The sequence below is a fragment of the Collinsella sp. An7 genome (assembly GCF_002159335.1).
GTDB lineage: Bacteria > Actinomycetota > Coriobacteriia > Coriobacteriales > Coriobacteriaceae > Coprousia.
In genome coordinates this window covers 1-56832 of the sequence record NZ_NFHP01000001.1, presented here as the reverse complement: position 1 = coordinate 56832, position 56832 = coordinate 1, and the positions used below count along the sequence as shown (strand labels likewise).

The following is a 56832-nucleotide window of genomic DNA, read 5'->3' as shown; positions in this document are numbered from 1 at the left end:
ACTGCATCTGTAACAAAACCCGGCGGCGTTACCAACACCGTGCAGCGCACCAGCCGAGCCAGTCGCATCATGCGCAACCCGCCTCGTCTAACCACCGATTGAGCGTCATCCGGCACACATCCAGCCGCCGTGCCGCCTCGGACTTGCTCAGCTCGCCCGCCGCAACTGCCCGCAGCACTTCCTCGGCACCCACGGGCCGCTCCTTACGCGGGCGACCAAACCGTGCCCCACGGGCCCGTGCCGCCGCAATGCCCTCGGCCTGACGACGCCGGATGTTCTCGCGCTCAACCTGTGCCACATAACTCAGCAGCTGCAGCACCAAGTCGGAGATAAAGGCCCGGGTCACGTCGGCGTCACCCTCGCCGCCCATGCAGGTGCGCGTATCGAGCAGCGGCATGTCGAGCACCACGATATCCACGAGCCGCTCGCGCGTGAGGCGGCGCCACTGATCGATGATCTCCTCGTAGTTGCGGCCAAGCCGGTCGATACTCGTCACTACCACGAGGTCGCCCTCGCGCAGGCGACGCACGAGCCGCCGATAACGCGGCCGCTCAAACGTGGCGCCGGTGTAATAGTCAACATAGATGCGCTGGTCTTCAACGGGAAACGCCCGCAGCGCATCGAGCTGGCGGTCGACGTTCTGGTCGCGCGTCGATACGCGCGCATATCCGTAGTGCATGGCAACAATCCTCCTATCTGCAGTACCTGCGATAGCCAGATTGTTGCCCAACGGTTAGGGAGTGGGGTGCCATTTAGTTTGAACAAAAGGTGACAGCCAGGCGGGCGTTACAAAAAGCCGGGGCTGCGGCCGATACGCTCAGCCGCAGCCCCAGCATCAGCTTGGCTGCTTATGTTGCCGCTCGCTTAGCACGGCCGCCCGCGCCGCGAGTCCGCCCGCGGACCAGCCGCCCTACGACATCAGCGCGTTGAGGAGCTCGGTCTCGGCGCTGTCGTCGGCACTCCACTCGCCCTCGTCGTCCTGCGTGTAGGTAAAGGTGCAGTCGGTCGTCTTGGGCTCAACCGTGGCGGTTGCGTCTATGAGCATCTCGCCGGCCTTGTGATAGAGGTCCTCCTGGCTCGGCAGCTCCGACAGGTTAGAGAGGTAGTCGGCGTACTGCAGCTGGAACTCGTTCATGATGTCGCCCATCGACTTTACCGTGATCGACACGTTGGCGGTGGCGGTGGCGTCCTCGACGGTGATGTCGCCGATCTCGTAGTCAAATCCCTCGAGGAAGCTCTCGGCAAACGCACGCGGGTCCACACCGAGCGTGGCAAAGTCCTCGCCCGCGCTCTCCTCGATACCGTCCATGAGGTCGTCGCTACCGGCCTTGACCTCTTCAAACTGGGTGGTCAGGTCCTCGCGAATCATGTCCTCCGCCGACGGCCCACCACACGCGGTGAGCGCAACGAGGCACAGGGCAACAAAGGCGATAATCGGGGCAAACAGGCGCTTTTTCATGGGTCCTCCCCAAAACACGAGGGGCCCCGCCCCTCGGCCGGGCGGAGCGCCTCACCAACGTTGCCTTGAGTGTAGCTTAACCTGCGCAGGGCCGGCCGCTGAGGGGCGGACGGGTTGCCCAAGCGGGGCGTCGAGCTGGGCCAGCGGCGCGCGGCGTCGCGCAATCGGTACAAAGGGACAGGGGCTTTGTACCACGAAAATGGGTCAAAACGAACACGTCCCCAACTGACCCATTTCTAAGCGCCGTATTGCTCGTAGTAGGCGTCGAGCGCGGCCTTGATCGCGTCGTCGATCACCACGCGGCCGTCGACCTCGTGGTTGTAAAGCACCTCGATGACCTCGGCCATCGACACGATCGACGCCACGGGGAAACCGTACTTGGCCTCGATCTCTTTCTGCGCGGTGGTGACGCCGCCCTTGCCCACCTCCATGCGGTTGAGGCTCACGATGAGCCCCTTGACCTCAACGTTTGCCGCGGCCATGAGCTTGGGGTAGGTCTCGTCGATGGACTTGCCCGAGGTGGTGACGTCCTCCACCATGATCACGCGGTCGCCGTCGGCGAGCTCGTAACCGAGCATGCCGCCCTTGTCGGCGCCGTGGTCCTTAATCTCTTTGCGGTCGGAGCAGTAACGGACCTCCTTGCCGTAGAGGTCGTGCAGAGCGATGGCCGTGACCACCGCCAGCGGGATACCCTTGTACGCCGGACCGAAGACCACGTCAAAGTCGAGACCGAAGTTGTCGTGGATGGCGCGCGCGTAGAACTCGCCGAGGCGCTTGAGCTGCTCGCCCGTAACGTAGGCGCCGGCGTTCATAAAAAACGGGCTCTGGCGGCCGCTCTTGAGCGTGAACGACCCAAACTTGAGGACGTCGCTCTTGACCATGAACTCGATAAAGTCGCGCTTGTACCCCTCCATGAGGGCTCCTTTCTGTGATGTGCTCCCCGGACGGGGGTCGCCGCCCGCGCCGGGCCGGCAGGTCCCCTGCTCAAACAGTCCTCGCCTGCTCGCGCCCTGCGCGAGCAGCCTGCGGAACTCGCGTGGACCTACCGGCCCGGCGCGGGCGGCGACCCCCGGCGCAGCATCCCGAATCTCGCTAGCGGCATTATATATGGTGGGGCCGCTTTGCTGTTGCTTGGGTGGGACGCTGAGGTGACTTTGGACTCGAAGGGTTACTTGGCTGAGAGGGCTTGAAGCATGCGCTCTTTGAAGATCGTCTCGAAGCGCTCTAAGTCTACCTTGAGCGCTACTTCGGTGGTCTTGTGCGGGTCGGCCAGGCGCTCGGGGTCGCCGATGGTGCGGCCGCGGAAGGGGCCCTCGAGGTCGACCTTGAGGTTGGTCGCAAAGGTCTCCACCAGACTCGGGTCGAGCGCTACGGCCACTGCGAGCGGGTCGTGGAGCGCGCAGCCTCTGAGGTAGGGCGAGCGGCGCACGTAGAAGTCGATGTAGTAGCCCACGATCTGGGCGTACGCGTCCGCCGCGGGAGTGCCGAGCGCGCGCCAGCGGTCGAGCTCGGTCTGCGCGAGCTGCACCTGGTGCGTCACGTCGAGCCCCACCATCGTCACGGGCACGCCCGACCGAAAGACCGCGTCGGCCGCCTCGGGGTCGTTGGCGATATTGGCCTCGGCGCCCGGCGTCACGTTGCCCGGCTGTGTGAGGGCGCCGCCCATGAGCACGATCCGCCCAATGCGCCGCACGGCATCGGCGTCGCGCTCGAGCGCCAGCGCGAGGTTGGTGAGTGGGCCCGTCGGCACAAAGATGAGGTCCTCGCCGTAGCGCTTGGCCGCCTCGAGTAGAAAATCGACCGCCGCGTTGCCACCCGTCTCGGCCGCGCGCACCGGCTCGCGGCGAGACGCGGGCAGCTCGACCCCGCCCATGCCGTTGGTGCCGTGCACATCGACCATCGTCGTGTAGGGCTCGGTTGCGGCGAGCGCCCGGTCGGCGCCTTCCACCACCGGCACCTCCGGGTGACCGAGCAGCTCGAGCACTGCCAGGCAGTTGGCAACCGACTGCGCGCGCGGCACGTTGCCAAAGACGGTCGTCACCCCGATGAGCTCCGCCTCCGGGCTCGCCAGCGCGCAGGCGAGCGCCATCGCGTCGTCAATGCCCAGGTCGAGATCGAGTATCAGCCTCTTCGCTCCCATGGAACCTCCCTTGGTTTGTTTGATTTCCTCAAACGGGCGCGCTCGGCCGGCCGCCCGACGCTCCCCTACCGGCTCATCGCCCAGCGAATCACCTCGTCCCACGTGGGGATCGAAGGCTGCGCGCCCAGACGTGTCACCGCAAGCCCCGCAGCGAGCGAGGCCTGCATCATGCATTCAAACAGGGTCTCGCCCTCCGCGCGCGCGGCGGCAAACACGCCGATGTAGGTGTCGCCCGCGGCCGTGGTGTCCACCACCTCGCAGTCTTGCGCGGGCACCTGCATCAGCACGTCCTCGATGAGCGCCGCCGACCCCGCCCCGCCAAGCGTGATGACCGCCGTGCCGCCGGCCGTGAGCTGCTCGAGTGCACGGAGCGCCGCGGTGCACGAGGCGTCGTCCACCGGGAGGATCCCCGTCACGGCCTCGCACTCTGTCTCGTTAAGGCAGACGAGATCGACCTCTTGCCACGCCTCTGCCGGCAGCTGGCAGGCGGGCGCGGGGTTAAAGATGGTAAAGCAGCCGAGCCGGTGCGCGTGCACAAGCGCCTCGGCCGTGGCGGAAAGGTCGCACTCGCCCTGCGCCACAAAGACGCTTCCCATGCCGACCGCGCCGGCCGCCGCGAGCGCGTCGAGAGAGCGCACCGCATCCTCGCCCGTGCGCACGGTGTTTGCCCCGGCCGAAAGCACGATGCGGTTGTCGCCGCCGCTGCGCAGAATGGTCGCCGTGCCGGTTGGGATGTCTGCCAGGTGCTCGACATGCGTGCAGTCCACGCCCGCCGCCTCGAGCCCGCGCGTGAGCTCGTCGCCAAACGAGTCGGCTCCCACTGCGGCGATCATATAGGTCGCCACGCCCCGACGCGCTGCGGCAACCGCTTGGTTGCCACCCTTGCCGCCCGCCGCCGTAAAGAAATCGCTGCCCGCGATAGTCTCGCCCGCGCGGGGCATGCGCTCGCACGCCACCGACAGGTCCATGTTCATGCTGCCAAAAACCACCACGCTCTGCTGCCGCTTCATGGGGCACCTCCCAACGTGTCGCCCGGTCGCACGCCGCACCGTCGGCTTATCGCGCCTGCACGGCGCCCCGCGAAACCGGTCGTTGCTTCCATCTTACTCGCCGCACCGGCCGAGCCCGACACGCGTTCGGTGTGCGGTGGGTAGCTCACGCGCGCCCTCGCAAGCGCAAACGTTCGGCAGGCTGCAAGCGCCCGCAATCCCGCGAGCCCGGTGCACAGCGAGCGAACTTCCCTGCAATCCCCCTCGTTCCAGCCCTGTTCCCGAGTTTGTACGGCCCGCCTTATTGACGCCCCGAGCGCGGCGGAGCAAACTAAATGTATCGCTATGGCTTCTACGTGGGCGTTGCCGCTTTCGGGAGGTCACCATGGAACAGCAGGAGCGCACGCGCATCAGACATACCCGCGACGAGCGACGCGACGAGATTCTCCGCGCCGTTATCGCCGTTTGCGCCGAGCAGGGGCTCGCGCGCCTCTCGGTTTCGAGCGTCACCGCACGCGTCGGCTGCACCCGGTCGCTCTTCTACCACTATTTCCCCAGCAAAGAGGCAGCGTTTGACGCGGCGCTCGAGATGACCATCGACGCCTTTATCAACCGGCTGCGCACCTGGGATCGCCAGCGCGTACGCGGCGATATCGAGGGCGCGCTCGACGGCATCGCCGAGCTGCTTAAATCGCTCGTGGTCGACACCCAGGGCCTCTCGCGCTCCATTGCGCTCGACGGCGACGCCATGCTCTACACCGCCTTCGTCAACCGCGTCTCCGAGCGCTGTGCCCGGTTTATCTGCGAGAACACCGTTGTGGACTTTGCACGGCACCACGAGGTGCTGATCGACCACGTCTACGAGACGTTCTACGTGCTCATCAGCGGGCTCATCCTGTTTATCCGGTCAAACCCGAGCGTAGACACCGAGACCCTCAAGGACATCATCGCGAGCACGCTGCACATCGAGGGCTACACCGCCAAGTACGCCGACCGCCGGCCGGAGCGCTAACGGCACGCAGCGACCGCGGGGCGCGCAACGCGGTCTCGGGGCAAGCGCACCGGACGCCGATGGCGCGCGCCCTCACGCCGCCAGCTAGTCCCAAGGGTCCCGCTCAAAGAGCGGCTCGGGCTCGGGCCGGCGATCCGAATACGGGTCGTAGCCGTCGTCGTCCTCGTTCTCCGCGCGGATAAACGGATCGCGCGGGCGTGCGGGCGACGGGCGTCCCGCCCGGGCTCGACTCGCCCCCTGCAGTGCGTCACCGGTCTGTGAGCTCACCGCATCCCGCTCCACCCGCTCGTTCTCCACCGACACGATTACGCCCCCTCCACCGAGAGACGACCGGCGGCCTCCGGGCCCAAGATGTGGGCGGGCAGCTCGTGCAGGCTGTCGAGCACCGCCGCGCACCGCTCCATGAGGTCGGGCGTGGGCGTGGCCCACTCGGGCACGAGGTAGGTGCGCATGCCGGCGGCAACGGCTGCGCGGGCACCGTTGACGGAATCCTCCACAGCCGCGCAGGCCACAGGATCCACGGCAAGGCGCGCCGCAGCTTTGAGGTAGATGTCGGGCTCAGGCTTGGCGCGCTCGATCTCGTCGCCGAAGGTCATGGACGAGAAGTACGGCACCATGCCAAAACGCTCGAGCGTGAGGATCGCGTGCTCGCGCGCCGTCGAGGTGGCAAGCGCGAGCGTCACGCCCGCCTCGCTGAGCGCCGAGAGCGCCTCGAGCGCGCCGGGGCAGGGCTCGAGCGCCTCGTCCTCAATCTCAAAGAACAGATCGCGCTGATGGGCAAAGAGCCGATCGGTGAGCGCCGGGTCGCCAAACTCCTCGTTGATCATGGTGCGGGCGTTGCCGATACTGCACCCCACAAAGTCGTGCCAGATGCGCTCGGGCACTTCGAGTCCCAGGTCGGCGGCGGCGCGGCGCCACGCGGTCTGGCTCACGCGCTCGGTGTCCACGAGCGTGCCGTCCATGTCAAAGATCACGGCTGCGAGGTCGTTCATCTGCGGGTACTCCTTGCTCAAGATTGCAAGCCGGCATACAGCCCGGCATTGTATCCCATTAACCACCCACTCGCGCGCCCCAGCCGCAATCTGGTGCACCCGGGCGCGCGATGGCGCCGTCCGCGGCAAAATCGGGCAGACCGGGCGCCTTCTAGGGGGTCAGAATAAAAACCTCGCGCCAATGTAAGGATGGAATCGGGGTTTGCGAAGTAGACCGTTTTTGCGCGACGCTTCTACCTGCACGTTTTCTGAGCGCAAGTGCCGGTCTACTCGAGAAGTCGCCATTCCATCCTTACATTGGCGCGAGGTTTTGATAGTGACCCCCTATCGCATGCTGCGACACCGTGAAAATGGCCGCGTCACCGGCTCCTCCGCGTCCCCTCCCCCCACTCTGCCGCACACAAATATTGCCGTTCACTCAGTGCATGAGCAAAATCGGCCGCGATTTTGCTGTTTAGGTGAGTGAACGGCAAAACAGCAGGCTGCATGCGGGCAGGCAGGCGAGGCCGCCGCCTGCGCGCTCGCGACAAAACAGCCGCGGCGGCCCCGGCATACACCGGAGCCGCCGCGCGGGAATGACTCAAAACAACCCCGTCCCCAAACGAGTCAGTGCCTATGCCTCGGGGACCTCGTAGGTCGGGGCCGGGCCGGTGGCGTCGTCCACCACAAAGAACGCGCCGTCGGTATCCACATCCACCGTCACCTGGTCGCCCTCGCGCACCCGGCCGTCGATGATGGCCTTGGCGATCACGTCGACCACCTCGGTCTGGATGAGGCGCTTCAGCGGGCGCGCACCGTACACCGGGTCGAGGCCGCCCACCGCAAGCATCTGCTTGGCACCCGGGGTGATCTGAAGCGTCATGCGCTCCTTGGCCAGACGTGCACGCACGTCGGCGAGCTGGATGTCCACGATCTGCTCGATCTGCGCCATGCCCAGCGGATGGAAGACCACGATGTCATCGATACGGTTCAGGAACTCCGGGCGGAACGTTGCGCGCATGGCCTCGTCCACCTGGCGCTTCATCTCCTCGTTGTCCTTGCCCGAGAGCTCCGCGATGGCGGTGGAGCCCACGTTGGACGTCATGATGATGATCGTATTCTTAAAGCTCACCTGACGCCCCTGACCGTCGGTCAGGCGCCCATCGTCGAGCACCTGCAGCAGCACGTTAAAGACGTCCGGGTGCGCCTTCTCCATCTCATCCAGCAAGATGACGCTGTACGGACGGCGCCGCACCGCCTCGGTGAGCTGGCCGCCCTCCTCGTAGCCCACGTATCCCGGAGGCGCGCCGATGAGGCGCTGGACCGAGAACTTCTCCATGTACTCCGACATGTCGATGCGCACGAGCGCGCGCTCGTCGTCAAAGAGGCACGTCGCGAGCGCCTTGGCGAGCTCGGTCTTGCCCACGCCGGTCGGCCCCAAGAAGAAGAAGCTGCCGATGGGCTTGTCCGGGTCCGCCAGGCCGGCACGGCTGCGGCGCACAGCCGCGGCCACGGCCGAGACCGCCTCGTCCTGGCCGATGACACGCTTGTGCAGCTCGTCCTCAAGATCGCGGAGCTTCTCGAGCTCGCCCTGCATCATCTTGCTCACGGGCACGCCGGTCCACGCGCTCACGACCTCGGCGATCTCGTCGGAGGTCACCTGCTCGTTAAGGCCCGCGCCGTCCTCCTCGCGCTGGGCGGCAAGCTCGTCCTCGGCCTGCTTGATGGCCTGCTCGAGCTGCGGGATCTTGGCGTAGCGCAGCTCCGAGGCGCGCGCGAGGTCGCCGTCGCGGGTGGCGCGCTGCTCCTCGCTGCGGGCGTCGTCGAGCTCGGCCTTCATGTCCTGCACGCGGTCGATGGCATTCTTCTGGTTGAGCCAGCCGGCCTTCTGCACGTTGAGCTTCTCCTGGGTCTCGGCGATCTCTTGCCGCAGAGCCTCGAGCCGCTCGGCGGAGGCCTCGTCGGTCTCCTTCATGAGCGCCTGCTCCTCGATCTGCATCTGCGTGAGCCTGCGCTGCGTCTGGTCGATCTCCACCGGCATGGAGTCGAGCTCCATGCGCAGGCGGCTCGCCGCCTCGTCCACCAGGTCGATGGCCTTGTCGGGCAGGAAGCGGTCGGCGATGTAGCGGTCGGAGAGGTCGGCGGCAGCCACGAGGGCGCCGTCGGTGATGTGCACGCCGTGGAAGATCTCGTACTTCTCCTTGAGGCCACGCAGGATCGAGATGGTGTCCTCGACGCTCGGCTCCGAGACCATGACGGTCTGGAAGCGGCGGGCGAGCGCAGCGTCCTTCTCGATGTACTTGCGGTACTCGTCGAGCGTGGTGGCGCCGATGGCGTGCAGGTCGCCGCGGGCGAGCGCCGGCTTGAGGATGTTACCGGCGTCCATGGAGCCCTCGGTTGCGCCCGCGCCCACGATGGTGTGCAGCTCGTCGATGAAGAGGATGACCTTGCCGTCGGCCTTCTCGACCTCCTTGAGCACGGCCTTGAGACGGTCCTCAAACTCGCCACGGTACTTGGCGCCGGCCACGAGCGCGCTCATGTCGAGCTCAATGAGGTCGCGGTCGCGCAGGGTCGTGGGCACGTCGCCCGCAACGATGCGCTGGGCGATGCCCTCAACGATGGCGGTCTTGCCCACGCCCGGCTCACCGATGAGCACAGGGTTGTTCTTGGTGCGGCGGCTGAGCACCTGGATGGTGCGGCGGATCTCGTCGGTACGACCGATGACTGGGTCGAGCTTGCCGGCGCGCGCGAGGTCGCAGATGTTGCGGCCGTACTGCTCGAGCGCCTCGTACTGCGGCTTAGCGTCAGCCGAGGTCACGCGGTCGTCGCCGCGGAGCTCCTCGTAAACCTCCTCGACGCGCTGGGGCGTTACGCCTGCGTCCTTGAGCACGCGGCCCGCCTCGCCCTTATCCTCGGCGAGCGCCATGAGCAGGTGCTCGGTGATGACGAAGTTGTCCTCCATCTTGCTCGCGAGCTTCTCGGCGCGCTCGAGCGTGCGCACAAGATCGCGCGAAAGCCCCAGCTCGGTGCCGTCGCCCGTGACCTTGGGCGCGCGGTCGATTACGTCCTGCGCGGCGCGCGCGAGCTGCTGCGGGTCGGCGCCGATGCGCTCAACGATGACGGAAATGTTGCGCTCGCCGCTCGTAAGCAGCGCGGCGAGCAGGTGGATGGGCTCGACTGCCCCGGCCTGCGCGTCGCCCGCGATGCCAATAGCGGTCTGCAGCGCCTCCCGGGAAGTCATAGCCAGCTTGTCGATTCTCATGGAATCACCTCTCTTGCAGTGGCCGAGCCCGACGGGCATCTGGACCTCGCGGTGCTCGGCCTGCCGCCCTACGGGGCAGCATTCGTCTAGTCGAGAGATATTGTTTCCCCGTTAGCTGGCTCTTATACCAAATCTAAGTCTCTACATATAAGATTTTCTAAGTGCGATAGATGGGGAGATACCAACCCACCGGCTGGCGGACGCCGCGCGGTGGGTGGTGGGCGACGGGTGGTTGTCTGTGATGGGCGGCTGCCGCGCGGTGGGTGGTGGGAGGTTACCGTGGTGGGCGGTGGGTGGTTGCCCGCGCGGCCTGCATGGTGCCCCCACGGTACAACGGGACAGGAGCAATGTACCGGGCAGGGGCAAGGCAGCAGTTTGCTTCGCAGTTTGCTCCAAATCGTCTTATCATTCGTTAATGCGGGCTCGCGCGGCGTGGAGGTTACTACTGCCACGTTCGACCCCTCGCCCCGGGAGCCCCATGACCAACCGCGAATTCTTTGAGCAGGTGCTCCGCCTCACCAACACCAAGACGCTCGACGCCCTCGACGCAGCCAGCGTTATCCGCTCCTTCCGCGCCGGCGAGCTCATCCTGCGCGCGGGTCTACACCGACCAGCTGCACGAGGCCTTCAACCGCCATTGGCAGATCAAGCAGATGGTCTCGCAGCACACGGCAACCGAGCGGCACCGCTGGTTTCTTGGCGCCTTCCCGAGCTCGATGGGGTTGCCAAAGACCGCACCATCGCGTCGTTTCTGGGCATGACGCCCGTAACGCTCACCCGCATCAAGCGGACCGTCCGAGGCGAGCAGCCGTAACCGAGATCTGCGGCGGAGGTGCCAATCGTTTTAACCCCGTCCCAAAATCATTTCCGGGCTGTCCTATTTCGCGGAGCGCTCCTCGTCGTGCTCGCGAAGGGCCGCGAGGACCGCCTTCTTGATCACAAAGTAGGCCACAACCGCCGCCACGGCCAGCTCAATGAGGGGGATAACAAACGTCCCCGCGATAATCAGTAGCTCCGTCCCACTCAGCATCGTCCCGTGCATGGCTTCCCCTTTCTCCTCGCCAACTGACAGGCACCATGTCCCCGTCCCTTTGTACCGGGGCACCGCGGACGGCCTAGACGCGCTCGAGCACAAAGATCCTCGAGATAAAGTCGCCGCGGCCCGAGAAATTCTGCCCGCACGACTCGTCCGTGAGGTTGAGGCCGATGCGCATGAGCTCCGCACCCGACACGCTGCGGCGGTAGAGCGCCGCCTCGCCCTCCGGCACGCCCTGCTCGCGCACCGTGTAGCGCGCCTCGGGGTCGAGCCCGGCCAGCCGCACCTGGCGGCGCCCGGCGTTGACCTCCTGCAGCACGCGGTAGTACGCCACGATGGCCTCGCGGGCGCCCTCGCCCACCACCATCCATGCGCATTCGTTGCCGCGCCCGGCAAACGGGCTCCGCAGCCGGTAGAACTCGCCAAACTGGATGAGCCCGCGGTAGCGTTTCATAAACACCACCTGCGCGCGCACGGCCTCGCGCTCCTCCGCCGTAAACGCCGTGGCGTCGAGCTCGTAGCCAAACGTGCCAAAGTACGCCACGTCGGCGCGCATCTTGAGCGGCGTCTGCCTAAAAACCTGGTGGTTGGGCACAGCCGACACATGGCTGCCCATTGAGCTCAGCGGGTAGGCGAGCGACGTGCCCCACTGGATCCGCAGGCGCTCGACGGCGTCGGTGTCGTCGCTCGTCCACGCCTGCGGCGCATAGAAGAGCATGCCGGGGTCAAAGCGCCCGCCGCCGCCCGCGCACGACTCAAAGAGAATCTGCGGGAAGCGTTCGCCAAGGCGCCGGTAGAGCTCGTACACGCCCAGGATAAACGCGTGCCGCACGCTCCCCTGCCGCTCCGCGCCCGCCGTCTGCGAGAACACGTCGGCAAACGAGCGGTTCATGTCCCACTTGATGTAGGAGATGTTGGCCGACCCGATAACGGCGCTCAGACGGTCGGTGAGGTAGTCCACCACCGCAGGGTTGGAGAGGTCGAGCACGTACTGGTGGCGGCTCGGGCGCAACGGCTGGCCGGGCGCGTGCAGCACCCACTCGGGGTGCTCGACCCACATGCGAGTGCCCGGGCTCACCATCTCGGGCTCGATCCACAGGCCAAAGTCCATGCCGAGCCCGTTGATGCGCTCGGCCAGCCCGCCGAGCCCGTGCGGCAGCTTGGCGTAGTCAACCTCCCAGTCGCCCAGACCGGCGGTGTCGTCGTTGCGGTTGGTAAACCATCCGTCGTCGAGCACAAAGAGCTCGATGCCCAGGTCGGCCGCGGCACGCGCCACCTCAACGAGCTTGTCCTCCGTAAAGTCGAAGTACGTGGCCTCCCAGTTGTTGATGAGGATGGGGCGCAGGCGGTCGCGCCAAGCGCCGCGGGAGAGCCGGCTGCGAAAGACCCGGTGGAGCGCGCGCGACATGGCGCCCAGGCCGCCTGCGCTGTAGACGCCGAGCACCTCGGGCGTCTGGAACGCCTCACCCGGAGCGAGCGGCCAGCTAAAGCCCTCGGGGTTGATGCCCGCCGCGACGCGCGTCGTCCCGTAGGCGTCAACGTCGACGAGCATGCGGTGGTTGCCGCTGTAGACGAGGCTAAAACCGTACGCCTCGCCCGTCTCCTCGGTGGTCTCGGGGCGGACGAGTGCCAAGAAGGGGTTGAACTGGTGGCTCGAATGGCCGCGCAGCGAGTAGACGCCCTGGGCGCCGGGGCGGAGCGGCGTGCGCACCTCATGGCGTTCGCGCGACCACGAGCCGGCAAGCTCCACGAGCTCAAAGCGGTCGTCGCCCGGGCAGAAGGTGCCGCTCAGCGCCGTCTCGACCGTGAGCGCGGCCGTGCCGGTGTTGCGGATGCGGGCGCTGCGGGCGATGACCGGCTCGTGCGCGAACACGGTGTAGACGAGGTCCACGGCAAGGCCCGTCACGTCGTCGGCGAGCGTGAGGGTGAGCGTATCGGCCTCGGACGGGTCCTCGACGTAGGTGGCGGGCAGCCCCTCGAGCGCAGGCTTGCCGCGCTCGACCGTGTGGCCCCGATAGACGAGGTTGAGGACGTTGCAGCCGCTCGCGGTGCGCACGTCGAGCGCGGGCGGGCGCATGTCGTCCGCTCCCACAAAGGGGTACTCGCCGCTCAGGTGCTCAAAGCTGACGAGCTCGCACTCGGCCGAGGCGCCCACCGACGAGGGCATCCAGCACTCGGTGACGAGATAGCTAAAATCCTCCTCGTCGGGCACGCGCGCGCCGTAGTACAGCTGGAAGGGGTAGCCCTCCACCAGCGCAAAAATGTAGCTTAGGTCGTTATTGTAGAGGTGGAACGTTCCGGTAGCTTCGTGCACGCTGATGGGCATGGCGGGCCTCCTTGGGGGCGAACGGTGGCTCGGGACGCGAGCGGCGAGGCGCGGCGGGCGCCTTGCCGCCATGATACAACGATGACGCATTCTGGAACGGGGCTGTTTTGCGTCATCTGCCCGGCACAAAATGGGTCAGATGGAACACGCCCCCAAATGACCCACCGCCGGGCATGACGCGGCAGGGGCGTGATTGCCCCTGCCGTTAAGACCAGGAGACGGTAACGTCGCCGCCGCCCAGCGCCTCGGCCAGGCCCGACGGGTCGTCCACGTGGCCCACGGGCGTATAGCTGTAACTGGTCTGAAAGGTCTCGTAAAAGAGCACGAGACAGCTATCGCCAAAGAGCATGACGTCGCCGGCGTGGATGGTCTCCGGGCGCGAGGCCGCCGTGGGCAGGGGGTCGTCCAGATAGGCGTACTTCTCGTTGCCGTTGAGCTCGCTCATCGCGAGCGTGAGCGGCAGCCGCGCCGCCAGCTCGCGCGCCGCCGCCGTATCCTCCAGCGTCACCGCAAAGGCGGCGCCGTCCACCGTGAGCGTTAGCTTGCCTGCCATGGTTTCCTCCTCGGTTGTTGCGGGATCTGCCTCGGTTGTTGTGGGGTTTTGCCCGGCGGCCGCAGGGTCTTCCTCGGTTGCTGTGGACTCCTCGCCGCCCGCCGCAGCGTCCTCGTCACCCGCGCCGTTCAGCGCCTCAATGACCCGCGCGTCGGGCACGGGCCGCTCCTCCTCGGGGGCCCAGCGTCGGTAGAGGGGCTCACGCGTAACGAGCGCCACAAAGCAGACAATGGTCACGATCGCCAGCACCACGATGCCGGCGATGCGCCCGGCGCGCTGCAGGCAACCCTGCTGCTCCGGCGCCTTCTGCTCGTTCACGGTACACTCCCCTCGTCCCGGTACAATGTCCCTGTCCCTTTGTGCCGTTACCGCGGTCTACGCCTCGGAGATGTCGAGCCCAAAGAACTCGTTGGAGAGGCTCGAGAGCGTCCCATTCTCGCGGAGCGTTGTGATGGCCTCGTTCATGGCCTCGCGGAGCGTCTCGGTCTCGCCGCCCTTGCGCAGCGGGAACGCCACGTGCGTGGGCTCGTCGTTCTCGGCCGCGATCTTGAGCGGCGCGTCGGGGTGCGCGCGCAGGTAGTCGTAAAAGACGACCTCGTCGTTGAGGGTGGCGTCGATGCGGCCCTGCTGCAAAAGCTCGATCGTCTGGTTAAAGTCGTCCACGCCGGTGTTGGTGGCGCCGTAGCTCTCGGCGAGCGTGGCGTAGCTCGAGCCGAGGGTGTTGGCCGTGCGCTTGCCCTCGAGGTCGTCGAGCGAGGTGATGTCGGAATCGTTCAGGGTGATGACGACGATCCGGTTGTAGGCGTAGGGCTCGGTAAAGTCGTACTGCTCCTCGCGCTGCTCGGTCACCGAGACGCCGTTGGCCATGGTGTCGTAGCGGCCCGAGTCGAGGCCCGCGAGCAGGCCGTCCCACTCGCCCTCGGCAAAGCTCGCCTCAACACCCAGCTCGGCGGCGATGGCGCGGGCGACCTCGATGTCGTAGCCGGTGAGGTTGCCGTCGGCGTCGTGGAAGGTCCACGGGCTCCAGGTGCCCTCGGTGGCAAAGGTCATCTCACCGCGGTCCTGGATCTGGGTGAGCAGGTCCTCGCCCGACTCCGCCGCGCTACCCGCGCTGCCGGCCGTGCTGCCGCCCGTGGCGCCGCAGCCCGCGAGGCCGAGCACCGCCACGACCGCCGCGCTGCCCGCACCGGCGAGAAAGGTCCTACGAGATACGTTGGTCGTAATGTTCTGCATGGTTCTCTCCTATCGATTGTTTAGATGGGCCATTTGGGGACGTGTTCCATCTGACCCATTTGCCGCGCGGGGCGGGCCGGCGTCGCACGTGCTACACGGCGCCCGCACGGCCCCAGGCGCCCGCATCCGCGTCGCGCCGCCTACGCCGCGTCGGCTGTGCGTAAGAAGGCACGCACGCGCTCGTTGGCCGGGTGCTCAAAGAACTCCCTGGCCGGTGCGTCGGCCACCACCACGCCGCCGTCCATAAAGACCACGCGGTCGGCAACGTTTTTGGCAAACGACATCTCGTGCGTCACCACGAGCATCGTCATGCCGTCCTCGGCAAGGCTCCGCATGCTGGCGAGCACCTCGCCCGTGAGCTCGGGGTCGAGCGCCGAGGTGGGCTCGTCAAAATAGATGATCTCGGGCTCGGTTGCCATGGCGCGAGCGATGGCGACGCGCTGCTGCTGCCCGCCCGAAAGCGCCGCCGGATAGGCGTCACACCGATCGTCCATGCCGACGCGCATAAGGCAAGCGTGCGCCCGCTTTTCGGCCTCGGCACGCGGCATGTGGCGCGCCACGATCAGCCCCTCGGTTACGTTGCCGAGTGCGGTGCGGTTGCGAAAGAGGTTGTAGCCCTGGAAGACGAACCCTGTGCGCCGGCGCACCTCCGCGATCTGGGCGTGCGCGGCGCGCGCGAGGTCGAGCGTCACACCGTCGAGCTCAAGCTGCCCCGCATCGGCCCGCTCCAGAAAGTTCGCGCAGCGCAGAAGCGTCGTCTTGCCCGAACCAGAGGGACCGAGCACCGCCACGACCTCGCCCTTGCGCACGGTCAGGTCGATCCCGTGCAGCACCTCCGTGCCGCCAAACGCCTTGCGCACGCCGCTGAGCTTGAGCATGTCCGTCATCGTCATCAGCCCCTCTCCATGCCCTGCGCCGCGAGCTTGCGCTCGCCCAGGCGCTGGAGCCACGTGAGCACCGTCGAGAACAGGAGGTAGATCGCCGCGACCTCGAGGTACAGCGGCATGGTGACCCACTCGCGCGAGACGATCTCCTGCGTGGCGCGGAACATCTCGGCCACCATGATGTTGGCCGCGAGGGAGGTGTCCTTAACGAGCGCGATGAGCTCGTTGGAGAGCGGCGGGAAGGCCGTGCGGAGCGCCTGCGGCAGCACGATGCGCCGCATGACCTGCAGGTAGCTCATGCCCACGCAGTAGCCTGCCTCGAGCTGGCCCACCGGGACGCTCTCGAGCGCGGCGCGCATGGTCTCGGCCGAGTAGGCGCCCGTGTTGATGGAGAGCACGAGTACCGCCGTCGGGAGCGGGTCGAGCACGATGCCGAAGTCGGGCAGACCAAAGAACACCACGTAGAGCTGGACGAGCAGCGGCGTGCCGCGCACCACCCAGATGTAGAAGCGCGCGAGCTGGCGGAGCACCGGCACGCGGGCGTACTGGATGAGCGCGACCGCCGTGGCGATGACGAGTGCGATGGCAAACGAGACGAACGCGAGCGGCAGCGTGTAGACGAGGCCCGGGATGAGGATCTTAGGGAACGAGTCGATGAGAAGCTCGGCAAGGCTGCTATCCACGGTCGGTCACCTCGCTCTCGGCGGAGGCTGCCAGCGCGGGCTGCTCGGCCGCCGGCGCTGCGGGGTCGGAGGCGCCGTCCCCGCCTTGCGTGCCACAGCTGCCCGAAGCGGCAGGCGGCGTGCACTCGCAGCTCACCCGATACAGCATGTGGTCGATGGCGTCGATGCCCCGCTGCGAGGCGTGCATCTCGTCGAGCAGGCGCTGGCGCTCGCCCAGCAGCACGCGCTTGGCCTCGCGCGCCCGGCCCTCCTCGCAGGAGCACTTGGCCCGCTGCACGCGCTCGGCGTCACACGAGCAGTCGCAGAGGCACCGCTCGACGTCAGAACTCAAATCGCCCATATTTAGCTCCTTTCTGTCGCTATCATACGAGCGATTCTCTGGCATGTAAAAGACCTATAAGCTATGCGTTGCTATGCGGTTTGTGCATGGTTTGTCGTGTCTGGAACGCGCCACTGCACAGAAGCGGGACCCGCCGCTTTGCCTCGGAACTAGTCCGCCTCGAGCTTGGCGTCGTCTCCGGCACCGGCTCCATTTCCTATTCCGACACCGGTCCACCTCTGCCCTAGCTCCAGTCCCGGCCCGGCACCGACTTCAACCTCGGCCCTAGCACCGGCTTCAACCCCGGCACCAGCTCCAACCCCGGCACGGCACTGGTTCCACCCACCCCCGGCCCGACGCAACATGATCTCCCTAGGCGGAAGGATGCTGCCCGGAGCCGTCGCCCGGGGCGGCAAGCCGCTGAATCTCGGCATATCTGCCCATGAGGTAGTCGTAGTTCTCGCGCCGGTGCGGCAGGGTGCAGGCGGAGCAATCCTTGATGTCACCCCGCTCACCCACGTAGCGGTAGTTGCCGCCGCACGCCGGACCGAGCGCGTAGAGCGGGCAGAAGCAGAAGAGGCAGTTGAGCTCCTCGGCCGGCATGTCGTGGCAGGGGTAGAACTCGCAGGCCGCATGGTTGAAAAACTGGTAGCGCCTCGGCTCCTCGGCGGCACCGGTCGAAGTCGCCGCCGCCTCCGACGTGCACACCGGCTCACTCGCCTTCCGGGCATCCCGTACCGAGGCCTCAGCCTGCGCCGCACCGCCACCGCGCTGCGCATCGCGCCCGCCGGCAGGCGCCCCGCTCAACTCCTCCGCCATACGTTACGCCGCCAATCCACGAAGCGCCGACAGGTCGGCTTCCAACACCTCAAAATCGAGCTCGATCGCCGAGCCCGCGACCGCCAAGTGGATGATGTTTGAATCGCGATAGGTCGTAATGGCAACAACCTCTTGCTCCTGGAGCTCGTCCGCCGACTGACCGAGCTTCTGCGTCTCGGTCTGATAGCACCGGATTGTGTATTCCGCCGTTGCGTTATCGGGATGCGACGGCACAACCGACCACGCACCGTAGGCAAACTGGTCAAAGAGCGTTGCGAGTTCCGCCTTCTGCTCGGCATCATACGTGGCGAGTACCTCGCCCGTGCGGGCATCCGTGACCTCCACCCGCGTTGCCTTAGAGGCCAGACCGTCCGCGCCAAACGCCCCCTCAAGCAGAGCCGGCACGTCGGAGAGGTCGCCGAGAGTCGCCTGCAGGCCGTCGAGCGCATCGGAGACACCGTCAGCCGCCGAGCCAAGACCCTCGTCGAGGGCAGACGTGGCGTCGTCCAGCGCGGAGCTCGCCGAGTCGAGCGCATCCTGCACATCGGCGCTTGCCAGATCGTCCACCTTGGCGGTGTTCCCCCACGGGATGCAACCGCTCAGCGACAGCGCGCCCAACAGACCCGCCACGGCGAGCACCGCATAGCGCCTCTTTGCTCCACCCATCGCTACCTCCCCAACCCAACGCGGCACCGCCGCCTCGGACCGCCTTCCGTCGGCCCCATTGTACGGGCGATGCGCCGCGCACCCGGCCGCATCGGGCTTAAGAATGAGTGAACACCGGTAAAAGGTCACCCGGGGTTCGCCAGCGGGACGAGTGCGCAGCTGGGGAGGGCACCCGCGGGGTTGCATCCGGAAAACGCGCCCGACGCTTGGGTCCATCATCGGTAAAAGGCGGGTCCGCTGCTGCGGGACCCGACGTTGGGGACGCGCCCGGCAATGGATGCGGGCGCGGTTGGCGGAACGCGTGCGAGCCCCCGGCCTGCACCTCTCGCCGCCCGCGCCCGCTCCCCTTGGCAAGCCCGCCCCTCACGGAGAGCCCCGCTCTCCACGGCGAACCCCGCGACAAACGGAAACAGTTTTGCTGCAGTTTGTCGCGCAGGGCTTGGCTTTGACCCCTCTCTGCGTGACAACCTGCAGGAGAACTCGGGTCGGATAAGTATTCAGCTGCAGTTTGTCGCGCAGGAATCATGTCCCGGCCCTTTGTTTGACAATCTGCAACACAACTCGAGCTGCGAAAACAATACTGTTGCAGATCGTCAAACAAGACGGGTTATTCGGCCCCTAATTTGACAATATGCGGCATAACCCGAGACCTCCAATAATACCGCCGCAGTTTGTAACCTAAGGCCCAGCTTTCGGCCCCTTAGGTGACAATCTGTGGCAACCGCGATGCAGATGGGAGGGCGGCCGTCCTCCGAGCTCGGCCCGGCGGACGGCCCAGCCGCCGACCCGGTCACGCAGCCCGGCCGCTCGCGGCACAGCCGCTCTCGGCCCGGCCGCCCCGCGCCCCTCCGCAGCTGCTAGGCCTGCGGATACTGCGCGTCGTCCACCGGCTCGAGCCACTCGTTGGAGCAGTTCTCGCCGGGCACGCCGTAGGCCAGGTGACTCATCCAGCTGTCGGCGGCGGCGCCGTGCCAGTGCTTCACGCCCTCGGGAATAACCACCACGTCGCCGGGCACGAGCAGCTGCGGCTCCTTGCCCCACTCCTGGTACCAGCCGCGGCCGTCCGTTACGATCAGCACCTGGCCGCCGCCCTTGTCGGCGTGGTGGATGTGCCAGTTGTTGCGGCACCCCGGCTCAAAGGTCACGTTGGAGATGGCCACGCCCGCCTCGTCGGCAGAGATGAGCGGGTTCAGGTACGACTGCCCGGTAAAGTACGCCGCGTACGCGTCGTTGGTCTCGCCAAGGCCAAAGGTCGGCGCAAAGGTCGCACCCTCGCCGCTGTCCGCCTCCTCGCCGTACACCTTGAGGAGCACGCGGAACGCCGCCCACGCGTTGGGCCAACCGGCATAGAACGCCTCGTGCGTGAGGATCTCGGCCATCTCGTCGCGCGTAACGCCGTTGGTCTTGGCCGTTGCCATGTGAAACTCAAATGAGCTGTCCACCATGCCCTTGGCAACAAGCGTCACCACCGTGACGATGGAGCGCATCTTGAGCGAGAGCTTGTCCTCGCGCGCCCACACCTCGCCAAAGAGTACGTCGTCGTTGAGCTCGGCAAACTTGGGCGCTACAACACCCAGCTGGTTGCGTCCTGCGGTCTGCTTCACTGCCATGAGAAACTCCTTTCTATTGCGGCGGCACCGCCGCCCGCCGGCATCGAAGGCGCCGGCCGACCTTGTTACCTATCTGAACGCCGCATCTGCGCGTCGTCCACACCTATGGGCACGCCCGCTTGCCCTCGCCGCGGGCTCACCTCGCGCACCAAACCCCTCACCTACCCCAAGCTCATGATGGTCATGAGCACAGGCACAATGGCAAACGAAGCCACCGTGGAGACGATCGTCCCCTGTGCGGGCAGCTCGCCGTTCTGCCCGTAGGTCTCTGCGATGGGACCGGCCATAGACCCCGTGGGCATGGCGAGCATCACCACAAAGACGCCGAGGGCGAGCGCGCTCGGCACCAACGGCGCCAAGAGAACGTAGACCGCGAGCGGTACCAGTAAAAAGCGAATGACCGTAAAGCCCCAAAGGCGCGGCTGCTTGAGCACCGCCGCAAGATCTGCGTCGGCGATGGAAAGCCCCACGAGCATCATGGCCAGAGGCGAGGTGATGCCGCCCGCCATCTCGGCCGCCTGCATGATGGGCGCGGGGACCGAAACCTGCGCAAAGAAGATCACCATGGCAACAAGGCTCATCACCAGGGGCACGTTGACCATGTCTTTGAGCATGCCGCGCACATCGATGGTGCGGCGGCGCTTTCGTGCGGCCTCACCCGAGGCTCCGTCGCCACCAACACCCGCGGCACGCCCCGCCTGGCCCGCCGAGCGCAGCAGCGCCACGCCGATGCTGTAGATAAAGACGTTGGACAGCGCGATAAAGATGCTGCCCAAAAACACGCTCGCCCCGCCAAAGATCGAGTCGAGCACCGCGAAGCCGATAAAGCCCGTGTTGGTGAGCACGCCCATCCAGAGGTACAGGCCCCGCTCGCCGCGCGGCACGCGCAGTGCAAGACAGGCGAGCGCGCCGCCCGCGAGCATCACAAAAAAGAGGGCGATGCCAAACACCAGCGACCAGGTGATGGCCTCGGCACCGGTTGAGGCATCGATCTTGCCCACCGAGGCCAGAATGGTGCACGGCAGGGTGATGTTAAAGATGAGCCCCGAGAGCTTGGGGCGAATATCGGCCGAGATAAACCCGCACCGTGCCGCCACGTAGCCGAGGATGGTCACGATGATGAGCGAAAACATGCTCCCCAATGTGCCGGCGATGTCTGTCATACGACCCTCCTTCTACAACGTTCTCCCGCGCACGTCGCAGGACGTGTCTCATACCGGGCAGCGCTTTCCGCGCGGGGCCTTCTCGACCGGGTCCCCCTCGGCCGGAGCCTCTCTGACCGAGGCCTCAGCGGCCAGGTCACTCCCGGCCGGAGCGTCCCCCGCCTGGCAGCTCGCCGCCACGCGAACGGGCACCTCACCCACCAACCCCTCGAGCGCCGCCCAGCCTTCGGCAAGATGTCCGAGAGTCACTTGGCCGCCATAGCGGGCGGAATTCTCCTCGTCCCCCACCAGCACCGAGAGCCACCCGCCCTCCGTGCAGTAGTTGATGTCGCCGTTTTGCCAACCGCGATGAATCTGCTCGGGGTTCACCGGGAGGGGTTCCGGCAGGGCTCCGCACAATGCGATACCGGTTCCGCACAGGGTGGTCTCGAACGGCAGCAACCGGGCAAACGCGCAGGCGGTCCTTGAGCCGTTGAGCACGGCGGGCACAACGGTCGAGCCAAAGGAGAACTCGATGCCCCCGTCCTCTTGCCCCGTCATTGCGCACCTCCTGCCACCGCGGCGTCTCGGCTACCATCCCCAGTATCACGCGCCGACGTGCAGATTACTATTGCTTATACTTTATAGTGAGATATGAGTTGCGTGTATAGTATCTGATATCTCGGGAGGAGCCATGGAGCTGCGCACCTTGCGGTATTTCCTCACCGTCTGCCAAGAGGGAACCATGTCGAGGGCGGCGGAGGTTCTGCACGTTACGCAGCCGGCGCTCTCGCGCCAAATCGCCGCGCTCGAGCGCGAGCTGGGCACGCCGCTGCTCGAGCGCCACAGCAGAAGCGTCACCCCCACAGAACGCGGCCTCTACCTGCGACGGCGCGCAGAAGAGATTGTCGGGCTCGCCGACCAGACGACTGCCGACTTTGCCCAGCCCGACGGCATCGTTGCAGGCACCGTGCGCATCGGAGCGGGCGAGAGCCAGGGCATGCGCGTCATCGCGCGCGCGGCGCGCGCCTTTAGAGAGGCGTATCCCGGCGTGCGCTTTCAGCTGCACAGCGCAAACGCCATCGACCTGGTCGAACGCTTGGAACACGGCTTGGACGACCTTGCCGTGCTCATGAACTTTCCCGATGTCGACCGCTACGCGCACCTGCGTCTGCGCCCCACCGACGCCTGGGGCGTGTACATGCGCTCAGACGACCCGCTCGCCGAGCAGACCACCGTTAGCCCCACCGATTTGGGAGACGCGCCGCTTATCGTGCCCGAACGCCTCTGGCGCGACAACGAGCCGACGGGCGTCCTCACCACATGGCTCGGGGCCGAGGCGGCGAAAATCGAGGTCGCGGCAACGTATAACCTCAACTACAACGCCGCGGTGTTTGTGCGCGAGGGAGCGGGCCGCATGATTGGCTACGAGGGGCTCAACGATGTCGGGCCCGATACCGAGCTGGCGTTTCGCCTGCTCTTTCCACCCATCGTCGCCCCGATCCATCTTGCATGGAAGCGCAACGCGGCCCTCCCCCATGCCGCACGGCTCTTTTTGGATCACCTGCGGAAAGGATGGGGCGACAACGGGCAGCGCGACGAACGGGGATAGCGTCGTGCAAGGTGCCAAGGGAGACAAAGCCGCGCCGGGGCGGCACCGCGCCCATACCCAAAACGCCCCCCGCTCCGCCGACGCTACAGGGAACGCCCCAGCTCGTAGGCAGCATGCGGATGGTCCGACGCGCGCGTCATAGACGGCGTGCCGCAACCGCGACCGATCACGCGACCGCAATCGCGCAGATCGAGGTAGCGGCAGATGGCGTCGTAGTGCACCTCGAGCGGGGCGAAGGTCTCCGCGTCGCCGTTCCACGCCACCGCAAGGAGCGCCGCCTTGAGGCGCTTGGCGGTGATGCGCACATTCTCCGAGCAAAAGCGGTCGACCACCGCCTTGAGCTGCGCCGTCATGCCAAAGTAGTAGACCGGCGTGGCAAAGACCACCATGTCGGCCGCGAGCAGCTTCTCGAGCACCGAGGCCATGCCGTCGCGCTGCGCGCACGGGCGCGCGCCGTAGCCGCAGGCGACGCAGCCCGTGCAAGGCCGCACGTCAGAGCGAGCAACGTCGATGCGCTCGACCTCGTGGCCCGCCTCGCGCGCACCGCGGGCGAACTCCTCGACCAGTATCGCCGTCGAGCTCCTGAGGTTGGGGCTCCCCTGCAAGATAACGATCTTCATTGCGGCTCCTTTCTGTCCGCCCCACCGCGCAGGCGCCCCCGCGCCGTGTCGGTAGTGCCGCTACTCCGCCTGCTCGGCCTTTTGCGCTCGAGCAAAACTCAGGCAGTCGGCGATCTTCTCGCCGGTGGAGAGGTAGGTGTAGCTGGGCATCTCAAAGAGCACCGGGGCGATCTTGCAGAAGTCCGGCTTGCCCTTCTCGTTGAGCACCGACTCGTCGGCATAGGTGTTGACCACCGAGCAGATGAAGTTCTCAAAGTTGCCGCACGCGTAGATGTCCTCCACGCGGCACTCCATGGTGAGCTTGGCGCAGTCGACGATGGGCGCGCCCGCCTCGCCCGGCGTCCACGAGAAGACCTCGGCCTTGCTCTGGCGGGCACCGCTCACGCTGCCGCAGTAATCGGCCTGGGCGAGCCAGCTCTCGTCCACCACGTTGATCGAGAGCACCCCGGCTTCCTTGATCTTGCCGTTGATAAAATGCGGCGCGGCGAGGCTCACCATCAGCCGATCGTGGCTGGGGATTCCCGTGTGCGCCACGAGCGTCCAGGTGGGCTCGTTGCCGTTCATGGCACCCACGACTACCACGGGCACGGGATACAGCGCGCTTACCTGACCGATGTTCTTCTTCATAGTAGCTGGCCCTCCTTTGATTTCCTCAGCTAAGAGCCTATGGACGATGCCCAGCAGCCTTGCTGAGCGCCAACTTGGGGCGGAACGCGAGGATGGTAGGTGCAAGCGGGATGGATCTACCATGGTGATGGGAGTGAGCATCCCCGCGTTCCTTGTCATGTAATTTACGTTACGTTACGTAACTTATAAAGATGGTTTTCTACTTTACTTTTTTTACAGGTTTATTAATGGTTTGCTCTATAAGAATAGAGAGCAGGCAAGCTGCTGGGAAAGCGCAATATGCAGCCATCCCGCCTGCGCCAAGACGGCAGACGGGATGGCCGATACTTCAAATTGCCCGATGGGCCTATACGGTTGTGTCGCTTGCGCGCTAGCTCGGTGCGCTACGCGTTGGGGTTGATGAGCTCGAGCGCCTCAAAGTGCGCCGTGGCCGGGTCAAACTCATAGACCGTGATCGCGCAGTTGCCGATGCGCCGCCCGTCGCCGCGCAGGCGGTGCTCCGCTTCCGGACCCTGAGCGCGCAAAAACTGCGCGACTGCCGCCCCGTGCGAGGCCATGAGCACACACTCGTGGCCGGAGCGCTGCATGAGCTCGGTTACGGTCGCAACTATCCGCTCCCGAAACGCCAGCTCGCCCTCGCCGCCAAACGGTACGTAGAAGTCGCCGTACGGCAGCGGCGGATTGGTGTCCTCGCTTAGCCCCTCAAACGCGCCGAAGTTCCACTCCTTGAGGCCCTTGATGCGCTCGTAGGGCATGTCGGGACAGCCGAGCTCGCCCAGCACAACCTCGAGCGTGTCCACCGCCCGCTCCGAGGTGGAGCTGTAGGCGTGATCGAACGTAACACCCCGCTCGGCCAGACAGGCGCCGGCACGGTGCGCCTGCTCGACGCCAAGCTCGGTGAGCGGCGAGTCGCACCAGCCCTGCTTGCGCTTGAGCACGTTAAAGAGGGTTTGGCCGTGTCGCATGAGGTAAAGCGTTGTCATAGCTAGTCCTTTCGCGCTGCAATGACTCATTTTGGGACGGGGTCAAAATGAGTCATCCCGATGTGGCGGGCAAATCGCCGCATTACTTCTTGTTGAGGTCCGTCGTCCCCGCCAGCTCCTTCTCGCCCGGGCGAGCCAGCGGCCCCACGAGCTCGTGCGCCACGTACGGATCCTCGAGGTAGGCGATCTCATCGGGAGTGAGCACCACATCGAGCGCAGCCACCGCGTCGTCCACGCGCTCCGGCTTGGAGCAGCCCACGATGGGCGCCACCACGCCGCGCGCCCAGTGCCAGGCAAGCGCCACCTGCGCCATGGGCACCCCGTGGCGCTCGGCAACCTCGGCCACGCGCTTTACGATGGGCATATCGCGCTCGCGGTCGGCGTCGTACTTGTTGCGCATCACTGTGTCGGTCTCGGAGCGCTTGGAGGCCGCGTCCCACGTGGGGCGCGTCAGATGCCCCGAGGCGAGCGGGCTGTAGGGCGTGAGCGCCACGTCAAACTGGCGGCACACGGGGATCATCTCGCGCTCGTCCTCGCGATAGAGCAGGTTGTAGTGGCACTGCATGCTCGTAAAGGTGGTCCAGCCGTTTTGCTCGGCCACGACCTGCATGTTGTGGAACTGGTAGGCGTACATGGCGCTCGCCCCCAGCGCGCGCACCTTGCCCGCGCGCACCAGGCCATCGAGGGCCTCCATGGTCTCCTCGATGGGCGTGTCGTAGTCAAAGCGGTGGATGATGTAGAGGTCGAGGTGATCGGTGCCAAGGCGCTTCAAGGTGCCGTCGATCTCGCGGTTGATGGCCTCGCGCGAGAGGCGCCCCTCGTTAAAGTAGACCTTGCTGGCAAGCACCATCTGCTCGCGCGGAACGCCGAGCTCGCGCAGAGCGTGCCCGATGTACTCCTCGCTCGTGCCTCCGGCGTAGGTGTTGGCAGTGTCGATAAAGGTAACCCCCTGCTCGACCGCGCGCTTGATAACGGCCGTGGTACCCGCCTGGTCGATGAGCCACTGATGGCCCACGCCCTCGGTAACCCTACCAAAGCTCATGCCACCGAGGCAGATCTTAGAAACCTCGATGCCCGAGTGCCCAAGCTTTGCGTACTGCATGGTCGCCATGGTCTTCCTTTCAACGTAGTCGTTTCTTGTCATCTATCTTAGCTACACTTTGTAACTTGTAAAGCCGTTATTCAAAATATCTTTGCTGATTTTGCTTTTTAGCAGAATGGTTGTTAGTATTAGTTCCACCCAACAACGTAAGAAAGAGATGCAACTCATGGCAGATTTTGTGAGAGCGCGCAGCGAGGAGCAGAAGGAGCAGCGCATGACCGCCATCAAGGAGGTCACCGCGGCGCTGTTTGCAGAGCGCCCCTACCACGAGATCACGCTCGCCACCATCGCCGAGCGCCTGGGCTGGTCGCGCGCCGCGCTCTATAAGTACGTCTCCACCAAGGAGGAGATCTTTCTCGAGCTCTGCGCCGACGGCAACACCGCCTACGCAAACGGTCTACTCACGGCCTACCCCGCCGGCAGCACGTATGGACTCGAGGTGCTCGCCGAGGTCTGGCTCGAGCAGATCTGCTCCAACCGGAGCTACTTTACCTACGGCAACATGCTCGCGAGCATTATCGAGACCAACGTGACGGTGGAGCGGCTCGCATCGTTCAAGGCGCGCTACTACGCCAACCAGGACCGGCTTATCGAGCGCTTTTCTGAGAACCTCGGCATGGGTGCCGACCGCGCGAACCAGCTGCTCACGGCCGTGTACTACCACACCGTCGGCATCGACGGGTGGTGCCAGCACAACCCGCTCGTGGTCGAGGCGGTCGAGCTTGCCGGCATCCAGCGCCGCGTTCCCGACTTCCGCACCGAGATGCGCGACTTCATTCGGATGTGCCTGGGGTACTACACCGCAGCGTGACGCCCGCCGCGCGATATCTGAGATGGCGCTCATCCCCCTGTTTCAAGCTTTCACTTCTTTAGCAAGTTTTCCCTTCTTTTCCCTCGTTTTACTTTCTTTTACCATCTAGCGTTTCGCTCGGCTGCAATACGCTTCGCAAACATGCAGTCTCTCTTTATGCGCAGGTAAAGCCACATAAGGCCTCTCCTCCCCGGGCTTCGGCCTTCTTGCCCGGAGAGGAGAGACTGTTCAGAGAGAAGGAGGGCACCAAGCTTGACGCCCTGCCACATGTTGAGTCCCAGTTGCCGCGTGCTCGGAAAACGTTGATGCACGCTGGCCCACGATGGGACAAAAAACGGCTCATCAAGGACCTGCGTGCACCAAACATAGATGGGGCCGACGCATTGCCGCGCAAGCGCGACTGCGCGGCATTTACGAGCGGATAAATGACTGGTCGTGGGCCGAGAATCCGTCCTCATCGGCCACGTAGCGCTCGGCCGTCATGTGGAGATCGTAATTGTCGCGAAGCTCCGCCACCTTGGCCATCATGGGCGAAGCATGATGCGCATCGATAGCAGCTTGGTCTTCCCACGCGTCGATAAGGAGCACCGTCTCGGGGTCGTCCAGCGGCTGAAAATAACGGTAGCGGACGTTGCCCGCCTCCGCGCGGATAGCCGCCGCCGTACCCGAAGCCTCCATCTCCTCGGCAAACGCGCGCGCCGCACCGTTCTCGCCCGTATAGTAGAGATTCACCGTGATTGCCATGAGCAGCCTCCTTTGTTGCGGAACACCCTCGTTATACCCGCCGCGCCGCGACCGAGGCCGCAAGGACGTGTCAACGTGGGCGCGGCGGGAGCGCGGCACAGGCCCGGTGCAGTGAGCGCCTGCTAGCACTCCACGAGCTCGTACTCACGCGAGCACGAGCATCGAATCGTAATCCTCGATGTGCTTGCCCAGGTGGTTCTCGGTGAGCTGCTTGCCGCCACGCACGGGCCACACCACGTCCGGGCCTTCAGCGTCCATGATGTCCACGTCAAAGTACGTGGTCCACCCGTGCTCCTCCATGAGCTTCCAGTGGGTCTCGGTGTGGTCGCGCACGCCGCCCGACGCGTCGCCGTAGGCGGTGTTGCACTCAACGATGGTGCCGCCGACCTCGTCGACCATGGGCTTCCAGAACTCGGGCGTGAGGTAGTTTTGGTTGCCCTGCTCGCCGGAATGGACCTTTACGGCCACCTTGCCGGGCAGCTCCACGTCGAGCAGATGGTAGAGCCGTACGACGTTCTCGGGCGCGATGTCGCGGGTGAAGTAGACCTTGGGTTTCATGGCGATCTCCTTCGACTGCGCGGGTCAAAGCCACCGTAACACCTAGAGAACACTCCAAGACAAGCCTCTTGCAGCAAGAAAACTCGGACAGCCCAGTACATGCTTATTAGGCATGACAACATGCTCATATTAGGTATTAGACATGTCATGCCACGCGCCCTAGGATGAAGTCAACATCCACTCCAGCGAAAGGAATCCCATGGCAAACCTCACGCCCCAGACCGCCGACGAGGCCGTTGCACGCCTCGACGCCACCGTCGTCACCAACTCCCGCGGTCAGGCCGCACCGCGGCACACTCTGCCCATGGGCGCCGACGCGCTCGACCCGCGATCAGACACCGCCATCTGGTGGCTCGGCGGGGCGGGCATCCTCGTCAACGCGCACGGCACCACGCTGATGATCGACCCGGTGCTCGGCGGCTTTGACATGCCCGTGCTCTTTGAGGCGCCAATCACCCCCGAGGACGTGCCCGAGCTCGATGCACTGCTCATTACGCACATCGACAACGACCACTTCAGCCGCCTTACGACCAAGGCGCTGCTGGGTTCGTGCCGTAGCTACCACGCGCCCGCCTATGTGGCCGAGGTTATGCGCGGCGAGGGAATCGACGGCACCGGCCATGCCATCGACGAGACGTTTACCATCGAGGGCGCGGGCGGCACCGTGTCCGCGCGGCTCACGCCGGTGTGGCACAACTGGCAAAACGGCTCCAAAAAGTGGGCCTACCGCGAGTGGAAGCGCGAGGACTACTGCGGTTTTTGGCTCGACACGCCCGACGGCACCATCTGGCTCCCCGGCGACTCCAAGCTCCTGCCCGAGCATCTGGAGATGCCCCAGCCCGACCTCATTCTGCTCGACTTCTCGGACAACGAGTGGCACATCACCTTTGAGGGGGCCGTGCGCCTGGCAAACGCCTACCCCGAGGCGCGACTACTCTGCATCCATTGGGGCACCGTGGACGCGCCCGATTGGACGACCTTTAACGGAGACCCGCGCGAGCTCGCTCGCCACGTGGTGAACCCCGAGCGCGTGCTCGCCCCGCTCCCCGGTGAGCCGGTAGTGCTGTAGGGGGTGAGGCGGCAGGCGCAAAACAGCGCCGCCCGGTGCCTCGTCGACCCTGGACCCGCCTAACCCTGCGGGCCAACCGCCCTACGAGCTCACGAGTGCCCGAAACGCCTCCGCCGCCGGCCCGAGCACGCGGCCGCGCCGCCACGCGAGGATGCTCTGCTGCGTGCGCGCCGGCGCGAGCGGCACAAAGACGCACTGCTCGCTCCCCCGCACGCCGATGGCGCCGTCCATGCACACGGCCACCCCGAGCCCGTGCTCCACGAGGAGTACCGCGTTTGAGAGCAGACTGTAAGTGGCAACAACGCGCAGCTCGGGCGCGGCGTCACCAAACCAGGCGGTGATGTTGTTCATCGCCTGCGCGCGACGCGGCAAGATCAGGGGCTCCCCCGCGACCTCGGCCGCGCGCACGCTCGTCCGCCCGGCATAGGGAGAGTCGCGCCGCACAAGCACGCCCCAGCGGTCGGCCTGCGGCAGCGTCACGTATCCCAGAGAAGCGGTACTCACATTGGAGATGAGCAGGGCAAAGTCGATGACCCCGCTCGCAAGCTCGGCCTCCATGGTATCGGTGTAGCCCGTGTGCAGGTCAAAGCGCACCTGCGGGTGCTCAACCAAAAAGGCGCGCATGAGGTCGGCGAGCGCGTGGAAGCCCTGGCACTCGGTGCAGCCGAGCGAAACCGTTCCCGTAAGTTCGGCGCGTCCGTGCGTGAGCTCGTGCTCGGTGCGGTCGGCAAGGTCGACAATCTCTTGCGCGCGGTGGAAGAGAAACCACCCGTCGTCGGTGAGCTCGACGCCATGGCCGTCGCGCCTAAAGAGCGCACAGCCCACCTCGCGCTCGAGGTCGCGCAGCTGCCGGCTGAGCGTGGGCTGCGTGACGTGCAGCACCTCCGCGGCGCGCGTGATGGAGCGCTCGCGGGCGACGGCAATGAAGTAGCGGAGCACGTGGAGCTTCACGGGGACCTCCCCGAACGAGAAAGGATGCACGATGAAGACACTCTACCTCACCCGCCACGGTGAGACGATGTTCAACGCCCAGCACCGCATCCAGGGCTGGTGCGACTCGCCGCTCACTGCGCACGGGCGTGAGCAAGCGCGCGCCATGGGGGCGATTCTGCGCGAGCGCGGCGTGCAGCTGAGCGGCGCCGTTTGCTCAACCGCCGAGCGCGCCTCGGACACGCTCGAGCTCATGCTGGATGAACTTGGCCAGGCGGGCCTGCCCTACCAGCGCTGCAAGGACCTCTGCGAGATGTTCTATGGAGACCTCGAGGCGCTGCAGGACTTTTTAGCCGAAAACGACCCCGAGGCCTGCCGAACCTACTACCTGCAGTTTGGCGGCGAGTCGTCCGACACGGTGCGCGACCGTATGCTCGGCGCGCTCACGCGCATCATGCTCAGCGAGCCCGGCGACACGGTGCTCGCCGTGGGGCACGGCGGGGCAAACTTTAACTTTCTGCGCGCCATCCAGGACCCCATGCCCGTGCTCAAGGCCGGTTGGGGCAACTGCACGACCTGCGTCTATGCGTTTGACGAGCACAAGGTTGAGGGGCTGGACGCGGAAGTCGAGCTGGGAAAGCAGCCGAACGCGGCAACGTCCGCTGGCGATCCGGCCGCAACAGCACGGTTGGCAGAGGCGTGGCAGCTCGTGGACGTGCTGCGGCTGCAGCTGTGACCCGGGCCGCCTCTCTGAGCCAGCTCCTGCACCCTGCGCCATCCCTCGACCACCTTTGCTGCACAGGGTCCACGATGGACTGACGCCACCGCGCCCATCGTGAGCCGCCGTGCGCCAATCACCATCCATAGCCACGGCGCATACAACGCGGGTGTATATTCAACTCAGAACACCAACCAATCGAAAGGCCCGCATGGAGCTTCGCCATCTGCAGTACTTTCTTATGGTCGCGCGCGAGGGCACCATCTCGGGCGCCGCGCATGCGCTCCATCTCTCGCAGCCCTCGCTCTCGCGCCAGATGCAGGACCTCGAGCACGAGCTCGGCGTGCGGCTCTTCGACCGTGGCAGCCGCCACATCGAGCTCACCGCCGCCGGCATGCGCCTGCGCCGCCGCGCGGAGGAGATCGTCGACCTCGTGGGCCGCACCGAGACCGAGATCCGCGTCTCCAACGAGACGCTCGCCGGCGAGGTGCGCATCGGCAGCGGCGAGACCCCCGCGATGGAACTCGTCTCCGGCGTCATCGCCGAGCTGCAGCGCACCTACCCTCTGCTGCGATTTGCCCTGCACAGCGGCAACGCCCAAGACGTGCGCGAACGCCTGGACAACGGGCTCATCGACTTTGGCGTCTTCATCGGCAACGTCGACCTCTCCCGTTACGAGAGCCTCGTGCTGCCGGCACGCGACCGCTGGGGCGTCTTTATGCGGCGCGACGACCCGCTCGCCGCGCGCAGCGTCCTCACCCCCAACGACCTTGCCGAGCTGCCGCTCATCCTCTCGGCCCAGGCCGACCGCGAGCTCGCCTCCTGGCTCCACCGCGACCTCGCCGACCTCGACGTCGTGGCCACCTACAACCTGCTCTACAACGCCGCGGCGCTCGCGCGCGCCGGGGTGGGCTACGTGGTGAGCCTCGAGGGCATTGTGGAGACGTCGCTCGCCACGGGGCTCGTCTTCCGACCGCTCGAGCCTGCCATCACGGCACAGGTTGCCATTGCCTGGAAGCGCTACCAGGCCTTTTCGCCGGCAGCAGAGGCGTTTCAGCAGAAGATTCTCGAGCTCTGGGGATAGCCGGGCAACTCACGACCAAGGGCGTCAGGCGCAAGTCAATGGACGCCCACAGCCCCGGGCGCTGCCCAAAACGCAAAAAAGCGAGCCGCCCCGCGCTCTGCGCAAGACGGCCCGCTCCCTGGCCCGATGCTGCCCCGCCGTTACTGCGCGGCGAGGTTGACGCCCCGTGCCCAGCCCCAGCGCGGGGTCACGGTGTCGCCGTAGTAGCTGCACCAACTGTCGAGGTTGTTGGTGTTGATGTAGCCGATGTTCTCCATGATGCGGTTGTCGCCGATGTAGATGCCCACGTGGCCCCAAATGCGGCCAGCGTAGTTCTTGCTATAGGTCGAGACCGCCACGATCATGCCCACCTGCAGCTGCGACTTGCTGGAATACGTGCAGTACCGCGCGTACATGTCGTTGGCGTTGCCGCCGATGTAGCCAATGCCCGCGCGCTGGAACACCCGCGAGACCCACGCCGCGCAGTAGTTGGCGCCGGGTGAAGGCGTTGCATAGCAGGCGTTTACCACGCGCTTCTGCGCCGCGGTCGCCGCGTTGTAGTCCTGGCCGCTGCCAACCTCGGGGATGTACCCGCCACCGCCGCCACCGCTGTTCTGCGCGGCCTGGCGCCGGGCTTCCTCCTCCGCGGCGGCCTCGGCCTGCGCGGCAGCCAAAATCTCGGCGTCGCGCTGGGCCATGAGCTGCTGCACCTCGCCGGAGAGGCCGTTCAGGGTCTCCTGGACCTCGTTCTGCTTAGCCTGCATGCTCTGGAGCTGCTGCGACTGCTGCTCGCGCAGGGTCTCGAGCTCTGACTTCTGCTGCTCGAGGTCGGACTTCTGTCGCTCAAGCTCCGCCTGAATCTGGTTGATGTCGTCGATGGTGGCGCGGTCTGCCGCGTTGACCTTGTCCACGTAGTAGATGCCCGAGAGCAGCTCGTCAAACGACTCGGACGAAAGCAAGAGCGACAGTGCGTCGTTGCCGCCCTTCTTGTAGCTCTCGGTCACGCGCTCGGCCAGCTGGGACTGCTTCTCCTCGAGCTCTTTCTGCTTGGTGTCGATCTGCGACTGCGTGTCGTCGATCTGGAGCTGCACGTCCTCGATCTGCGAGAGCGTCTGCTCCTGCTGCACCGAAAGTGCCTGGAACTGCGAGGCGATCTCGTTGAGCTGGGCCTGGACCGCGTCGTACTCGGCTTGCGCGTTGGCGAGCGCGTCGAGCGTCTCTTGGGTGGCCTCGGCGGCACCCGCGGCACGCGGCAGCCCAAAGAGCACAGCCGCGCCCGCAAGGCCGAGGAGCCCCTTGAGGGCGGCCCGGCGCGTAAGGTTGTCTTGGTATGCGATGCTCAAAAAAGCGTTGGTGAGCTCGCGGTTCTCCCCCGTCTGCTCGCTCTCGGCACCGCTCGTGTTGTTACTGCGCTGTGACATACCTGCTCCGATGATGATGTGTGTATATGTCGCCGAACGTGGCATCTAGGATAACGCACTTTGGCGCCCGCCCGGCACAGTCCGTCCGATTTCCATACACCCCGGGGCGCGGCGGGCAGTGGCGGTCGATCGCAGGCTGGCAAACTTCGCAACAACCCAAAATGACCCCCATATATGCATGCGCGCCGCCACCCTCCCCCTGCCGCCGTCCGCCCCTCTACCCTGCGCTATACTCAGGGGCGACGCAGCGGAACCTCCATCGAAGGGAGACCCATGTCCACCACTCTTGCTCCACAAGATACCTGCGTGCTCGTAACCGGCGGCGCCGGCTTTATCGGCTCGCACACCACCGTCGAGCTACTCCAGCGCGGCTACCAGGTGGTTATCATCGACGACCTGTCCAACTCCAGCCCCGTCGCCATCGACCGCATCAAAGAGATCGTCAGGCCCGAGGCGGCGGCCAACCTCACGTTCTACCAGGCCAACGTCCTCGACCGCGACGCGCTCGAGCGTATCTTCCAGGCGCACCATATCGACCGTGTGATCCACTTTGCCGGGTTCAAGGCGGTGGGCGAGTCGGTCTCCAAGCCGCTTGAGTACTACCACAACAACATCGGCAGCACGCTCACGCTGTGCGACGTCATGCGCGAGCACGACTGCAAGGACATCATCTTCTCGAGCTCTTCGACGGTTTACGGCGACCCGGACAACCCGCCCGTTACCGAGGAGGACCCCAAGAAGCCGGCAACCAACCCCTACGGCTGGACCAAGTGGATGATCGAGCAGATTCTCATGGACCTGCACACCGCCGATCCGGAGTGGAACGTCGTGCTGCTTCGGTACTTCAACCCCATCGGCGCGCACCCCTCAGGGCTCATCGGCGAGGACCCCAAGGGCATCCCCAACAACCTCGTGCCCTACGTGGCGCAGGTGGCCGTGGGCAAGCGCGAGGCAGTGCAGGTATTTGGCGACGACTACCCCACCCCCGACGGCACCGGCGTGCGCGACTACATCCACGTGGTCGACCTCGCAACGGGCCACGTGGCGGCGCTCGAGTGGATGAACGGCCGCTCCGAGGTGGGCATCTTCAACCTCGGCACGGGCACGGGCTCCTCGGTGCTCGACGTGATCCACGCCTTTGAGCAGGCCTGCGGCAAGAAGCTGCCGTATAAGATCTGCCCGCGCCGCGCCGGCGACATCGCTGCCAACTGGTGCGACGCCTCCAAGGCCGAGCGCGAACTGGGCTGGAAGGCGCAATATAACCTGGACGACATGTGCCGCGATTCGTGGCGCTGGCAGAGCAATAACCCCGACGGCTTTGCCACCGCAAAGTAGCCGCAGCCAGCAAAAGGGCGGAGCGCGGCAGCTGGGGCCGGAGGCAGACCGTTTTACCTGGGCTCGCAGCGCGGCCCGGTAAGACCGGCTGCCTTCGGCCCCGGTTTTGTCAGCTGCGGCTTTGATTCCCTGGGCCTGCGTACCTCGCTCTTGCGCCGCTTGTGCCAGCTTGGCCCTGCCTGTTGCCGGTGCGGTGCGGCCCGCGCACCTCGACCCCGCTCCGCTTGCTCAAGCCTGACCCGACCGCTCGCCCTCCGTTCCCGCTTAGGGCATCCCGACTCGGCGTCGCCCTCCGCCGGACTGCCCCGCCCCCGCTCGACCCCGAAAGGACACCCCATGCCCAACGCCTTTGCCGCCTATCTCGCCGAGCACCACGCCGACCTCGACGCGTACCTGCTCTCGTTCTTTGAGGGCAAGACCTCCCGCGCCGACCTCGACGCCTACCTCTACGGACCGCTCCGCGCCTTTACGGCCAACGGCGGCAAGCGGCACCGCCCGCTCATCTGCCTTGCGGCCTGCCGCGCGGTGGGCGGCGACCCGGCGCGCGCCCGGAGCGCGGCGGCGGCGATCGAGCACTTCCAGAGCGCGGCGCTCATCCACGATGACATCGCCGACCACGGTGAGCTCCGTCGCGGCGAGCCGTGCCTCTACCGCACGATAGGCACGGGACTCGCCATCAACGCGGGCGACTACGGACTCATGCTCGTCACCGACGCGGTGCTCGGCGACGCGTCGCTCCCCGCCGACGTTAAGCTCCGCGTGCTCCGCGAGCTCACCGACATGACGCAGCGCACCATCGAGGGTCAGGCACTCGACCTTGGCTGGGTGCGCGACGGCCGCTTTGACCTCACCGTAGACGACTACCTCACCATGGCCACCCTCAAGACCGCCCACTACTCGGGCGCCGTGCCGCTTGCCGTGGGCGCCATCATCGGCGGTGCGAGCGAGGCGCAGATAGAGGCCCTGCGCTCGTTTGGCCTGGATACGGGCCTTGCGTTTCAGATTCAGGATGACCTGCTCAATCTCGTGGGCAACGCGGGCGACAAGGACTTCCGCACCGACATCACCGAGGGCAAGCGCACGCTCGTGGCCGTGTACGCCCTGAGCCACGCCGAGCCCGCGGTGCGCGACGAGCTTGAGGCGATCCTGCGTTCCGGCACGAGCGACCCCGCGGAGCTCGACCGGGCGGTGGTGATCTTTGGCGAGACGGGCGCGCTCGAGGCTGCTCACGAGCGGGCGCTTTCGCTGGTGGCGCGCGCCAAGGAGACGCTCGCGGGCGCCGAGCTCGACGCCGAGGGTCGCAGGCTCTTTGACGATATGGCCGATTTCTTTGTCGAGCGGCTGAAGTAGGCAGCACCTGGCACTGGTCTCGTGCCCGGGGGTTGCCGGCCACGTCATGGGCGGCGAGCCCGATGGACAGGCCGGTTGTCCTTGCTGGTTGTCCTTGCTGGTTGTCCTTGCTGGTTGTCCTTGCCGGTTGCCGCCCGCGCCCGCATCTGCCCCCGCGTGCCTCAACTCACCCGGCTACATTTGATGCACGCCGGTCCAGTATGAAGCTGAAAACTCGACCCCAAAGTGAGAGCCTCTTTTTTGAAACAGCACGTAGACCGACAAAAGCAATCCCAACACCGAAGCAAAAGACCAGTTGAGAACGTTAGTAAGGTGCGGTGTACTCGACGGATCAAAAAAGACGCTCTCACGTAAGGGCCGAGCTTTCCATGGACCTCCCCCGAGAGGCGCCGATCAAAGGTTTTGCGCCCGACGGGGCCGCGATAAGGCGGACGGGGCCGCAGGCGGCTGGGGCACAGTGGCGGCAGCGCCGACGCAGCCTGAGGCCGCGGGGGCCCGGCGCGGGGCGGCGGGCGCGGAATGCTTTGTTCGGCGGCTCCCTAGCGACAGCGGCGCTCGAGCGAGCGGTAGGCCACGCCACCCGCCACGATGAGCAGCCCCGCCACCACAACGGCGATCACGGCAGCCGCGTAGTTGCCGTCGCCAAACGCCGAGGCCGCCACCGTTGACGTTACGATCGAGGGGATGCGTCCCAGCGTGGTGATGGCGAACACGGGCAGGTAGCGCATGCGCGTGAGCCCCGCAAAATAGGTGAGGAAGTCTTTGGGCGTGCCGGGGATGAGAAACACGATGAGCATGACGAGCTCCAGCCGGCGCGTATTGGCGAGCCAGCCGTAGTGCTCGAGCCTCTCGCGGTCGAAAAAGAGCCCCACTACGCGCCATCCCCAACGACGGACTGCGAGGTAGATGGCTGTAGAGGCAATCGCGCTCGCGGCGAGACAGAGGAGCGTCCCCTCCCAGAAACCAAAGGCGTACCCGCTCGCAAGCTCCACCGGCTCGCCCGGCAAAAACGCCAAGAGCACCTGCAGCACGTTGATGCCCACTATGGCAAGGCGTGCAAGAATGGCGTGCTCAGCCACATAGGTGCGCACGGCGCCGGCGTTGGAGAGCCATGCGTAGATGCCCGGCAGGTAGCGCCAGCAGGCGATGCCGAGGACCGCGAGCGCAACCAGTCCCACCGCGACGGCGACCACACGGCGCTGCGTCCGCGTGAGGCTGCGCGGCCGATGGGCGGTTGCCGGCGAAGTCGATGCGGCCGCGCGGGGCGGACGCGAAGCGTCTACGGCCGCGGCGGTGGCAGACGAAGCCGGTGCGGACGGGCGGGGCGCGGCGACCGACCGCGCGGGCGCGTCCAGCCACGATGAGCGCGACGCGCCCGAGGCCGCGCCGGCGCCGCTCCGCAACCCGCGTAGATGCGCCGCGCGCTTCACGGCAGAGCGGGCAGCGCCCGCGGCGCGAGCGGTCACCGTGCCATCCGAGGGCACCGGGCCGACCGCGCGCGGAGCTGGATTCTTCTCCATTGCCATCTCTCCCAGCATCGGGCTGTCCTCCTCGTACGATGTGTAGGGCGCATCCGCGAACGCGGCATGCCGCGCGCGGCGTGGGCACCGGGCCCGGCGGCGCGGGCACCGGGACGCCGATTGTCACGAGTGTAGAAAAAGGCGTGTTAGCCGACCTATAACGGAACGTTAAGGTTTTGCTAACCCCGTGCAATCTCCGGGCGAACGACGCCGCGCGCCGTCAAGGCCGTTCAGCGGCGATCTCTCGAGTCGCCGCTCCGGGGCACCTCGACGTCAAACGTCGCCGTTATCCGGGCGCCGCCGATCGGCGCGTTCGCCAAGGTCAACGCCCCGCCGTGCAGATGCACAAGTGCGGCGGCAATGGCCAGTCCCAAGCCAAAGTGCTCGGCAGACTTAGCCTCGCCAAAGAACGCGTCGCACCCGTGACGCAGCGCCTCGGCCGAGAACCCGGGCCCGTCGTCCGCCACGGTAAGCTCCACCGCGGCGCCATCCCCCGCCGCGCGCACCCGCACCTCAAGCACGACCTCGCCCGCAGCATAGCGGCACGCATTGCCCACCAGGTTGCCGAGCACCTCGTCCACTAGCGGCACGTCAACCAGAAGCGGCTCCGCATCTGCCTCGCACGGCTCGAGCGTGCCCACGCCACAGACGGTGCCCGAAGGGGCAACGGAGTCCTCCGCCTGCGCCACCGATGCTCCGTCGGTGCAGGTCGGGCCCACCCCGCCAGACCGCTCGTCTGCGCAGGCCACGTGCAGCTGCAAGCCTGCACGCTCCACCACGGGACGCGCCGACCCCACCAGCTCGTCGCAGAGTTCATCGAACTCGACCGGCTCACGATGCACCGGCCGATCCTCGAGCTTGGTGATCCCGGTCATGGCTTGCGCGTACGCCTCCAGACGATTTACCTGCGTCGTCAGCGTGTCGAGCACCGCATCGTCCACGGCACGCACCATGGGTGCGGCCGAGGCGTCGGCCGCAGCGGGCGCGCCGGTCGCGGCGGGCGCGGCAGGCAATGCGGACACCCCAGCCGCACCGTGCGTGGCCGTATCCTCACCGCCTCGCAAACCCGTTTCTCCGGCACCGCCGCCCCGCGGCTCCTGCCCCCTAGTCTCTTCGCAGCACCCCACCGGCAGCTCGCGAGACGCCCCCGCCATCTCGAGCGTGCCCTTGAGCACAGTCACCGGTGTGCGCAGGTCGTGGGCAAAGGCGGCGTTGAGGCGGCGGCGCGCCTCGGCCGTCTCCCACAGCTCGCGCTGCGCCTGCTCGAGCGATGCCCGCATGCGCTCAAACGCCTCGGCAAGCGTTCCAAACTCACGGCCGCGGACCTCGCCCACCGTGCCGTCCAGATCCTGCGCCGCAATGCGATCGGCTGCCGCGTGCAGCACGGCGAGCGGCTCGGCAAGCCGCATGCGATAGAACCGACGAAACGCGACCACGGCGCACACGCCGAGCACCACAAAGGGCCCAAAGCCAGCCGTCACGCGCAGGGCGAGCATCGGCAGCGATTCGGCAGTCGCGGCAGCCTGCTTAACGTAGTAGCCCACATTGGAGACGAGCGTGCCGTCATCCATCGTGTCGAGCCGGCCGAGCGTGCCGTCGAGCGAGTCGGTCACCGGCACGCGGTCGGCGCGCTCGTGCGCGTCGTAGGCGGCGAGGTCTGCCGGGTCGATCGGCTCGGGGTCGTACGGGTTGCCGCCGGCCTCGCGCGCGTCAGACTCGGTATAGTTGCCACCCCAATCGAGAATCTCGAGCTCAGGGTCGCTTTTGAGCAGGTCCATCGTGGCGTAGACGACCTTGCGCTCATTATCGGCGCGGATTACCTCGGCGCCGCCCTCAACGCTCGCCCGCCCCGCGCCGTCGCGCAGGCCCAGAAAGAGGATGCGATCGCCAAAGCCGTTGGCGAGGTCGATGGAGACGGCGGGCACAAGCTCACCGGCAGCCTCGTCGTAGACGTAGGGACCGCTGTCCACCTCAACGCGGCCGGCGCTCTCGATGCGATCGAGGTAGTTGTACGCCTCGAGGCAGACCACCATAACGCCAAACGAGATCACGCCCGCCGCCACGATGCACGCCACCGTGTAACAGGCAAAGGCCCGCATGAGCGGAAGCCCGCGCCACCACGCGCGCACGCGCTCGCCAAGGCTGCAGTGTCCGGCGCTGCTTGGAGTGTTGGCTTGGGCGTTCTCCTGAGCGTTATTTCGAGCGTTCTTCATCGCTGTACATCCTTTCTGACATTCGCTCAAGCCCACGTGGATCCTGCAGGCCGCGTGCCGGCCGAAATGGGGCAAAACGGACACGTCCCCAACTGACCCATTCACCCCACAGGCCGCGCTATTGCGCCACCCACCGGTACCCCACGCCCCACACCGTGCCGATGGGGTCCTCTGTCACGCCGGCCTCGGCAAACTTGCGCCGGATGCGCCGTACGTGCTCGCGCACGATGCCCGGGTCGCCCTCGGCGCCCCAGCCCCACACGCGCTCGTAGATCTGCAGGCGGTCGTACACGCGCCCGGGGTTCTTGGCAAGGAGCGCCAAGATGTCGAACTCCGTCCGCGTGAGATCGAGCGCCGTTGGCTTCTGCGAGCCCGTGGGGCGAACCGTCACCTCTCGCCGGCCAAAATCGACCGTGACCTCCGAGAAGATGCGCAGGCTCTCGGCCGCGACCGGCCGCCGCTCCTCGCGTGCCAAGTGCGCCCGCACGCGGCTGCCGAGCACCGCGAGCGAGAACGGCTTGAGCACGTAGTCGTCGCCGCCCGCGGCAAATCCGTCAAGCTGGTCGGCATCCTCCACGCGCGCGGTAAGAAAGATGATCGGGCACGAGAGATGCTCGCGGATCCGCCGGCAGAGGTCAAAGCCGTCCATGCCGGGCAGGTTGACGTCAAGGAGAATGAGGTCGATGGCGTGCCCCGACGCCCGGGTCGATGTCCACCCCGGCACCCCGGTCGACGCCGACGGCCGAGCAGGAGCAACAGAAGCCGCCCCGTCCAAAGCACCGGACGTCCCCGCACGCTCGCCCGACGGACCGCCCGCCACTGCAGCGTCGCCCGCGACCGCGGCACCGCGGCCGACCGCAGCGCTCACCGCCGCGAGCACCCCTGCCGCCGAGCCCGCGCACACCGTGTCGTACCCCTCACCCGTAAAGTAGGTGTCGAGCATCCGCACGATGTCGGGCTCGTCGTCCACTATCAGCAGCCGTTTGCGCGCCGGCATCTCGTCCATCCCCATCATGGCGCCTCCTCTCATTGGACCCATTGTGCCAGCCAAATGTCGAGATTCTTCCTAGATGCACCGATGAATCTCAGAGCCCTTGGCGCCACTCGAGCGGCATCCACTTCTCACCCCCGGGATGGAATCTTTCTTGAAGGTCGGCCCGTCCGCGCGCCCCGCCAAACGCCGCGCACCAGGAATTGCTAGACTTAACCACAATCCGATACGTTTCGCCCGGGCGGCTGCGCCGCGCACGGGCGCTCACCGATAAAGAGGCCGCTATGGATCCGATTACCCGAGGCATGCAGGGACCGGCCGTCGAGGACGTGCAGACGCGCCTCGTCGCGCTCGGCTTTGCCATCGACGAGGCCGAGGTTGCCGCGCACGAGTTTGGGGCGAGCACCGAAGCTGCCGTACGCGATTTCCGCTCGCAGCAGGGGCTCGCGGCCGACACCTCCGTCGACCTCACCTGCTGGAGCAAGCTCGTCGACGCGTCCTATCGCCTGGGCGACCGCACGCTCTACCTGCGGCTCCCCAACTTCCACGGCGCAGACGTGCAGGTTCTGCAGGAGGCGCTCAACGCGCTCGGCTTCTCGTGCGGCGAGGCCGACGGCTACTTTGGTCCGCACACCGAGGCGGCGCTCCAGCAGTTTCAGGAGAACGTGGGGCTCTTTGCCGACGGCATGGCGTTTCAGGATACGTTCAGCTACATCAAGCGCCTGCATCACGTGTGGGGTGGCAAGCCCTCGGTGAGCGAGTCGGAGGTGCGGACCGGCTTTGCGCGCGCGGCGAGTGTGCTCGAGCGCTACCGCATCGCCGTGGTCGGTGACGACCCCATTGCCCGCAACGTTGCCTCACGCATGTGGAACATCGCCTCGGCAACCACCGAGAGCAGCGGGTTTACCCTTTGCGATGACGAGACCCCGGCCGATGCCGACCTCGTGCTCGAGATCGCAAGCACGGAGCTCCCCGAGGACGCCGAGCCGCGTGCGACCATCGACCTCGCCACTTGCACCAACCTCTCGCGGCGTCTGCGCACCGCGTGCGCCGCGGCCAAGAAGACCCCGGCTCGGATCCGCATCGAGCTCACCGGCATGACGCGCATCGGCTCGTTTACCACGAGCGACGCCCAGGCGCTTGCCGTGCAGCTGCTCGACGGCGTTTGCGATGCGCTGAGCGATTAGGTACACTGGGTGAGCGCTCGCGCAGGCATGTGCGAGTAGCACCATACGACTGGGGCATCGTCCAGCGGCAGGACTCGGGTTTTTGGTGCCCGCTACGGGGGTTCGAATCCCTCTGCCCCAGCCAAAGAGATTTATCGGGCCCGATGCCACCCGCGGTATCGGGCCCCTTGCTATTGGAAGCACCCCGGGCAGAGGGATTCGAACCCGCAGGGCCTCAAGGTGCGCAAAGCGCGTGAGCGTCTTTGCCAGCTTGCGTCGCAAGGAGGCCGCAGGCCTCCGCAGCGGGCGCGGGCGGCGCAGCCGCACGCGGACATCCCTCTGCCCCAGCCACGAACACTTTACGAGCCCGATGCCCCTGCGACATCGGGCTCGTTTCGCTTTAGCCCGCAAATTTCCGCCCGCCCGGACCAACGAAACGCAGCAACGCAAATCAGGTGGCCAAAATATCGCGTAGGGGTAATTATCAACCCCCCATTTGCCGCTACGCAAGGCAAACGCGCAAAGCAATCCTGCGGTTTTGCTTCGTCCTCGGGCACCAAATCGTCCAAGTAGGGGGTCTATAGTTACCCCTACGCGATATTTTGGCCACCTCGCTCGGCCGAACCGCCGCGCACCCCCACCCCCCCATACGCAAAGAGGCTCGGCGCCGCAGCGGCACCGAGCCTCTTCTTAACCAGTAACTATGCGCAGACCGTTACGCCTGGGCACCAGCTCCCTCAGACGGAGCCTCGGCGGCCTCGGCCTGGGCGCAGTGCGCACGACCCATCTCGGTCCACTCGGGGACCTCGTCGGGCAGCGAGCCGGCCTTCTTGGTAAAGAGCTCCTTCAGGCAGTGGTAGGCCACAAAGATGCCCAGCACCACGATCAGGATGGCAAAGACCAGCTGCAGACCGGAGGTCGCGATCACCGCAACGCCGCCCGTGGCCAGAGCGTTAACGCAGCCGATGATGCTCTGCACGAGCGACGTGAAGGTGCATACCAGCAGAAACGCCACGGGCACGTAGAGCATAAAGCCCTTGCGGCCGGTGCACTTGCAGAACACCGCGAGCGTGATCATGGTCATGCCGCCAAGCAGCTGGTTGGAGGCACCAAACAGCGGCCAGATGTTGTTGTAGCCGCCAAAGGCCAGCGCAAAGCCCAGCGCAAGCGTGATGACCGTGGAGACCCAGGTGTTGGAGCAGACCTTGGCAAGACCGGTGGTCTCGGCCTCAACGTCCTCCGCGGCGTCGTCGCCCTTGGCAAAGAACTCCTGGAACGACAGGCGGCCGATACGCGCCACGGCGTCAACCGAGGTGAGGGCAAGGGCCGACACGCACATCGTCATAAAGACGGTCGCGAGCGTGGACTCGACGCCAAAGGCGGTCATGCCGCGAGCAACGCCCTGAGAGAAGATCTGGAACGGGGTGCCGGTGAGCGCGCCGCCCGCACCACTGGTGTTGATGGTGGTGAACATGATGGCAGCCACCACGATGGCAAGCACGCCCACAAACGACTCGAGCACCATGGCGCCGTAGCCCACAACGACCATGTCCTGCTCCTTCTCCACCTGCTTGGAGGAGGTGTTGGTGGAGACGAGGCTGTGGAAACCCGAGAGCGCGCCGCAGGCAACCGACACAAAGAGCAGCGGGAAGAGGTAGCTACCCTTGGCGGCAAGCGCGGAGATATCGGCAACCATTGGGGCGGTCATCGTGGCCTGACCACCGACGGCCAGCACGCAGATGCCCACCACGGCGCACGCGATCATGACGATCATCATGATGCTCGTGAGGTAGTCGCGCGGCTGCTTGAGGACCTGGATCGGCATGGCGGCCGCAAAGAGCAGGTAGACGGCGATGACGGCAAACCAGCCGTACTTGCTGAGGTAGACGGGGAACTGCATGCCCACGGCAAACATGAGCACAAAGAGCACCACGCCCACGAGGAGCTCGCGCCAACCAGAGAGGTTAAAGCGGCGGCAGACCCAACCAAAGGCGATGGCCACAAAGGTAAAGAGGATCGAGATGGTGCCGGCCGCGCCGCCCGCGTAGGAGGTGGCGGTGTCGACGGCGCCGTTGGCGGCAAAGGTGGCCTGGAAGGTCCCAGCAACCATGTCAACAAAAGCCGCGATCACGATGATGGTAAAGAGCCAGCTAAAGAGCAAGAAGAGCTTGCGGCCCGTGTGCCCGATATACTTCTCGATGAGCTGGGCGAGCGACTTACCGTTGTTCTTGACGCTCGCGTAGAGCGCGCCAAAGTCGTGCACGGCGCCAAAGAAGACACCGCCCACGAGTACCCACAGAAGCACCGGCAGCCAGCCGAACATCATCGCGGCGATGGTGCCCGTGACGGGGCCAGCACCGCAGATCGAGCTGAACTGATGCGAGAACACCGTAAAGCACGAGGCCGGCGAGAAGTTCTTGCCGTCCTCCATGCGCCGTGCCGGCGTGATCGCATTGCGGTCGATGCCCCAGGTGCGGGCCAGCCAGCGCCCGTACAGAAGGTACCCGGCGGCGAGCACCACCGCCGAGACCGCAACGATTACCAAACCGTTCATCTGAACTCCCCCTTTGAGTTCGCGTGCCGCTCGGCACCTGCACAAAAAAACGGGACCGTCGGAATAACTCGACGGCCCCGCTATCGAGCCGTCCCGCGTGAATGCGCGCGGGACGGCCAACATGCCTCCCCGCGCTAGGCGATAATCTCGATAGCAATGGATAGGCAATGTGCGTTCATGCTGAGCAACCCTCTTGGTCGTACGTGCCGAGGATGCAGCTCGACACTTGGATTGGGACGTGTTGCAGTATCGCGCTTTAGCATGCTGGAGTCAAACATTGTTAACGTCGTGTTGCGAGCACGGATGTTGGGGCCGCACAACCCGAGGTGTGACAAAGGGGGCAGGTTGTGTTGTCACGTGACAACATAACCTGCCCCCATTGTCACATCACTTGGGCGCGAGCGCGGCACCGAGGGCGTTGAGGGCGTTTGTTGCCGTGGTCACGGCCGGGTCGTTGGCGTAATCCTCGGGGTGAAGGGGCAGGTCGTCCTTGATTGCCTGGTATACGAGATCGATGTACTCGGCCGCACCGCCTGCCGAGAGGTGCGTGCCGTCGCCGTCAAAAAGGTCGTTGCGGTTGGCGGAGTAGCTGTACCAGTCAATCACCCGCACGTTGCTGTAGCGGTTCGGGGCACGGGCGATGGCGTCGTTGGTAGCCTGGACCCACGGCTGCGGGCTCCTGGTGTTCACAAAGACGGCGATGCGGTCCTCCCCCACCGTGGCCATAAGGCCGTCGATGGCCTCATCGGTTACGAGGCCATTGGTGCCGAGTGCAAAGACGGCGATCTTGCCGGCAAGATCCTGCTGCACGTAGTTGGCGTATGCCTCCGCCCCGGCCGAGAACTGCCGACTCTTGGCGGCGTCGATGTGCCCGTGGGGGAAGGTCTCCTCAAAGTTGGGTACCGCGCGGAGCGACACCGAGTCGCCCACCATCACCACGTCGTACGCGCCCTCGGGAAAACCGTCCTCGTCAAGGGCAGCGCCCGCGGAAGCTGCGCCGTCGTCTGCGGAACCGGAGTCAGTGGCATCGCCAGCGTCGGTGGAAGTGGCGGCGTCTTGTGTGTCGCCTGCGGACGCACCATCGCCGGAGGTCGCCGCGTCATCGCTCAGCAGCGCCGCGCCCTCGGCCGAGAGCGCCGAGGTGTTGGGCACAAACGCAAGGCCTCCCACCGCGAGCACACACACGAGCGAAACCACCGCCGTCTGTACGGGATAGGTTCGCGCCACGCCCGCCGGACGCAGCCCCTCGGCGCGCACCCGGCGCGCCAGCGCGCCGATGGCACCCTTGCGGCAGGGAGTCTCCACAAACCGGTACGAAAGCTCAGCTGCACCCACCACCACAAGCGCCTGCACCACCATGAGCCACCAGGGCGTCTCGGCAACGTTGGCAACCGGGTTCATGAGCAACAGGAGTGGATAATGCCACAGGTAGATGCCGTAGGAGCGCTTGCCGAGCCACACGAGCGGAGGCAGCGAGAGCGCACGCATGACGATGCCCTCGGGTTGAACGGCTGCCGCGATGACCGTAAGCGTGAGGACGCTCGTAAGAAGCGTGCCGCCCTGATAGGGGAAGGCGGTGTAGCCGTTGGAGAACACCGTCAACAGCACGAGCCCCACAATGCCCACAAGCCCCACGAGGTCGAGCTGCCAGCCCGAGGCGCCGCGCGCGTAAAGCGCGAGCGCAGGGTTGCCGGGCGCCGCGGTGCGCCGGGCTGAGCGCCGCGAACCGGGCGCCCCGGGGAAGCCCGCCGCTGCGCTGGGCGTCCCAGCACCAGGTACCCCTGCACCGGCCGGCCCCGATGCCGCCGCGCGCGGGCCAGCGCCAGCAACAAGCCGCTGCTCCGCCTCGGCAGCATATCCGCTCGGCGAAGCCGCGTTGAGCGCCTCCAGCTCCTCGGGCGAGAGCGCCTCGGCCGCCGGATCGTTGGCGGCGCGCGCGGGCAAGAACCGCTCGAGCCCGAGCATCCGCACCAGGCGGGCGGGACGCATCGCACCCTCGGGGATAAACGCGAGCCACGCGCCCAGAAGCAGCGAGAACGCCCGCGTATCGGTGCCGTAGTAGAGGCGACTCGGGTCGACGGCGGGATTGTAGAGCACCGCCATCGCGCCGGCAGACACCAGCGCGAGCACGAGCACCGTGCGCCGCACCACCGGTCGGCCCGCGCCCAGGCGCGTCAGCAGCAAAAGCACCGGCGGCCAGATGAGGTAGAACTGCTCCTCGATAGCGAGCGACCAAAAATGCGTGAGTGGCGAGGGATCGCCCAGCGCGTTGAAGTACGAGACGTTGTTAAAGATCTGCCACCAGTTGTTTACAAAGAAGAGCGACGGCAGAATGTCCGAGCGCATCTTGGTGAGCATCACATGGTTAAAGACCGTGCAGAGTGCCGCCGTTACCACCACAACCGTCACGATGGCCGGCACGAGGCGCCGTACGCGCCTGAGCCAGAAGTTCTTGAGGTCGATGCGGCCGGTCTGGTCGATCTCGGCCAGTAAGAGGCGCGTGATGAGGTAGCCCGAGAGCACAAAGAAGATGGTCACACCCAACAGGCCGCCCTGAGCCCAGGGCAGGTGCAGATGGTAGAGCAGGACCGCGACAACGGCAAGCGCGCGGATGCCGTCGAGCGCGGGGATGTAGCGCATGCGGCGCGGGCGCGGAGCCTTGGTGCGAGGCGGGCGCTGGGCCTCGGCGCGAGGAGGTCGCGCAGTCTCGGCGCGGCGCGGCATGAGGCGGCGCGCTCCGCCTCGCCCGGTCGCGCGGCGCGGGGCGCCCCTACCGTCTCTGTACTCTGCCGTGCGCAAAAGGCTCATCCTCCGCTGCCTGTCCACGTTGGTACGGTCTCTGTATTGTATCTACCCGCGCGGACAGCACCACCGCCTCAACCGCCGTGTAACAATGGGGACAGGTTTTTGTCGCGTGACAAAATAACCTGTCCCCATTGTCATGGTTGCGCGCAGAGCTTAGGCGAGGTCCTCACCGTTGGTGGCGATGACCTTCTTGTACCAGTCGAAGGAGTCCTTCTTCTCGCGGTGCAGGTCGCCGTTGCCGTCGTTGTCCTTGTCGACGTAGATAAAGCCGTAGCGCTTCTTCATCTCGCCCGTCGAGGCCGACACGAGGTCGATGCAGCCCCACGGCGTGTAGCCCATGAGATCGACGCCATCCTCGATGGCAAGCGCCATCTGCTCGATGTGTTTGCGCAGGTAGTCGATACGGTAGGTGTCGTGGAACTTGCCGTCCTCGGCGCGCTCGTCCACCGCACCCAGGCCGTTCTCCACAATCATGAGCGGCACGCGGTAGCGGTTGTAGACGTCGTTGAGGTACCAGCGCAGGCCCTTGGGGTCGATCTGCCAGCCCCAATCGCTCGCCTCGAGGTAGGGGTTCTTTACGCCCGAGAACACGTTGCCCGCGGTCTTGGTGGCCTCGGGGTCGGTAGAGACGCAGCTCGACATGTAGTAGCTGAAGCTGTAGAAGTCGACGGTGCCCTCCTTGAGGGTCTCGGCGTCGCCCGGCTCCCAGTCGAGCTCGACACCGGCCTCCTTCCACATCCGCTTGGCAAACGGCGCGTACTCGCCGCGAACCTGCACGTCGCCGCAGTAGTAGTTGCCCTGCTGCATGACCTGCTGCGCGGCGATCTGGTCGTCGGGGTTGCAGGTGTAGCCGTAGGCAAGGTTGCCGGCGATCATGCAGCCGACCTTGTTCTCGGGGTCGATCTCGTGCGCGATCTTTACGGCCTTGGCGCTCGCCAAGAACTGATGGTGCAGGGCGCAGAAGCGCTTGGTGCGGTCCTCGGCGGTCTCGTTGGGGTTGTGGAACATGGTGGGGCCGTCCTGCTTGGGCAGGATGCCGAGGCTCATGTAGTCGCCAAACGCCATCATGCCGCAGTTGATCTCGTTAAAGGTGAGCCAGTACTTAACGAGGCCCTTGTACTCGGTAAAGAGCGTCGTGGCGTAGCGCACGTAGAAGTCGATGACGCAACGATCGGTCCAGCCGCCGTAGTTGTCGCAGAGGTAGAACGGCATCTCGTAGTGGCTGATGGTGACGAGCGGCTCGATGCCCTTCTCCTTCATGTGCTCGAAGAGGCGCTTGTAGTAGGCGAGCCCGGCCTGATTGGGCTCAGTCTCGTCGCCGTGCGGGAAGATGCGCGTCCAGTTGATGGAGAGGCGGTAGGTCTTAAAGCCCATCTCGGCAAAGAGGTCGATGTCCTCGAGGTAGTGGCCGTACATGTCGATGGCTTCGTGGCTGGGGTAGTAGGTGCCCTCCTCGATGTCATGCGTGTAGCGGCGCGGGGTGTCGACGGTGCCGCCGGTGAGGTGGTCGGACGTGCTGTCGCCCTTACCGTCGGCCTGCCAGCCGCCCTCGCACTGGTTGGCGGCCGTTGCGCCACCCCAGAGAAAACCTTCGGGGAAACGTGCCATGTGGTGCTCCTTTCGTCGTTGCTGCCCGTGAGAGATCGCCCTCCGGCGGGTCCCGGCTGGGTATTCCCTCTGCTCGTGGTCCTCGCCGCGTTCGCGCTCCGCGCGAAGGCGGCTGCGGGAAACACGCGTCGGGAATGCCCAGCCGGGACCCGCCGGAGGGCGACCCTGTGCTGCCGCCGAACTCGCTTCGGGGAGGGGCTTGGTACGGATGCTTTTATGATATGGGCCCTTTTGCTGAGAGGGGCTTGGGGGATAGGTGGGCGGAGGTTAGTGGTCGGTAAGGGGTCGGGGCGGTGGCGCAGCTCCGCTGCTTCACCGCCCCACCGCCGCGTCAGGGTGTTCTTGCTACGGCCCCACACCGCACGCAGGCGCCCTCACCACAGGCCTCTTCGTCTCACGCCGTTCCATGCTGCGCCCGGCCGCCCCCCTCCGCCGCCCTGCACCAGCCTGGGCTGTCCGAATCTATCTAGTAGAAGGACTCAGTCAGAAATCGGGATGAAATCGACTAGTTCCTTCTACTAGATAGGGTTGGACATGGGCTAGCAGATGGAATCGGACACGAGGTAGAGGCGCCGGTCGCGGCAGCCTTCTGCAGCCCGCGCCGCCACGGCAGAAGCGTCAGTCGTTCGCGCGTTTTTCCTGCATGCGCACAAAGTGACGGTAGGCGCCCACGAGGTTTGCGTCGTTAAAGAACTTGCAAGCCACAATCTCGGGCATGGGGAAGTCAAACGGCAGCAGGTCCTCGTTAAAGGCGCGCACGGCCTCGCGCACGCTCTCCACAAAGAAGGCGTCCTGGCTAATGCCGCCGCCCAGGCAAATCTTGTCCGGGTCGAGCAGGCACTGGATGTTGTGAATCTCGCGCGCAAGGTGGTCGAGGTAGCGGTCAAAGACCCCGCAGGCCACCTCGTCGCCCGCCTTGATGAGCGCGAGCGCCTCCTCGCCCGAGCACGACTCCATTCCCTTAGCCTCGGCCATAAGGCGCGAGAGTGAAACCGAGCTGCACTGGTCGGAGAACGACGCGCCGCTCACCAGCTCCTGGGTCTTGGGCGGCGTGGTGATGTAAATCATCGAGACCTCGCCCGCGTAGAGGTGCACGCCCTTGTAGACCTCGCCGTTGATGATGATGCCGCCGCCGATGCCCGTGCCAAACGCCAGCACCACGCCGGTCTTGGCGCCCTGGAGGTTGCCGAGGTCGTACTCGGCAATGGTGGCGCAGCGCGCATCGTTCTCGACCTCGACCGGCAGGCCCCAGCGCTCGACCCATTCGTTGGCATCGACGTTGTAGTTGTAGAGGAGCGCACCGCCCGTCTTAATGTAGCGGCGGTCGACGTCGATGGTGCCCGGGAGCGACATGGCCACGCCGTCGAGCTGGCCGCCCGCCTGCTCGCGCAACTCGGCGATCACCCCGTCGAGCGCCTGCAAAAACTGCTCCCGTGTGGCGTCCGACCCCTGGGGCGTGGGGACCTTGCCCGCGGCCTCCATCTCGCCATCGCGCATGAGGCAATACTTGACCGACGTGCCTCCCACATCAAACGTTGCGACGTTCATCTAGACTCCTCTCGTTGCGGGGCACCTCGCCCCGTGCGCATACCATGCGATTGGTATACCACCCCAAGGGATGATTCTGCGCGAGGACAACAGGCGAATCGGGCGAACGGTCGCCGAGAGGCGGACGATTCGCCTCGGTCTCATCTGCCTCCCACAAAAGTTCGATGCCTAAGTGAGAGCCTAAATACGCAACGTGCCGAGTAGGCCCTTGGTTTGGCCTTTCGCCAACTGGGGTTTTATCGCAACGAAAAGACGGCCACTCGGCAAATCGCGATTTAGGCTCTCACGTAAGACTCGAACTCAAAAAGGGCCGAGAGCGGCATACCATCCGCTCCCGGCCCCACGCCGTTTGACAGATTGAAGCCAAGCCCCCTCTGCCGCTTACGCCGCAGCGTGCTCCTTCTCGGGGTTGTAGGTCGCAAACTCGACCACAAAGCCAAGCACCGCCACGATGAGCGAAGCAGCGATGGCGATCCACATGTGGGTCATGCCGTTGCCGAGCACACCCGGGTCGATGTAGTTGAGCCAGCTAAACACGCCCAGGCCGCTAGACATTGGGAATGCCGAAGAACGTCGCGTACCACTGGAAGGTGCCAAAGAACCCAAGGTCGACGCTGCCGATGATCTCACCGCCGGTAAGCGAGACCATGGTGGGGTACACGAGCGCCAGGCCGATGGCGAGGCCCCTGAACTCGCTCAGCTTGAACTTGCGCGACGCGGTGATGGCAAGCACGATTGGCAGGAAGTAGAACATGCCGTCGGCCACCGTGTAGAGCACGGTCTAGGCGCCGTCGGTCGCAAAGGCGGGCCAGATCTGCGTGGCGAGCGCAAGCAGGCCCTTCATGATGCCGGCGGCGGCAGTATAGGGGCAAATGCACGGCGAGGCAAACAGGCCCCAACCGGGTTCCGGTGACCCAGAACACCCCTAGAGCCGTTGTGGACCGCGCGCCTCAAATACGGCAGGGGCGGGTCACACGCCTGCCCGCCCCTGCCCGGAAAAGGGGAGTCGATATTATTGGAGCGGGCGTACCGCCCCGCATGGCGCGGGGCAACCACGCTGCCCAGCTCAACGCGGGGCAGGCATGCCACCCCGCGTAACGTCATTAGCCCTCGATGAGCCCCAGGTGCACGAAGGCGTTCCACATGCCGTCGGCGTCCACGTCGGTCGTCACCCAGTCGGCCGCGGCCTTGGCCTCGTCGCCGCCCGAACCCATGCACACGCTCTGCGCGCAGCACTCGAACATGGGGATGTCGATCTTGGCATCGCCCACGGCGATGGTGTCGGCCATATCGGCCTTGAGGTAGTCCACGAGCACGCGCACAGCGTGCGCCTTGTCGATGCCCTTCACGCCGAGGTCGCCAAAGAGCGCATGCTCGCCCTTGCCACCCCAGGTGTTGGCCACCAGATCGGGAAACTCCTCGATGGAGTCGAGATGGTCCTGGTAGCTCGAGAGGATGAAGCTCACCTTGTTGAGGTCGTCGCGGTAGAGCTCGCCGCCGTAGATGAGCACGTCAGAGAACGCGTGGGCCGACTTCTCGGCCTCCTCCTCGCTTGCGCCCTTGCCCTTGGCGTACTCGACCATGACCTTCTGGGAGGCCTCGCGGAAGTGCTCGCTCGCAAAGAGCCCGTTGTTGGACTCGAGGTAGAACTCCAACCCGCGGCCGTGGAGCCAGTCGACGATATGACGGCACTGCTCGAGGGTGATGAGCTGGTGCATCACCACGTGGTCGTGGTCCTCGACGTAGCAGCCGTTGCCGCCGATCATACCGTCGAAGCCGATCTCCCAGATCTCGGGCGGGTTCTCGGCCTTGCTGCGGCCGGTGCACATGTAGACGCGGTGGCCGCGCTCGCGCGCGAGCTTGATGGCGCGCTTGGCCGACTCAGGGACGTTGTTCTCGTAGTCGGTGATCGTGCCGTCCACGTCGAGGAAGACGATCTTGTGGTCAGACATGGCCCTTCCTTTCAGGGTCGATTGGTAGGCGAGCTGCGCCGTCATGACGCCCCAAGCAGGGGGTACGGCTTTCCCAAGTGCCGCAGATTGCCGCGAAAGCCGCAGGCGTGGAACTCATAGCTACCACGGAGACGGGCCGCCGTAGTGCGCCAGATTGCCCTGAAAGAGGAGGGCATAGGCCTCCGCACCGTACCTGACGATTGAGGGGCAAGGTGGTGCGCTACAGCGACCCGCTCAGGTCAGAAGCCTTACTCCAGGCCCTCGGTACCGTTGGACTCGATGATCTTCTGGTACGCAAAGAAGCTGTCCTTGCGACGGCGCTCGTAGGTGCCGGTGCCGTCGTCGTGCTTGTCCACGTAGATAAAGCCGTAGCGCTTGCGCATCTCGCCCGTGCCGGCGCTCACCAGGTCGATCGGGCCCCACCAGGTGTAACCGATGAGGTCAACGCCGTCGTCAATGGCCTCGCCCATGGCCTGCACGTGGCGCTTGAGGTAGTCGATGCGGTACGGATCGTGGATGGAGCCGTCCTCCTCGACGGTGTCGTAGGCGCCCATGCCGTTCTCGACCACCATGAGAGGGATCTGGTAGCGCGCGTAGATCTCGTTGAGGGCAATGCGCAGGCCGGTCGGGTCGATCTGCCAACCCCAGTCGGTGCTCTCGAGGTAGGGGTTCTTGCCGCCCATGGCCATGTTGCCCTGCATCTGCTCGACGCCGTGGGTGCCCACGGTGCCCGACATGTAGTAGCTGAAGGTGTAGAAGTCGACCTTGCCGTCGGCGATGTCCTGGAGGTCGCCGTCCTCGATCTTAAGCTCGATGCCGTGCTCGCGCCAATAGCGCTTGGCGTAGAACGGGTAAGCGCCGCGCACCTGAACGTCGGAGCAGTACCAGTTCATGCGGTCCATCTCCTGCTGGTTGGCGAGCACGTCCGCCGGATCGCAGGTGGCCGGGTACGAGAGGATGAAGCAGTCCATGTTGCCCATCTTGAACTGCGGGTACTTCTCGTGGGCGAGGCGCACCACGCGGCCGCTCGCCACAAACTGGTGGTGGAGCGCCTGGAAACACTGCTGCGGGGTGACCTCGATGCCCGAGGCCGGGCCCTCGTAGCCCTTGATAAGGCCAGTGGACATCATGGCGCCGAGCGAGGAGGTGCCGGTGTTGATCTCGTTAAAGGTGAGCCAGTAGGTCACCTTGCCCTGATAGCGGTCAAAGACCGTCTCGCAATACTTCACAAAGAAGTCGATGAGCTCGCGGCTCTCCCAGCCGTTGTACTTCTCTACGAGGTGGTAGGGCATCTCGTAGTGGCTGAGGGTGACGAGCGGCTCGATGTCGTGGGCCCTAAGGCAATCGAAGACCTTGTCGTAGAAGGCGAGACCGGCCTCGTTGGGCTCGGCGTCGTCGCCGTTGGGGAAGATGCGGCTCCACGAGATGGACATGCGGAACATGTTGAAGCCCATCTCGGCAAAGAGCGCGATGTCCTCCTCAAAGTGATGATAGAAGTCGATGCCGTCGTGGTTGGGATAGAGCTTGTCGGGGTCGATGGTGAGGGTGATCTCGCGCGGGGTGTCCACGCTGCCGCCCATGAAGTGGTCGTCTACCGACGGACCGCGCCCGTCGACGTCCCACGCGCCCTCAAACTGGTTGGCCGCCGTGGCGCCGCCCCAGAAGAACCCCTTGGGAAATACCACTGCCATCACGTGCTCCCTTCTTCCGTGCCGCCGAGTGCGGACCATGCGGGCGTGCGCGCCGCGCCGGGCGGGCTGCTAAACGATTCTGAGTATGCCCCCTCGTCCGGACACGCTCAAGGCAAAGAGCCCAAGCGGATACTTCTTTTCAGCCGGCAACCTGCGGCGTATCATGTCGCTGATACGTTTTGACACTTTTAAAGAAGGGCGCGGTGCCGAGCGGTGGAGCCGGTGCAGTCGGACGCGGCGGGCGCGAGCGCCGGGTGGCAGGCGAGCGTCGCGCCAGGAGCGCCGAGCGGGGCGCGGGACGACTGACGGCAGGCGGCGCGCCCGGGGCAGCCGACCAGCGGACGCCCCCGCATGCACCGAGCCATCCACCAGAAGGGACGGACCATGGACATCGTCTACCGCATTCGCGGAGCGCGCGACCTCACCCCCACCGAGCAGCACCTCGCCAACACGGTGCTCAGCCTCGGCGAGAGCGTGCAGGGCTACACCATCAAGGAGCTTGCACGCGCCACGTCCACCTCTATCGCGAGCATCCACCGCCTCTGCCGCAAGCTCGGCCTCGAGGGGTTCAAGGAACTCAAGGTCGAGCTCGCCCGCGCCTCCGCAACACGGGCCGAGGCGCCCGAGGCGGTTGATATCAACTTCCCCTTCTCGGCCGGCGAGACCGCCAAGACCGTGGCGCCCAGGATGGAGCTCGTCTACGAGGCGACGCTCCGCGAGACGCGCGAGATGCTCGATGCGCAGGAGGTCGACCGCGCGGCCGGGCTCATCGCCCGAGCGGAGGTCGTCGACATCTACACCTCCTCGCACAACCTGCACCCCGCCAACATGTTCTGCGACCGCCTGCTCTCGGTGGGCAAGTTTGCCACCTGCCACGAATCGGTCGAGCGGCAGAACCGCACCGCGCTCGCCTCCAACGCGCGGCACCTGGCGATCATGATCTCGTACTCGGGCTTTGCGCCGACCATCGGCACGCACGCGCCGCTGTTGCGCGAACGCGGCTGCCCGGTGGTGCTCATCGGCACGCCACACGCCGCACGGCTGCACCCCGGGCTCGACGCGTACCTTACCGTGAGCGACCGCGAGAGCCTGCGCAACCGAATCGCCCAGTTTGCGAGTCACATTGCCGTGCAGTACGCGCTCGACACCCTCTTTAGCGTGTACGTTGCGCAGCGCTACGACGAGAGCCTTGCGTTTTTGGAGCGGACGCTCCCCTACTCGGGCCGCGTGGACGATCACGGCACAACAGGCTTTGTGGCACAGAGCCCGCTCGGCCCCGGAGAGAGCGCCCCGGCCGACGACGGCACGACCCTCGAGCTGCTGCAGCGCCTGCGGTAGCGAGGGTGCGTCGGACAGGCCTAGCCCGGAACGCCACCACGCAAAAAGCCCGCCGGAGGAGCACTCCGACGGGCTTTCTCGCGTACACATTTAGGGGTCGAACCACCCCTTCACGCGTTACTGGTCGTTGCGGCCAAAGATCGACAGCAGGCGCAGGAACACGTTGATGATGTCGAGGTAAAGCTCAATGGCGTACCACACGGCGTTGGTGAGCGTGGGCACGGCCGTGGCCGCGCGGTGCACGTCGTAGCCGATAAAGCCGCAGAAGAGCACGATGACCACGAGGTCGGTCGCCGTCTGCTGCACACCGAGCAGCATGAGGATGAGTTCCACCGCGATCACCGCAAAGAGCCCCAGCGCGCACACGCCCACCACGCGCTCAAAGAACCGCGGGAAGGCCAGGCCCGCCACGCCAAAGACGATCATGATGCCCGCCGTTGCGGTAAAGGCGGTCGAGATGGTCTCGAGCGAGTACATGCTCAGCACCATCGAGGTGGTAAAGCCAAAGGTCAGCGTAAAAAGCGTGTAGCCGATCATGCCGATGGTCAGGCTCTCGCGCGCCCGACCGATGGTCATCGCCACCATACCGCCGATGGACCCCACCAGCGTGAGCAGGGTAAACATCATGGGGTTGCGGTTGACGAAAAGCCAGAAGTCGAGCGTCGAGGTCATCTGCGAGCAGGCACCCATCACCACGAAGGAGAGGAGCACCAGACCCGCGAGCACGGCGTTGTAGAGCCGGCGCGAGATGAGTCGAGGGGCGGGACCTTGCGACTCGCCGGTATAGATGGGAGATTCGTACTGTTCGAGCTCGTTCATGTGAGCCTCCTTATGTGCGCCGCGTGGGTCGGGTACTCGGGCACGCGCGGCAAAACGCACCAAACGTCTCCCTATGGTACCCAAATGGCGCCTGCCCATGCGAACTGAGAATATGGGGACGGGTGCGTTTTTCTCACTTTTGGGAACATGGGGCCCGGCACCATATTCCCAAAAGTGAAAAAACGCACCCGTCCCCATATTCTCAGCCGAGCATGCCCTCGATCTGCCTGCAAAACCACATCGCCGCAACCGAGCCCGACCGGAGCATCAGGCCGCGCAACCATAAATTGATAGCTATATCTTTCAAAATTGATAGATATATCTATTATTTTTAGTAGGAACGACTATCACCCTAGGAGACACTATGTATCGGCGTTCACTATCAGTCCAGCTTGAGCAGAGACTCACCAAACCTCGACGTTTTATGCAAGTGGTAATGGGACCACGCCAAACAGGCAAAACTGTCTAGCACGCGTAAATAGTACCGCTGTTCCGCCTACCGAGTACCGGCGTTCCGCGCACGCGGTACCGGCCCCAACCGAATAGCCTTTCCTCAGGAGGGGGCGCCGCCCGGGTGCCC

52 protein-coding genes and 1 tRNA gene are annotated in these 56832 nt (G+C 65.6%); 13 read left to right on the top strand and 40 right to left on the bottom strand.

All coding sequences use genetic code 11. The features are described from left to right. Window positions 1-67 precede the first annotated feature (67 nt). From B5G20_RS00250 to B5G20_RS00230, 5 genes are all read right to left on the bottom strand, one after another. Window positions 68-679 carry a recombinase family protein gene (locus tag B5G20_RS00250; RefSeq protein ID WP_087353700.1) on the bottom strand — a complete coding sequence of 204 codons (612 nt, stop codon included), beginning with the start codon at window positions 677-679 and terminating at the stop codon, window positions 68-70. 231 nt (window positions 680-910) lie between these two features. Further along, window positions 911-1459: a hypothetical protein gene (locus B5G20_RS00245; protein WP_087353697.1), complete on the bottom strand. Its 549-nt coding sequence runs from the start codon at window positions 1457-1459 to the stop codon at window positions 911-913. Window positions 1460-1695: 236 nt separating this feature from the next. After that, window positions 1696-2373: an orotate phosphoribosyltransferase gene (gene pyrE, locus B5G20_RS00240; protein ID WP_087353693.1), complete on the bottom strand. Its 678-nt coding sequence runs from the start codon at window positions 2371-2373 to the stop codon at window positions 1696-1698. A gap of 254 nt (window positions 2374-2627) precedes the next feature. Continuing rightward, on the bottom strand, window positions 2628-3599 hold the full coding sequence (locus B5G20_RS00235; RefSeq protein WP_087353690.1) for a nucleoside hydrolase: 972 nt from the start codon (window positions 3597-3599) through the stop codon (window positions 2628-2630). 65 nt (window positions 3600-3664) lie between these two features. After that, a complete protein-coding gene (locus B5G20_RS00230) occupies window positions 3665-4609 on the bottom strand; it encodes a ribokinase (protein WP_087353685.1) in 945 nt (314 codons plus the stop codon). A gap of 364 nt (window positions 4610-4973) precedes the next feature. Between B5G20_RS00230 and B5G20_RS00225 the strand changes: the two genes are divergently transcribed. Continuing rightward, window positions 4974-5600, top strand: coding sequence for a TetR/AcrR family transcriptional regulator (locus B5G20_RS00225; RefSeq protein ID WP_087353682.1), 627 nt, complete (start codon window positions 4974-4976; stop codon window positions 5598-5600). Window positions 5601-5684: 84 nt separating this feature from the next. On the opposite strand, the gene B5G20_RS00220 is transcribed toward B5G20_RS00225, so the two are convergent. The 3 genes from B5G20_RS00220 to clpB all read right to left on the bottom strand — a co-directional run bounded on the left by B5G20_RS00220 (window position 5685) and on the right by clpB (window position 9833). Further along, a complete protein-coding gene (locus B5G20_RS00220) occupies window positions 5685-5903 on the bottom strand; it encodes a hypothetical protein (RefSeq protein ID WP_239286802.1) in 219 nt (72 codons plus the stop codon). Window positions 5904-5905: 2 nt separating this feature from the next. Next, the gene (locus tag B5G20_RS00215; RefSeq protein ID WP_087353681.1) at window positions 5906-6592 is read right to left on the bottom strand and encodes an HAD family phosphatase; all 687 of its coding nucleotides are present in this window, start codon (window positions 6590-6592) and stop codon (window positions 5906-5908) included. A 613-nt stretch (window positions 6593-7205) separates the two neighbouring features. Continuing rightward, window positions 7206-9833: an ATP-dependent chaperone ClpB gene (gene clpB, locus B5G20_RS00210; protein WP_087353678.1), complete on the bottom strand. Its 2628-nt coding sequence runs from the start codon at window positions 9831-9833 to the stop codon at window positions 7206-7208. A 478-nt stretch (window positions 9834-10311) separates the two neighbouring features. On the opposite strand from clpB, the gene B5G20_RS00205 reads away from it, so the two are divergent. Further along, window positions 10312-10647, top strand: a complete 336-nt coding sequence (locus B5G20_RS00205) for a hypothetical protein (protein WP_087353676.1) — start codon at window positions 10312-10314, stop codon at window positions 10645-10647. Window positions 10648-10710: 63 nt separating this feature from the next. Here the strand turns inward: B5G20_RS00205 and B5G20_RS10240 are convergent, their stop codons facing one another. From B5G20_RS10240 to B5G20_RS00150, 12 genes are all read right to left on the bottom strand, one after another. Further along, entirely contained in the window at window positions 10711-10875 is a 165-nt protein-coding gene (locus tag B5G20_RS10240; RefSeq protein ID WP_158094344.1) for a hypothetical protein, read from the bottom strand. A gap of 73 nt (window positions 10876-10948) precedes the next feature. Further along, window positions 10949-13195, bottom strand: coding sequence for an alpha-galactosidase (locus B5G20_RS00200; protein WP_087353673.1), 2247 nt, complete (start codon window positions 13193-13195; stop codon window positions 10949-10951). A 205-nt stretch (window positions 13196-13400) separates the two neighbouring features. Continuing rightward, window positions 13401-14066 (bottom strand): cyclophilin-like fold protein, encoded by a 666-nt coding sequence (locus B5G20_RS10425; protein ID WP_204207602.1) that lies wholly within the window; start codon window positions 14064-14066, stop codon window positions 13401-13403. 57 nt (window positions 14067-14123) lie between these two features. Continuing rightward, entirely contained in the window at window positions 14124-14981 is an 858-nt protein-coding gene (locus tag B5G20_RS00190; protein ID WP_087353672.1) for a transporter substrate-binding domain-containing protein, read from the bottom strand. A 140-nt stretch (window positions 14982-15121) separates the two neighbouring features. After that, window positions 15122-15874, bottom strand: coding sequence for an amino acid ABC transporter ATP-binding protein (locus B5G20_RS00185; protein WP_275531856.1), 753 nt, complete (start codon window positions 15872-15874; stop codon window positions 15122-15124). Beyond that, a complete protein-coding gene (locus B5G20_RS00180) occupies window positions 15874-16548 on the bottom strand; it encodes an amino acid ABC transporter permease (RefSeq protein WP_087353670.1) in 675 nt (224 codons plus the stop codon). The genes B5G20_RS00185 and B5G20_RS00180 overlap by 1 nt, the downstream gene beginning before the upstream one ends. Further along, complete coding sequence (locus tag B5G20_RS10515; RefSeq protein WP_239286801.1) at window positions 16541-16888, bottom strand: hypothetical protein; 348 nt, start codon at window positions 16886-16888, stop codon at window positions 16541-16543. The genes B5G20_RS00180 and B5G20_RS10515 overlap by 8 nt, the downstream gene beginning before the upstream one ends. A 351-nt stretch (window positions 16889-17239) precedes the next feature. Then, complete coding sequence (locus B5G20_RS00170) at window positions 17240-17686, bottom strand: cysteine-rich small domain-containing protein (RefSeq protein WP_087353668.1); 447 nt, start codon at window positions 17684-17686, stop codon at window positions 17240-17242. Window positions 17687-17689: 3 nt separating this feature from the next. Continuing rightward, window positions 17690-18352 (bottom strand): hypothetical protein, encoded by a 663-nt coding sequence (locus B5G20_RS00165; RefSeq protein WP_087353666.1) that lies wholly within the window; start codon window positions 18350-18352, stop codon window positions 17690-17692. An 857-nt stretch (window positions 18353-19209) separates the two neighbouring features. Beyond that, complete coding sequence (locus B5G20_RS00160; protein WP_087353664.1) at window positions 19210-19962, bottom strand: carboxymuconolactone decarboxylase family protein; 753 nt, start codon at window positions 19960-19962, stop codon at window positions 19210-19212. Window positions 19963-20123: 161 nt separating this feature from the next. Further along, window positions 20124-21125, bottom strand: a complete 1002-nt coding sequence (locus B5G20_RS00155; RefSeq protein WP_087353660.1) for an AEC family transporter — start codon at window positions 21123-21125, stop codon at window positions 20124-20126. A gap of 48 nt (window positions 21126-21173) precedes the next feature. Then, complete coding sequence (locus B5G20_RS00150) at window positions 21174-21665, bottom strand: cyclophilin-like fold protein (RefSeq protein WP_087353658.1); 492 nt, start codon at window positions 21663-21665, stop codon at window positions 21174-21176. Between the two features lie 133 nt (window positions 21666-21798). Between B5G20_RS00150 and B5G20_RS00145 the strand changes: the two genes are divergently transcribed. Next, a complete protein-coding gene (locus tag B5G20_RS00145) occupies window positions 21799-22716 on the top strand; it encodes a LysR family transcriptional regulator (protein WP_087353655.1) in 918 nt (305 codons plus the stop codon). 83 nt (window positions 22717-22799) lie between these two features. Here B5G20_RS00145 and B5G20_RS00140 read toward each other — a convergent pair whose 3' ends face one another. The 4 genes from B5G20_RS00140 to B5G20_RS00125 all read right to left on the bottom strand — a co-directional run bounded on the left by B5G20_RS00140 (window position 22800) and on the right by B5G20_RS00125 (window position 26057). Next, on the bottom strand, window positions 22800-23336 hold the full coding sequence (locus tag B5G20_RS00140; RefSeq protein ID WP_087353653.1) for a flavodoxin family protein: 537 nt from the start codon (window positions 23334-23336) through the stop codon (window positions 22800-22802). 60 nt (window positions 23337-23396) lie between these two features. Then, the gene (locus tag B5G20_RS00135) at window positions 23397-23963 is read right to left on the bottom strand and encodes a flavin reductase family protein (RefSeq protein ID WP_087353651.1); all 567 of its coding nucleotides are present in this window, start codon (window positions 23961-23963) and stop codon (window positions 23397-23399) included. A 383-nt stretch (window positions 23964-24346) separates the two neighbouring features. Continuing rightward, the gene (locus tag B5G20_RS00130; protein ID WP_087353649.1) at window positions 24347-24946 is read right to left on the bottom strand and encodes a histidine phosphatase family protein; all 600 of its coding nucleotides are present in this window, start codon (window positions 24944-24946) and stop codon (window positions 24347-24349) included. Between the two features lie 82 nt (window positions 24947-25028). Continuing rightward, on the bottom strand, window positions 25029-26057 hold the full coding sequence (locus B5G20_RS00125; protein WP_087353646.1) for an aldo/keto reductase: 1029 nt from the start codon (window positions 26055-26057) through the stop codon (window positions 25029-25031). 157 nt (window positions 26058-26214) lie between these two features. Here B5G20_RS00125 and B5G20_RS00120 point away from each other — a divergent pair, with 157 nt between their 5' ends. After that, entirely contained in the window at window positions 26215-26859 is a 645-nt protein-coding gene (locus tag B5G20_RS00120; RefSeq protein WP_087353644.1) for a TetR family transcriptional regulator, read from the top strand. Between the two features lie 411 nt (window positions 26860-27270). On the opposite strand, the gene B5G20_RS00115 is transcribed toward B5G20_RS00120, so the two are convergent. Beyond that, window positions 27271-27603: a putative quinol monooxygenase gene (locus B5G20_RS00115; protein WP_087353641.1), complete on the bottom strand. Its 333-nt coding sequence runs from the start codon at window positions 27601-27603 to the stop codon at window positions 27271-27273. A gap of 144 nt (window positions 27604-27747) precedes the next feature. After that, window positions 27748-28161 carry a DUF362 domain-containing protein gene (locus tag B5G20_RS00110; RefSeq protein WP_204207601.1) on the bottom strand — a complete coding sequence of 138 codons (414 nt, stop codon included), beginning with the start codon at window positions 28159-28161 and terminating at the stop codon, window positions 27748-27750. Window positions 28162-28360: 199 nt separating this feature from the next. On the opposite strand from B5G20_RS00110, the gene B5G20_RS00105 reads away from it, so the two are divergent. Next, on the top strand, window positions 28361-29230 hold the full coding sequence (locus B5G20_RS00105; protein ID WP_204207600.1) for an MBL fold metallo-hydrolase: 870 nt from the start codon (window positions 28361-28363) through the stop codon (window positions 29228-29230). 81 nt (window positions 29231-29311) lie between these two features. On the opposite strand, the gene B5G20_RS00100 is transcribed toward B5G20_RS00105, so the two are convergent. After that, the gene (locus tag B5G20_RS00100) at window positions 29312-30181 is read right to left on the bottom strand and encodes a LysR family transcriptional regulator (RefSeq protein ID WP_143750179.1); all 870 of its coding nucleotides are present in this window, start codon (window positions 30179-30181) and stop codon (window positions 29312-29314) included. A 31-nt stretch (window positions 30182-30212) separates the two neighbouring features. Between B5G20_RS00100 and B5G20_RS00095 the strand changes: the two genes are divergently transcribed. Both B5G20_RS00095 and B5G20_RS00090 read left to right on the top strand, forming a co-directional pair. Continuing rightward, window positions 30213-30896, top strand: a complete 684-nt coding sequence (locus B5G20_RS00095; RefSeq protein ID WP_087353632.1) for a histidine phosphatase family protein — start codon at window positions 30213-30215, stop codon at window positions 30894-30896. Window positions 30897-31089: 193 nt separating this feature from the next. Continuing rightward, window positions 31090-31962, top strand: a complete 873-nt coding sequence (locus B5G20_RS00090; RefSeq protein WP_087353629.1) for a LysR family transcriptional regulator — start codon at window positions 31090-31092, stop codon at window positions 31960-31962. Window positions 31963-32102: 140 nt separating this feature from the next. Here B5G20_RS00090 and B5G20_RS00085 read toward each other — a convergent pair whose 3' ends face one another. After that, window positions 32103-33362, bottom strand: coding sequence for an NlpC/P60 family protein (locus B5G20_RS00085; RefSeq protein ID WP_143750178.1), 1260 nt, complete (start codon window positions 33360-33362; stop codon window positions 32103-32105). Window positions 33363-33635: 273 nt separating this feature from the next. Here B5G20_RS00085 and galE point away from each other — a divergent pair, with 273 nt between their 5' ends. Beyond that, a complete protein-coding gene (gene galE, locus B5G20_RS00080; RefSeq protein WP_087353624.1) occupies window positions 33636-34697 on the top strand; it encodes a UDP-glucose 4-epimerase GalE in 1062 nt (353 codons plus the stop codon). A 336-nt stretch (window positions 34698-35033) separates the two neighbouring features. Further along, on the top strand, window positions 35034-36047 hold the full coding sequence (locus tag B5G20_RS00075; RefSeq protein ID WP_087353622.1) for a polyprenyl synthetase family protein: 1014 nt from the start codon (window positions 35034-35036) through the stop codon (window positions 36045-36047). 539 nt (window positions 36048-36586) lie between these two features. Here the strand turns inward: B5G20_RS00075 and B5G20_RS00070 are convergent. After that, window positions 36587-37240, bottom strand: a complete 654-nt coding sequence (locus B5G20_RS00070; protein WP_239286800.1) for a VTT domain-containing protein — start codon at window positions 37238-37240, stop codon at window positions 36587-36589. 100 nt (window positions 37241-37340) lie between these two features. Between B5G20_RS00070 and B5G20_RS10510 the strand changes: the two genes are divergently transcribed. Further along, window positions 37341-37613 carry a hypothetical protein gene (locus tag B5G20_RS10510; RefSeq protein WP_239286799.1) on the top strand — a complete coding sequence of 91 codons (273 nt, stop codon included), beginning with the start codon at window positions 37341-37343 and terminating at the stop codon, window positions 37611-37613. A 184-nt stretch (window positions 37614-37797) separates the two neighbouring features. Here B5G20_RS10510 and B5G20_RS00065 read toward each other — a convergent pair whose 3' ends face one another. Next, a complete protein-coding gene (locus B5G20_RS00065; protein WP_087353618.1) occupies window positions 37798-39780 on the bottom strand; it encodes a HAMP domain-containing sensor histidine kinase in 1983 nt (660 codons plus the stop codon). A 118-nt stretch (window positions 39781-39898) separates the two neighbouring features. Next, on the bottom strand, window positions 39899-40795 hold the full coding sequence (locus B5G20_RS00060; RefSeq protein ID WP_239286798.1) for a response regulator transcription factor: 897 nt from the start codon (window positions 40793-40795) through the stop codon (window positions 39899-39901). A 260-nt stretch (window positions 40796-41055) separates the two neighbouring features. Here B5G20_RS00060 and B5G20_RS00055 point away from each other — a divergent pair, with 260 nt between their 5' ends. Together B5G20_RS00055 and B5G20_RS00050 are read left to right on the top strand one after the other, a co-directional pair. After that, complete coding sequence (locus tag B5G20_RS00055) at window positions 41056-41958, top strand: peptidoglycan-binding protein (RefSeq protein ID WP_204207599.1); 903 nt, start codon at window positions 41056-41058, stop codon at window positions 41956-41958. A 50-nt stretch (window positions 41959-42008) separates the two neighbouring features. Beyond that, a tRNA-Gln gene (locus tag B5G20_RS00050) sits at window positions 42009-42082 on the top strand. A 570-nt stretch (window positions 42083-42652) separates the two neighbouring features. Here B5G20_RS00050 and B5G20_RS00045 read toward each other — a convergent pair. The 8 genes from B5G20_RS00045 to B5G20_RS00015 all read right to left on the bottom strand — a co-directional run bounded on the left by B5G20_RS00045 (window position 42653) and on the right by B5G20_RS00015 (window position 54095). Next, window positions 42653-44491 (bottom strand): carbon starvation CstA family protein, encoded by a 1839-nt coding sequence (locus B5G20_RS00045; RefSeq protein ID WP_087353616.1) that lies wholly within the window; start codon window positions 44489-44491, stop codon window positions 42653-42655. Window positions 44492-44878: 387 nt separating this feature from the next. Next, entirely contained in the window at window positions 44879-47131 is a 2253-nt protein-coding gene (locus B5G20_RS00040; protein ID WP_239286797.1) for an acyltransferase family protein, read from the bottom strand. Window positions 47132-47449: 318 nt separating this feature from the next. Next, window positions 47450-48904: a family 1 glycosylhydrolase gene (locus B5G20_RS00035; RefSeq protein WP_087353611.1), complete on the bottom strand. Its 1455-nt coding sequence runs from the start codon at window positions 48902-48904 to the stop codon at window positions 47450-47452. 618 nt (window positions 48905-49522) lie between these two features. Then, on the bottom strand, window positions 49523-50452 hold the full coding sequence (locus tag B5G20_RS00030; protein ID WP_087353607.1) for an ROK family protein: 930 nt from the start codon (window positions 50450-50452) through the stop codon (window positions 49523-49525). A 381-nt stretch (window positions 50453-50833) separates the two neighbouring features. Next, window positions 50834-51007: a hypothetical protein gene (locus B5G20_RS10235; RefSeq protein WP_158094343.1), complete on the bottom strand. Its 174-nt coding sequence runs from the start codon at window positions 51005-51007 to the stop codon at window positions 50834-50836. Beyond that, window positions 51000-51230 carry a hypothetical protein gene (locus B5G20_RS00025; RefSeq protein WP_239286796.1) on the bottom strand — a complete coding sequence of 77 codons (231 nt, stop codon included), beginning with the start codon at window positions 51228-51230 and terminating at the stop codon, window positions 51000-51002. Before B5G20_RS00025 ends, B5G20_RS10235 begins: the two co-directional genes overlap by 8 nt. 325 nt (window positions 51231-51555) lie before the next feature. Further along, entirely contained in the window at window positions 51556-52404 is an 849-nt protein-coding gene (locus tag B5G20_RS00020) for a Cof-type HAD-IIB family hydrolase (protein WP_087353605.1), read from the bottom strand. Window positions 52405-52652: 248 nt separating this feature from the next. Next, the gene (locus B5G20_RS00015; RefSeq protein ID WP_087353602.1) at window positions 52653-54095 is read right to left on the bottom strand and encodes a glycoside hydrolase family 1 protein; all 1443 of its coding nucleotides are present in this window, start codon (window positions 54093-54095) and stop codon (window positions 52653-52655) included. A gap of 351 nt (window positions 54096-54446) precedes the next feature. Here B5G20_RS00015 and B5G20_RS00010 point away from each other — a divergent pair, with 351 nt between their 5' ends. Further along, window positions 54447-55433 (top strand): MurR/RpiR family transcriptional regulator, encoded by a 987-nt coding sequence (locus tag B5G20_RS00010; protein ID WP_239286795.1) that lies wholly within the window; start codon window positions 54447-54449, stop codon window positions 55431-55433. Window positions 55434-55550: 117 nt separating this feature from the next. Here the strand turns inward: B5G20_RS00010 and B5G20_RS00005 are convergent, their stop codons facing one another. Then, on the bottom strand, window positions 55551-56252 hold the full coding sequence (locus B5G20_RS00005; RefSeq protein WP_087353598.1) for a Bax inhibitor-1 family protein: 702 nt from the start codon (window positions 56250-56252) through the stop codon (window positions 55551-55553). Window positions 56253-56832 lie beyond the last annotated feature (580 nt).

Excerpts from the sequence above, each read along its gene's own strand:
- B5G20_RS00250 (WP_087353700.1), bottom strand. The coding sequence starts at position 679 with ATGCACTACGGATATGCGCGCGTATCGACGCGCGACCAGAACGTCGAC.
- B5G20_RS00245 (WP_087353697.1), bottom strand. The coding sequence starts at position 1,459 with ATGAAAAAGCGCCTGTTTGCCCCGATTATCGCCTTTGTTGCCCTGTGC.
- pyrE (WP_087353693.1), bottom strand. The coding sequence starts at position 2,373 with ATGGAGGGGTACAAGCGCGACTTTATCGAGTTCATGGTCAAGAGCGAC.
- B5G20_RS00235 (WP_087353690.1), bottom strand. The coding sequence starts at position 3,599 with ATGGGAGCGAAGAGGCTGATACTCGATCTCGACCTGGGCATTGACGAC.
- B5G20_RS00230 (WP_087353685.1), bottom strand. The coding sequence starts at position 4,609 with ATGAAGCGGCAGCAGAGCGTGGTGGTTTTTGGCAGCATGAACATGGAC.
- B5G20_RS00225 (WP_087353682.1), top strand. The coding sequence starts at position 4,974 with ATGGAACAGCAGGAGCGCACGCGCATCAGACATACCCGCGACGAGCGA.
- B5G20_RS00215 (WP_087353681.1), bottom strand. The coding sequence starts at position 6,592 with ATGAACGACCTCGCAGCCGTGATCTTTGACATGGACGGCACGCTCGTG.
- clpB (WP_087353678.1), bottom strand. The coding sequence starts at position 9,833 with ATGAGAATCGACAAGCTGGCTATGACTTCCCGGGAGGCGCTGCAGACC.
- B5G20_RS00205 (WP_087353676.1), top strand. The coding sequence starts at position 10,312 with ATGACCAACCGCGAATTCTTTGAGCAGGTGCTCCGCCTCACCAACACC.
- B5G20_RS10240 (WP_158094344.1), bottom strand. The coding sequence starts at position 10,875 with ATGCACGGGACGATGCTGAGTGGGACGGAGCTACTGATTATCGCGGGG.
- B5G20_RS00200 (WP_087353673.1), bottom strand. The coding sequence starts at position 13,195 with ATGCCCATCAGCGTGCACGAAGCTACCGGAACGTTCCACCTCTACAAT.
- B5G20_RS00190 (WP_087353672.1), bottom strand. The coding sequence starts at position 14,981 with ATGCAGAACATTACGACCAACGTATCTCGTAGGACCTTTCTCGCCGGT.
- B5G20_RS00185 (WP_275531856.1), bottom strand. The coding sequence starts at position 15,874 with ATGACGATGACGGACATGCTCAAGCTCAGCGGCGTGCGCAAGGCGTTT.
- B5G20_RS10515 (WP_239286801.1), bottom strand. The coding sequence starts at position 16,888 with ATGGGCGATTTGAGTTCTGACGTCGAGCGGTGCCTCTGCGACTGCTCG.
- B5G20_RS00170 (WP_087353668.1), bottom strand. The coding sequence starts at position 17,686 with ATGGCGGAGGAGTTGAGCGGGGCGCCTGCCGGCGGGCGCGATGCGCAG.
- B5G20_RS00165 (WP_087353666.1), bottom strand. The coding sequence starts at position 18,352 with ATGGGTGGAGCAAAGAGGCGCTATGCGGTGCTCGCCGTGGCGGGTCTG.
- B5G20_RS00160 (WP_087353664.1), bottom strand. The coding sequence starts at position 19,962 with ATGGCAGTGAAGCAGACCGCAGGACGCAACCAGCTGGGTGTTGTAGCG.
- B5G20_RS00155 (WP_087353660.1), bottom strand. The coding sequence starts at position 21,125 with ATGACAGACATCGCCGGCACATTGGGGAGCATGTTTTCGCTCATCATC.
- B5G20_RS00150 (WP_087353658.1), bottom strand. The coding sequence starts at position 21,665 with ATGACGGGGCAAGAGGACGGGGGCATCGAGTTCTCCTTTGGCTCGACC.
- B5G20_RS00145 (WP_087353655.1), top strand. The coding sequence starts at position 21,799 with ATGGAGCTGCGCACCTTGCGGTATTTCCTCACCGTCTGCCAAGAGGGA.
- B5G20_RS00140 (WP_087353653.1), bottom strand. The coding sequence starts at position 23,336 with ATGAAGATCGTTATCTTGCAGGGGAGCCCCAACCTCAGGAGCTCGACG.
- B5G20_RS00135 (WP_087353651.1), bottom strand. The coding sequence starts at position 23,963 with ATGAAGAAGAACATCGGTCAGGTAAGCGCGCTGTATCCCGTGCCCGTG.
- B5G20_RS00130 (WP_087353649.1), bottom strand. The coding sequence starts at position 24,946 with ATGACAACGCTTTACCTCATGCGACACGGCCAAACCCTCTTTAACGTG.
- B5G20_RS00125 (WP_087353646.1), bottom strand. The coding sequence starts at position 26,057 with ATGGCGACCATGCAGTACGCAAAGCTTGGGCACTCGGGCATCGAGGTT.
- B5G20_RS00120 (WP_087353644.1), top strand. The coding sequence starts at position 26,215 with ATGGCAGATTTTGTGAGAGCGCGCAGCGAGGAGCAGAAGGAGCAGCGC.
- B5G20_RS00115 (WP_087353641.1), bottom strand. The coding sequence starts at position 27,603 with ATGGCAATCACGGTGAATCTCTACTATACGGGCGAGAACGGTGCGGCG.
- B5G20_RS00110 (WP_204207601.1), bottom strand. The coding sequence starts at position 28,161 with ATGAAACCCAAGGTCTACTTCACCCGCGACATCGCGCCCGAGAACGTC.
- B5G20_RS00105 (WP_204207600.1), top strand. The coding sequence starts at position 28,361 with ATGGCAAACCTCACGCCCCAGACCGCCGACGAGGCCGTTGCACGCCTC.
- B5G20_RS00095 (WP_087353632.1), top strand. The coding sequence starts at position 30,213 with ATGAAGACACTCTACCTCACCCGCCACGGTGAGACGATGTTCAACGCC.
- B5G20_RS00090 (WP_087353629.1), top strand. The coding sequence starts at position 31,090 with ATGGAGCTTCGCCATCTGCAGTACTTTCTTATGGTCGCGCGCGAGGGC.
- B5G20_RS00085 (WP_143750178.1), bottom strand. The coding sequence starts at position 33,362 with ATGTCACAGCGCAGTAACAACACGAGCGGTGCCGAGAGCGAGCAGACG.
- galE (WP_087353624.1), top strand. The coding sequence starts at position 33,636 with ATGTCCACCACTCTTGCTCCACAAGATACCTGCGTGCTCGTAACCGGC.
- B5G20_RS00075 (WP_087353622.1), top strand. The coding sequence starts at position 35,034 with ATGCCCAACGCCTTTGCCGCCTATCTCGCCGAGCACCACGCCGACCTC.
- B5G20_RS00065 (WP_087353618.1), bottom strand. The coding sequence starts at position 39,780 with ATGAAGAACGCTCGAAATAACGCTCAGGAGAACGCCCAAGCCAACACT.
- B5G20_RS00060 (WP_239286798.1), bottom strand. The coding sequence starts at position 40,795 with ATGATGGGGATGGACGAGATGCCGGCGCGCAAACGGCTGCTGATAGTG.
- B5G20_RS00055 (WP_204207599.1), top strand. The coding sequence starts at position 41,056 with ATGGATCCGATTACCCGAGGCATGCAGGGACCGGCCGTCGAGGACGTG.
- B5G20_RS00045 (WP_087353616.1), bottom strand. The coding sequence starts at position 44,491 with ATGAACGGTTTGGTAATCGTTGCGGTCTCGGCGGTGGTGCTCGCCGCC.
- B5G20_RS00040 (WP_239286797.1), bottom strand. The coding sequence starts at position 47,131 with ATGCGCTACATCCCCGCGCTCGACGGCATCCGCGCGCTTGCCGTTGTC.
- B5G20_RS00035 (WP_087353611.1), bottom strand. The coding sequence starts at position 48,904 with ATGGCACGTTTCCCCGAAGGTTTTCTCTGGGGTGGCGCAACGGCCGCC.
- B5G20_RS00030 (WP_087353607.1), bottom strand. The coding sequence starts at position 50,452 with ATGAACGTCGCAACGTTTGATGTGGGAGGCACGTCGGTCAAGTATTGC.
- B5G20_RS10235 (WP_158094343.1), bottom strand. The coding sequence starts at position 51,007 with ATGTCTAGCGGCCTGGGCGTGTTTAGCTGGCTCAACTACATCGACCCG.
- B5G20_RS00020 (WP_087353605.1), bottom strand. The coding sequence starts at position 52,404 with ATGTCTGACCACAAGATCGTCTTCCTCGACGTGGACGGCACGATCACC.
- B5G20_RS00015 (WP_087353602.1), bottom strand. The coding sequence starts at position 54,095 with ATGGCAGTGGTATTTCCCAAGGGGTTCTTCTGGGGCGGCGCCACGGCG.
- B5G20_RS00010 (WP_239286795.1), top strand. The coding sequence starts at position 54,447 with ATGCACCGAGCCATCCACCAGAAGGGACGGACCATGGACATCGTCTAC.
- B5G20_RS00005 (WP_087353598.1), bottom strand. The coding sequence starts at position 56,252 with ATGAACGAGCTCGAACAGTACGAATCTCCCATCTATACCGGCGAGTCG.